At 71.4% G+C, this 57,225-nt stretch carries 53 protein-coding genes and 1 pseudogene (2 of these 54 running past the window's edge); 30 read left to right on the top strand and 24 right to left on the bottom strand.

The features are described from left to right. From nrdE to IFU19_RS11385, 4 genes are all read left to right on the top strand, one after another. A protein-coding gene (gene nrdE, locus IFU19_RS11400; RefSeq protein ID WP_055838031.1) for a class 1b ribonucleoside-diphosphate reductase subunit alpha crosses the window boundary here: on the top strand, positions 1-763 show its end. It extends 1,406 nt beyond the left edge of the window; 763 of the gene's 2,169 nt are visible here — the last part of the coding sequence; the start codon falls outside the window, past its left edge; the stop codon is at positions 761-763. 38 nt (positions 764-801) lie between these two features. Beyond that, the gene (gene nrdF, locus IFU19_RS11395; RefSeq protein ID WP_055838028.1) at positions 802-1,776 is read left to right on the top strand and encodes a class 1b ribonucleoside-diphosphate reductase subunit beta; all 975 of its coding nucleotides are present in this window, start codon (positions 802-804) and stop codon (positions 1,774-1,776) included. Between the two features lie 641 nt (positions 1,777-2,417). Further along, positions 2,418-3,044, top strand: coding sequence for a helix-turn-helix domain-containing protein (locus tag IFU19_RS11390; RefSeq protein WP_192013892.1), 627 nt, complete (start codon positions 2,418-2,420; stop codon positions 3,042-3,044). Then, positions 3,041-4,270 (top strand): HipA domain-containing protein, encoded by a 1,230-nt coding sequence (locus IFU19_RS11385; RefSeq protein WP_192013890.1) that lies wholly within the window; start codon positions 3,041-3,043, stop codon positions 4,268-4,270. The genes IFU19_RS11390 and IFU19_RS11385 overlap by 4 nt, the downstream gene beginning before the upstream one ends. Before the next feature lie 4 nt (positions 4,271-4,274). Here IFU19_RS11385 and IFU19_RS11380 read toward each other — a convergent pair whose 3' ends face one another. The 4 genes from IFU19_RS11380 to IFU19_RS11365 are packed head-to-tail and all read right to left on the bottom strand — an operon-like array spanning position 4,275 to position 7,630. Continuing rightward, positions 4,275-5,201 (bottom strand): nucleoside hydrolase, encoded by a 927-nt coding sequence (locus IFU19_RS11380; protein ID WP_191926725.1) that lies wholly within the window; start codon positions 5,199-5,201, stop codon positions 4,275-4,277. Further along, the gene (locus tag IFU19_RS11375; protein WP_342343409.1) at positions 5,198-6,043 is read right to left on the bottom strand and encodes a PfkB family carbohydrate kinase; all 846 of its coding nucleotides are present in this window, start codon (positions 6,041-6,043) and stop codon (positions 5,198-5,200) included. Before IFU19_RS11375 ends, IFU19_RS11380 begins: the two co-directional genes overlap by 4 nt. A gap of 55 nt (positions 6,044-6,098) precedes the next feature. Next, positions 6,099-6,596: a hypothetical protein gene (locus IFU19_RS11370; RefSeq protein ID WP_156458777.1), complete on the bottom strand. Its 498-nt coding sequence runs from the start codon at positions 6,594-6,596 to the stop codon at positions 6,099-6,101. 8 nt (positions 6,597-6,604) lie between these two features. After that, positions 6,605-7,630, bottom strand: coding sequence for an FUSC family protein (locus IFU19_RS11365; RefSeq protein WP_055839840.1), 1,026 nt, complete (start codon positions 7,628-7,630; stop codon positions 6,605-6,607). Between the two features lie 298 nt (positions 7,631-7,928). On the opposite strand from IFU19_RS11365, the gene IFU19_RS11360 reads away from it, so the two are divergent. Next, a complete protein-coding gene (locus IFU19_RS11360) occupies positions 7,929-8,393 on the top strand; it encodes a DUF3817 domain-containing protein (RefSeq protein ID WP_192013886.1) in 465 nt (154 codons plus the stop codon). 70 nt (positions 8,394-8,463) lie between these two features. On the opposite strand, the gene IFU19_RS11355 is transcribed toward IFU19_RS11360, so the two are convergent. The 5 genes from IFU19_RS11355 to IFU19_RS11335 are packed head-to-tail and all read right to left on the bottom strand — an operon-like array spanning position 8,464 to position 12,869. Beyond that, complete coding sequence (locus IFU19_RS11355) at positions 8,464-9,018, bottom strand: hypothetical protein (RefSeq protein WP_191915684.1); 555 nt, start codon at positions 9,016-9,018, stop codon at positions 8,464-8,466. Positions 9,019-9,070: 52 nt separating this feature from the next. Beyond that, complete coding sequence (locus IFU19_RS11350; RefSeq protein ID WP_055937930.1) at positions 9,071-10,174, bottom strand: class I SAM-dependent methyltransferase; 1,104 nt, start codon at positions 10,172-10,174, stop codon at positions 9,071-9,073. Positions 10,175-10,202: 28 nt separating this feature from the next. Then, on the bottom strand, positions 10,203-11,867 hold the full coding sequence (locus IFU19_RS11345; protein ID WP_191915685.1) for an alpha-keto acid decarboxylase family protein: 1,665 nt from the start codon (positions 11,865-11,867) through the stop codon (positions 10,203-10,205). Between the two features lie 42 nt (positions 11,868-11,909). Continuing rightward, entirely contained in the window at positions 11,910-12,059 is a 150-nt protein-coding gene (locus IFU19_RS11340) for a hypothetical protein (RefSeq protein WP_013585971.1), read from the bottom strand. Between the two features lie 24 nt (positions 12,060-12,083). Then, on the bottom strand, positions 12,084-12,869 hold the full coding sequence (locus IFU19_RS11335) for an EI24 domain-containing protein (protein ID WP_055839935.1): 786 nt from the start codon (positions 12,867-12,869) through the stop codon (positions 12,084-12,086). Positions 12,870-13,012: 143 nt separating this feature from the next. On the opposite strand from IFU19_RS11335, the gene IFU19_RS11330 reads away from it, so the two are divergent. From IFU19_RS11330 to IFU19_RS11285, 10 genes are all read left to right on the top strand, one after another. Further along, positions 13,013-13,849 carry a hypothetical protein gene (locus tag IFU19_RS11330; protein ID WP_192013884.1) on the top strand — a complete coding sequence of 279 codons (837 nt, stop codon included), beginning with the start codon at positions 13,013-13,015 and terminating at the stop codon, positions 13,847-13,849. A 94-nt stretch (positions 13,850-13,943) separates the two neighbouring features. Continuing rightward, on the top strand, positions 13,944-16,469 hold the full coding sequence (locus IFU19_RS11325; protein WP_191915687.1) for an ATP-dependent Clp protease ATP-binding subunit: 2,526 nt from the start codon (positions 13,944-13,946) through the stop codon (positions 16,467-16,469). 165 nt (positions 16,470-16,634) lie between these two features. Further along, the gene (locus tag IFU19_RS11320) at positions 16,635-17,516 is read left to right on the top strand and encodes an LLM class flavin-dependent oxidoreductase (RefSeq protein WP_192013882.1); all 882 of its coding nucleotides are present in this window, start codon (positions 16,635-16,637) and stop codon (positions 17,514-17,516) included. After that, a complete protein-coding gene (locus tag IFU19_RS11315; protein WP_191915688.1) occupies positions 17,513-18,289 on the top strand; it encodes an LLM class flavin-dependent oxidoreductase in 777 nt (258 codons plus the stop codon). Before IFU19_RS11320 ends, IFU19_RS11315 begins: the two co-directional genes overlap by 4 nt. 183 nt (positions 18,290-18,472) lie before the next feature. Next, positions 18,473-19,234, top strand: a complete 762-nt coding sequence (locus IFU19_RS11310; RefSeq protein ID WP_249405444.1) for a DUF1684 domain-containing protein — start codon at positions 18,473-18,475, stop codon at positions 19,232-19,234. Between the two features lie 101 nt (positions 19,235-19,335). After that, positions 19,336-20,868 (top strand): ABC transporter substrate-binding protein, encoded by a 1,533-nt coding sequence (locus IFU19_RS11305; protein ID WP_192013878.1) that lies wholly within the window; start codon positions 19,336-19,338, stop codon positions 20,866-20,868. Positions 20,869-20,900: 32 nt separating this feature from the next. Next, a complete protein-coding gene (locus IFU19_RS11300) occupies positions 20,901-21,848 on the top strand; it encodes an ABC transporter permease (protein WP_249405443.1) in 948 nt (315 codons plus the stop codon). Then, positions 21,845-22,708, top strand: coding sequence for an ABC transporter permease (locus tag IFU19_RS11295; protein WP_055937913.1), 864 nt, complete (start codon positions 21,845-21,847; stop codon positions 22,706-22,708). The genes IFU19_RS11300 and IFU19_RS11295 overlap by 4 nt, the downstream gene beginning before the upstream one ends. Then, on the top strand, positions 22,705-23,517 hold the full coding sequence (locus IFU19_RS11290; protein WP_192013877.1) for an ATP-binding cassette domain-containing protein: 813 nt from the start codon (positions 22,705-22,707) through the stop codon (positions 23,515-23,517). Before IFU19_RS11295 ends, IFU19_RS11290 begins: the two co-directional genes overlap by 4 nt. Continuing rightward, positions 23,514-24,269, top strand: a complete 756-nt coding sequence (locus IFU19_RS11285) for an ABC transporter ATP-binding protein (RefSeq protein WP_192013875.1) — start codon at positions 23,514-23,516, stop codon at positions 24,267-24,269. Before IFU19_RS11290 ends, IFU19_RS11285 begins: the two co-directional genes overlap by 4 nt. A gap of 74 nt (positions 24,270-24,343) precedes the next feature. Here the strand turns inward: IFU19_RS11285 and IFU19_RS11280 are convergent, their stop codons facing one another. Continuing rightward, positions 24,344-24,937: a TetR family transcriptional regulator C-terminal domain-containing protein gene (locus tag IFU19_RS11280; RefSeq protein ID WP_192013873.1), complete on the bottom strand. Its 594-nt coding sequence runs from the start codon at positions 24,935-24,937 to the stop codon at positions 24,344-24,346. 22 nt (positions 24,938-24,959) lie between these two features. Here IFU19_RS11280 and IFU19_RS11275 point away from each other — a divergent pair, with 22 nt between their 5' ends. From IFU19_RS11275 to IFU19_RS11265, 3 genes are read left to right on the top strand one after another with little or no spacing between them, the layout of a single operon-like run. Further along, positions 24,960-26,174, top strand: a complete 1,215-nt coding sequence (locus IFU19_RS11275; RefSeq protein ID WP_342343408.1) for a DUF418 domain-containing protein — start codon at positions 24,960-24,962, stop codon at positions 26,172-26,174. Further along, positions 26,171-26,779 carry a DUF1349 domain-containing protein gene (locus IFU19_RS11270; RefSeq protein WP_192013869.1) on the top strand — a complete coding sequence of 203 codons (609 nt, stop codon included), beginning with the start codon at positions 26,171-26,173 and terminating at the stop codon, positions 26,777-26,779. Before IFU19_RS11275 ends, IFU19_RS11270 begins: the two co-directional genes overlap by 4 nt. A gap of 53 nt (positions 26,780-26,832) precedes the next feature. Next, positions 26,833-27,240: a DoxX family protein gene (locus IFU19_RS11265; protein WP_055839799.1), complete on the top strand. Its 408-nt coding sequence runs from the start codon at positions 26,833-26,835 to the stop codon at positions 27,238-27,240. Between the two features lie 117 nt (positions 27,241-27,357). Here IFU19_RS11265 and IFU19_RS17060 read toward each other — a convergent pair whose 3' ends face one another. Continuing rightward, positions 27,358-29,007, bottom strand: a complete 1,650-nt coding sequence (locus tag IFU19_RS17060) for a RecQ family ATP-dependent DNA helicase (protein ID WP_192013867.1) — start codon at positions 29,005-29,007, stop codon at positions 27,358-27,360. A 256-nt stretch (positions 29,008-29,263) separates the two neighbouring features. On the opposite strand from IFU19_RS17060, the gene IFU19_RS11255 reads away from it, so the two are divergent. Further along, positions 29,264-30,847, top strand: a complete 1,584-nt coding sequence (locus tag IFU19_RS11255) for an ATP-dependent DNA ligase (RefSeq protein ID WP_192013865.1) — start codon at positions 29,264-29,266, stop codon at positions 30,845-30,847. 111 nt (positions 30,848-30,958) lie between these two features. After that, positions 30,959-31,585, top strand: a complete 627-nt coding sequence (locus tag IFU19_RS11250; RefSeq protein WP_192013863.1) for a hypothetical protein — start codon at positions 30,959-30,961, stop codon at positions 31,583-31,585. Between the two features lie 69 nt (positions 31,586-31,654). Here the strand turns inward: IFU19_RS11250 and IFU19_RS11245 are convergent, their stop codons facing one another. Together IFU19_RS11245 and IFU19_RS11240 are read right to left on the bottom strand one after the other, a co-directional pair. After that, complete coding sequence (locus IFU19_RS11245; RefSeq protein WP_055839786.1) at positions 31,655-32,521, bottom strand: NYN domain-containing protein; 867 nt, start codon at positions 32,519-32,521, stop codon at positions 31,655-31,657. 104 nt (positions 32,522-32,625) lie between these two features. Further along, positions 32,626-33,609, bottom strand: coding sequence for a Gfo/Idh/MocA family protein (locus IFU19_RS11240; protein WP_055839783.1), 984 nt, complete (start codon positions 33,607-33,609; stop codon positions 32,626-32,628). A gap of 80 nt (positions 33,610-33,689) precedes the next feature. Here IFU19_RS11240 and IFU19_RS11235 point away from each other — a divergent pair, with 80 nt between their 5' ends. From IFU19_RS11235 to IFU19_RS11195, 9 genes are all read left to right on the top strand, one after another. Beyond that, positions 33,690-35,012 (top strand): M20/M25/M40 family metallo-hydrolase, encoded by a 1,323-nt coding sequence (locus tag IFU19_RS11235; RefSeq protein WP_192013861.1) that lies wholly within the window; start codon positions 33,690-33,692, stop codon positions 35,010-35,012. Between the two features lie 106 nt (positions 35,013-35,118). Then, positions 35,119-36,144, top strand: coding sequence for a LacI family DNA-binding transcriptional regulator (locus IFU19_RS11230; protein WP_055839778.1), 1,026 nt, complete (start codon positions 35,119-35,121; stop codon positions 36,142-36,144). Between the two features lie 317 nt (positions 36,145-36,461). Beyond that, positions 36,462-37,565, top strand: coding sequence for a multiple monosaccharide ABC transporter substrate-binding protein (gene chvE, locus IFU19_RS11225; protein WP_055839925.1), 1,104 nt, complete (start codon positions 36,462-36,464; stop codon positions 37,563-37,565). Between the two features lie 160 nt (positions 37,566-37,725). Continuing rightward, positions 37,726-39,252, top strand: coding sequence for a multiple monosaccharide ABC transporter ATP-binding protein (gene mmsA / locus IFU19_RS11220; RefSeq protein WP_055839923.1), 1,527 nt, complete (start codon positions 37,726-37,728; stop codon positions 39,250-39,252). 76 nt (positions 39,253-39,328) lie between these two features. Then, the gene (gene mmsB / locus IFU19_RS11215; RefSeq protein WP_055839920.1) at positions 39,329-40,504 is read left to right on the top strand and encodes a multiple monosaccharide ABC transporter permease; all 1,176 of its coding nucleotides are present in this window, start codon (positions 39,329-39,331) and stop codon (positions 40,502-40,504) included. A gap of 74 nt (positions 40,505-40,578) precedes the next feature. Then, positions 40,579-41,781, top strand: coding sequence for a substrate-binding domain-containing protein (locus tag IFU19_RS11210; protein WP_192013859.1), 1,203 nt, complete (start codon positions 40,579-40,581; stop codon positions 41,779-41,781). A 64-nt stretch (positions 41,782-41,845) separates the two neighbouring features. After that, positions 41,846-43,201, top strand: a complete 1,356-nt coding sequence (locus IFU19_RS11205; protein WP_055839772.1) for a sensor histidine kinase — start codon at positions 41,846-41,848, stop codon at positions 43,199-43,201. Beyond that, positions 43,189-43,854: a LuxR C-terminal-related transcriptional regulator gene (locus IFU19_RS11200; protein ID WP_191915701.1), complete on the top strand. Its 666-nt coding sequence runs from the start codon at positions 43,189-43,191 to the stop codon at positions 43,852-43,854. Before IFU19_RS11205 ends, IFU19_RS11200 begins: the two co-directional genes overlap by 13 nt. Continuing rightward, positions 43,851-44,684 carry a DUF2807 domain-containing protein gene (locus IFU19_RS11195; protein WP_192013857.1) on the top strand — a complete coding sequence of 278 codons (834 nt, stop codon included), beginning with the start codon at positions 43,851-43,853 and terminating at the stop codon, positions 44,682-44,684. The genes IFU19_RS11200 and IFU19_RS11195 overlap by 4 nt, the downstream gene beginning before the upstream one ends. A gap of 61 nt (positions 44,685-44,745) precedes the next feature. Here the strand turns inward: IFU19_RS11195 and IFU19_RS16675 are convergent, their stop codons facing one another. The 3 genes and pseudogenes from IFU19_RS16675 to IFU19_RS16670 all read right to left on the bottom strand — a co-directional run. Continuing rightward, a complete protein-coding gene (locus IFU19_RS16675; RefSeq protein ID WP_342343407.1) occupies positions 44,746-45,000 on the bottom strand; it encodes an EamA family transporter in 255 nt (84 codons plus the stop codon). Beyond that, the gene (locus tag IFU19_RS17150; RefSeq protein WP_441004777.1) at positions 44,886-45,404 is read right to left on the bottom strand and encodes a DNA/RNA-binding winged helix domain-containing protein; all 519 of its coding nucleotides are present in this window, start codon (positions 45,402-45,404) and stop codon (positions 44,886-44,888) included. The genes IFU19_RS16675 and IFU19_RS17150 overlap by 115 nt, the downstream gene beginning before the upstream one ends. Before the next feature lie 71 nt (positions 45,405-45,475). After that, positions 45,476-45,589, bottom strand: a pseudogene (locus IFU19_RS16670) (EamA family transporter); the annotation flags it as partial. A gap of 39 nt (positions 45,590-45,628) precedes the next feature. On the opposite strand from IFU19_RS16670, the gene IFU19_RS11185 reads away from it, so the two are divergent. Next, the gene (locus IFU19_RS11185) at positions 45,629-46,120 is read left to right on the top strand and encodes a MarR family winged helix-turn-helix transcriptional regulator (RefSeq protein WP_070409626.1); all 492 of its coding nucleotides are present in this window, start codon (positions 45,629-45,631) and stop codon (positions 46,118-46,120) included. A gap of 61 nt (positions 46,121-46,181) precedes the next feature. Here the strand turns inward: IFU19_RS11185 and IFU19_RS11180 are convergent, their stop codons facing one another. From IFU19_RS11180 to IFU19_RS11145, 8 genes are all read right to left on the bottom strand, one after another. Continuing rightward, a complete protein-coding gene (locus IFU19_RS11180; protein ID WP_192013854.1) occupies positions 46,182-50,372 on the bottom strand; it encodes a DUF3418 domain-containing protein in 4,191 nt (1,396 codons plus the stop codon). A gap of 76 nt (positions 50,373-50,448) precedes the next feature. Then, positions 50,449-51,636 carry a glycoside hydrolase family 3 protein gene (locus IFU19_RS11175; RefSeq protein WP_192013852.1) on the bottom strand — a complete coding sequence of 396 codons (1,188 nt, stop codon included), beginning with the start codon at positions 51,634-51,636 and terminating at the stop codon, positions 50,449-50,451. Between the two features lie 31 nt (positions 51,637-51,667). Continuing rightward, complete coding sequence (locus IFU19_RS11170; RefSeq protein ID WP_192013850.1) at positions 51,668-52,906, bottom strand: LCP family protein; 1,239 nt, start codon at positions 52,904-52,906, stop codon at positions 51,668-51,670. Between the two features lie 147 nt (positions 52,907-53,053). Then, positions 53,054-54,226 (bottom strand): ABC transporter substrate-binding protein, encoded by a 1,173-nt coding sequence (locus IFU19_RS11165; protein WP_055937866.1) that lies wholly within the window; start codon positions 54,224-54,226, stop codon positions 53,054-53,056. A gap of 68 nt (positions 54,227-54,294) precedes the next feature. Next, complete coding sequence (locus tag IFU19_RS11160; protein ID WP_192013848.1) at positions 54,295-55,077, bottom strand: ABC transporter permease; 783 nt, start codon at positions 55,075-55,077, stop codon at positions 54,295-54,297. 109 nt (positions 55,078-55,186) lie between these two features. Beyond that, a complete protein-coding gene (locus IFU19_RS11155) occupies positions 55,187-55,993 on the bottom strand; it encodes an ABC transporter ATP-binding protein (RefSeq protein WP_192013846.1) in 807 nt (268 codons plus the stop codon). Next, entirely contained in the window at positions 55,990-56,964 is a 975-nt protein-coding gene (locus IFU19_RS11150) for an ABC transporter permease (protein ID WP_083285884.1), read from the bottom strand. Before IFU19_RS11150 ends, IFU19_RS11155 begins: the two co-directional genes overlap by 4 nt. Beyond that, positions 56,961-57,225 carry the final stretch of a TIGR03842 family LLM class F420-dependent oxidoreductase gene (locus IFU19_RS11145; RefSeq protein WP_055839749.1) on the bottom strand. Its footprint extends 764 nt past the window's final position, so only the last 265 of its 1,029 coding nucleotides appear in the window; its start codon lies beyond the right edge, outside the window; it ends in the stop codon at positions 56,961-56,963. The genes IFU19_RS11150 and IFU19_RS11145 overlap by 4 nt, the downstream gene beginning before the upstream one ends.

The raw sequence follows: 57,225 nt of genomic DNA, 5'->3' as shown, positions 1-57,225 counted from the left end.
CGGCAACGACCGCTCGCACGCCATCGGCCTCGGCCAGATGAACCTGCACGGTTACCTCGCTCGTGAGCACGTGTACTACGGCTCCGAAGAGGGTATCGACTTCACGAACATCTACTTCTACACGGTGCTGTTCCACGCGCTGCGGGCATCGAACCGCCTCGCCATCGAGCGTGGCGCGGCCTTCGACGGCTTCGAGAACTCGACGTACGCGTCGGGGGAGTTCTTCGACAAGTACACCGACCAGGTGTGGGTGCCGCAGACGGCGAAGGCGACCGAGCTGTTCGCGGGCGTGCAGATCCCCACACAGGACGACTGGCGTGAGCTGAAGGCCTCGGTGCAGGCCCACGGCATCTACAACCAGAACCTGCAGGCCGTGCCGCCGACCGGGTCGATCTCGTACATCAACAACTCCACGAGCTCGATCCATCCGATCGCCTCGAAGATCGAGATCCGCAAGGAAGGCAAGCTCGGTCGCGTCTACTACCCGGCTCCGTTCATGACGAACGAGAACCTGGAGTACTACCAGGACGCCTACGAGATCGGCTACGAGAAGGTCATCGACACGTACGCCGCGGCCACGCAGCACGTCGACCAGGGCCTGTCGCTGACGCTGTTCTTCAAGGACACCGTCACCACCCGCGACATCAACAAGGCCCAGATCTACGCGTGGCGCAAGGGCATCAAGACCATCTACTACATCCGTCTGCGTCAGCTGGCGCTCGAGGGCACCGACATGACCGAGTGCGTCTCGTGCATGCTCTGAGCCGCTGACCATCCACCGATAGAGGACGCAGGAACGCCATGGCTGAAAAGCTGCAGCTGCTGAACCACGTGCAGGCCATCAACTGGAACCGCATCCAAGACGACAAGGACCTCGAGGTCTGGAACCGTCTGGTGAACAACTTCTGGCTCCCCGAGAAGGTGCCGCTGTCGAACGACATCCAGTCGTGGAACACGCTCACCCCCGAAGAGCAGACGCTCACCATGCGCGTGTTCACGGGGCTCACGCTCCTCGACACGATCCAGGGCACGGTCGGCGCGGTCTCGCTCATCCCCGATGCGCTCACCCCGCACGAGGAAGCCGTCTACACGAACATCGCGTTCATGGAGTCGGTGCACGCCAAGAGCTACTCGTCGATCTTCTCGACGCTGTGCTCGACGAAAGAGATCGACGAGGCGTTCCGCTGGTCGACCGAGAACGAGTTCCTTCAGAAGAAGGCGCGCATCGTCATGGACTACTACCGTGGCGACGATCCGCTCAAGCGCAAGGTCGCCTCGACCCTGCTCGAGTCGTTCCTGTTCTACTCGGGCTTCTACCTGCCGATGCACTGGTCGAGCCGGGCGAAGCTCACGAACACGGCCGACCTGATCCGTCTCATCATCCGCGACGAGGCCGTGCACGGGTATTACATCGGCTACAAGTTCCAGCGTGGACTCGAGACGGTCGATGAGGCACGTCGTCAGGACCTCAAGGACTACACCTTCTCGCTCATGTACGAGCTCTACGACAACGAGGTGCAGTACACGCAGAGCCTCTACGACTCGGTCGGCCTGAGCGAAGACGTGAAGAAGTTCCTTCACTACAACGCCAACAAGGCGCTCATGAACCTCGGCTACGAGGCGATGTTCCCGTCGTCGGTGACGAACGTGAACCCGGCGATCCTGTCGGCCCTCTCGCCCAACGCCGACGAGAACCACGACTTCTTCAGCGGGTCGGGTTCGTCGTACGTCATCGGCAAGGCCGAGGCGACGGAAGACGACGACTGGGACTTCTAAAGATTCCTGACCGCAGCAAAATTTGGGCCGCGCTGCGGTCGAGAGCCCCCGTCGCGCCGTGCCCATTTCGGCGCCGCGCGGCGGGGGTTCACCCACGTTCTGCCCACATTCACCGAGAGGAGGTGAACAGCATGGCTGATAAAGGAAAAGCACGCAGCGCCATCACGGGGCGTTATGTAACGCCAGCGACGGCCGCCCGCAACCCGCGGACGACCGTCGTCGAGAAGCCCACGAAGAAGAACGGTAAGTAATCCATCGACGTGAACGCGGCGGGGTTCGGATCTGCAGTCCAGCCTCGCCGCGTTCCACGTTACTCGCTACGAGAGCGCCATCGCTCGCGTTCCAGTCATCTTCACGATGGAGGTCTCGCGGTCTTCATCGGATAGCTCGGCGTTGACGTCGAGCGTCATGGCGGCCAAGGCATGACCACGTATCGGCGGCACGGGTTTGCGTCCGAGGCTGCCGAGATCGCGCCCGGCGAGATCCGGATGCCGGGATGCCAGGCGATCGAGCAGCTCGACCGAGTCGCGGGCGTCGTCGTACCCCGGACGGCGTCGTCATGCCAACGTTGAGGGAAGTGGGGTCGATGAAGACGCTCGGACCTTCGGCTGCATAAGCGGACAGGAAAGTATAGTTGTGTCATGAACGTGAAAGAGGCTGCGGCAGCGCTGGATGTCTCTCCGCGCCGCGTCGTCGCGATGATCGCCGCCGGGCAGATCGCCGCGACGAAGGCCGGGGGAAGCTGGCACATCACGGCGATGCCGAGCGTGCGGTCACGGCGTCGTCCGCTGTCGGAAAGGTCGCAATCGCTCCTTGCGCAGGCCTTACATACGCGGAGCCTTGCGGGCATACACGGGCAGGAGCTGTCTCGGACGGCGACGCGCATCCGTGAGCTTCGTTCGTCGGAGAACCCCGCCGAGCTCCTCGTGGACTGGTGGAGGGGGAACGTTGACAACGCGACCGTGAACTTCGGTACGAACCTTGTCCGCCATGCCGTCGCCGGTGACGCAGGATACGTTCGCGAAGCCCTTCACCGCTCACGCCGGGAGTATCTGCGCCGTCCGGAAGACTTGGCAGAGGTGGTCGGCACCGAGAGACGGATCCGCGGGCTGTCTCTTCAACAGCTCGCGCGAGAGGCCGAGGTCTCCGTCGCAGATCTCCGCGACATCGAGAACGGTCGCCCGTTGTCTTCGCCCACCACCAGCAGGCGTGTGCTCCGGATGCTCGACATCGAACCGACGGCCCTACCGGATCTGGCTCTCGCGTGAGCGAGCGCCTGGAGGCATGGCTGGAGGGCATCCACGCCGGTCAATTCGCCCGAGCAGACGACGGTGTCGTGACCTTCACCTACTCGGAGGATGCGTCAGCGACCCCCATCTCCCTCTCGCTCCCGCGCGAAGGGGGGTGGACCCGGGGTGCGCCGGCGAACCTGCTGGACAACCTCGTCCCGGACAGGGAACACGCCAGGCGCAGGATGGCGGAGGTCTACGGAGCGTCCGGGACCGGCACCTTCGATCTGCTCCAGAAGGCCGGGGGAGACGTCGCCGGCGGGTTGGTTCTCCTTCCAGAAGGCGAGATGCCCTCCGCGGGCCCTGCTCGGCTGAACCCGGCGCTCGATCGTGATGTGGCCGACCGCATCAACAGCATCAAGCTCGATCCGGACGCGTGGGCACCGAAAGATGTCCCCGCGCGGTTTTCTCTTGCCGGCACCCAAGGGAAGTTCGCTCTGGCTCGGATAGACGCCGACTGGTATTGGTCCAATGAGTCCGTCCCGTCCACCCACATTCTCAAGCCGGGCAAGAGAGAGCATCGCGACCTCGAGCTCGCGGAGGTTGCGACGTTGACCCTTGCCGCGGACGTGGGCGTACCCGCGCCGAAAGTGGCAATCCTGCACGCGTATGACCAGACCGCCTTCATCGTCGAGCGCTTCGACAGAGCCGTGACACCCACTTCTCTCCTTGCGAAACGCCTGCACGCTGAAGACCTCGCTCAGTCGATCGGTCTTCCTCCCGGTGAGAAGTACGGCGTCACCGCAGAGCAGATCGTCGGAAAACTCCGTGAGGTGGACGACACCGGCTCGCTCGCCCGGGTCTTCATCCAGCAATTGGCGTTCAACGTTTTAGTGGGCAACGCTGACGCCCATGCCAAGAACTATTCCGTCCTGCTTCGGCCGGATGGGGTGAGTCTTGCGCCGATCTACGACGTCGTGCCGGTTGGTTTGTACCCGTCGTTCGAGCAAGAACTAGCGATGCGCGTTTCCGGCGCCCGTTACCCGCAGGCAGTCAGCCGTGACCACTGGCGCAAGTTCGCTCGCCGGGTGGCGATAGACCCGGATGAGGTGATGTCCATCGTCTCGCACGTGGCGGCTGGGATGGCGGAGATGAACGAAACCGCCTGGGCGCAGCTAGACGAAGATCACGTCGAGGTGATGAGAGCGACCGTCGAGCGCAATACCTCCCTCGCGCTCACGGAGCCTCACCGGGCGAGGACCTGACGTTTCACCCCGGCCACTCCCGCGATTCCAGCCGTTCCAGCAGCACCTCGACCGCGGACCCTTCCATGCCGCGCACCCACCGCTGCGTCGACGAACCGCGCGACGACACCGTGCGCCCGCGCTCGCCGCGTTCGAGCCGTACCTCGACCTGTCCCGACGAGACGCTGACCCCGCGCAGCACTCCCGCAGCCACCATCGCGGCGAGCGGGTCGTGCAGCGCGCAGCGACGGTCGGGGAATACGCGGCCCGCGTAGAAGTCGAGGTACAACGGCAGCATCGCGGCCAACGCCTGCGGCAGAGCGCCGGGGATCGCTTCGAGGCGCACGAGGTCGGTGGCATCCAGGGTCTGCGTCATCGTGACGTCGAGGGGGACGAGCGTGGTGTCCCAGTCCTGCGCGAGAACGACGGCGGCCGCTTCGGGGTCGTTGTGGATGTTCGCCTCGGCCCACGCGGTGACGTTGCCCGAGTGGGCGAACGCGCCGCCCATGACGACGAGACGGTCGAACCGGGCGACGCCGGGGGCCTCGGCGTACGCGGCGAGGTTCGTCAGCGGCCCGAGGGCGAGCACGGTGAGATCCGGATGCCGGGTGGCCGCGTGGTCGATCAGCTCGACGGCGGCGCGGGCATCGTGCGCCCGGGCGGCGGCGGTCAGTGCGATGCCGCCGAGCCCGTCGTCGCCGTGCACGTGGGGCGCGCCACCGGCGTAGGCGCGGCCGCGGAAGTCGTGGGCGCCGATGGCCACGGGGATGTCGTTCTCGCCGGCGAGCTCGAAGAGCGAGAGGGTGTTGGCGGCGGCGCGGGCGGCATCCGTGTTGCCGGAGACCGTCGTCACCCCGACGATCTCGACGCTCGGTTCGGCCAGCAGGTACGCCAGGGCGAGGGCGTCGTCGATGCCGGTGTCGCAGTCGACGAGGATCGGGCGGCGGGTCATGCGGACGCTCCGTACGTGTCGAGGGGGCCGAGCGCCGGCTGCGAGGCCTCGTCGGCGACGGCCGCCGACCCCACCGCGCAGGCGCGCGCCAGGGCGTCGGCCTCGGAGTCTTCCCGGAGCAGCCCGACGACGAGAGCCGCGCAGAACGCATCGCCCGCGCCGACGGTGTTGCGCACGGTCGTGGCGACACCGGCGGCTGCGGCCACGAGCTCGCCGTGACGGAACAGCCGTGCGCCGTCGGCGCCGAGCGTCACGCAGAGCAGGGGAGCGTCGTGCACCTCGGGCAATTGCGCGTACTCGGTCTCGTTGACGATCACGAGGTCGCATCGCTCGAGCACTCCGGCGGGGAGCGGGCGGGCGGGGGCGGCGTTGAGGGCGAAGAAGCCGGCGGCGGCCGCGGCGGCCGAGACGACGGCATCCGACACCTCGAGCTGCATCAGCACCGCGGCGCCCGGCTCGATCCCGAGCGTCGTCGCGTCGATGGCGGCGTTCGCGCCGGCGCACACGACGATCGAGTTCTCACCCGTCGCGTCGACCACGATGAGGGCGGTGCCGGTCGCGGCCCCGGCGGTCTGCACGCCCGATGCGTCGACGCCGACCGCGGCGAGCCGATCAAGGATGCCACGACCGTCGGCGTCGTCGCCCACCGCGCCGATCAGCCGCACGGCGGCGCCCAGCCGGGCGGCCGCGACCGCCTGGTTGGCACCCTTGCCGCCGGGGCCGCGTTGCAGCACGCCGTCGGCGACCGTCTCTCCGGCAGCGGGAGCGCGCTCGACGCGGGCGGTGAGGTCGACGTTGACGGCGCCGACGACGGTGAGGGGCGGGGAGGAACCGGGGGTCACGAGAACCCACCCTCGCACGACCCGCCGACAATCGGGGTGACGCGGCCGGACGGCCTCAGTGCAACAGCAGCTTCGCCACGATCAGCAGTCCCGAGATGACCACGGATCCGATCGCGGTGAGCACCACGGCGACGGCGGGGTAGCCGCGCAGCCGCGCTCCGGCGGTGGCGACGACGACGAGGTAGGCCATGGCCACGCCGACGCCCCAGAGCAGGGCCGTCTGCAGGTCGGCCCCCGCGGCGGACAGCGCGACGACCACCAGCAGTGGCAGGAAGGTCACCGAGACCATCGGCGCACCGACCGCGAGGTGGTGCCGGACGATCTGCCACGGACGCTTCGACGACACGTCGCCCAGGGAGTACGCGAAGACGTGGGTGGCGAAGTACACGACGTTGGTGAGCGCCACCACGGCGATGACGTCGCTGAGTTCGGCGTTGCCGAGACCGATGAGAGTGGATGCCGAGACGAGGGCGCCGTAGCATCCCGCGCTGATGCGTTCGGCGGCGTCGTGTCCGAGGGCGCGGCGCGCGGGCGAGTCGTGGTGGTCGTTCATGTCGGGGGTCACCCTAGCGAGGAACGGCGGCGGAGCACCGCCGACACGATCGCGACAATCGTTCCCACCGCGACGCCGATGATCGTCTCGATCACCCGGTCGCGCAGCAGCAGGTCGGGGCCCACCGGCGACGCGAGCGACACCATGAGCAGCGCGAGCGGGGTGATGAAGATCATCGCGATGCCGTAGTTGCGGCCGACGAACAGCTCGGCCCCGGCCTGCAGGGCGACGGCGATCACGATGACGAGCCACGGCGGCAGGTGCAGGGCGAGCAATCCCGCCGCGATCAGCACGCCGAGCAGTGTGCCCACCAGTCGCTGCACCCCGCGGATGAGGCGCGCGGTCACGTGCGCCCCGCCGACGGCGGCGACGGCGCCGACCATGGCCCAGTACCAGTGGGTGCCGACCAGCAGTGCGCCGGCGATGCCCGCGAGCAGCGCGGCGACGCCGACCGTGGCGGTCATCTCCCACGCGACGGCGCCGATCGGCGGGCGCGGGCGGGCGGGACGCTGCCACGATCCGCGACGTACCACCACGGACACCGCCGAGACGAGCAGGCTCCACAGCACGCTCGCACCGCCGACGACCAGCACCGTGACGAACGTCGAGGCCGTGGCGGGGAAGCTCGCGGTCGCACCCGCGGCGAACACCGCGAACAGCGCTCCGGGCGGGTGCCACTGCTTGCGGTAGGCGAACAGCGTCACGGCCGCCGCGAGCACGGCGACGACCGCCACGCTCCCCAGCGCCGGGGTGGACAGGAACGACACGGCGGTGCCCACGAGCATCGATGCCAACAGCATGCCGCCGGCCGTCGCCTGCATGCGCAGGCGCACCCGCGGCACGTCGTTGCGGCCGTACAGCGCGGCGAAGGCGCCGAAGCTCGCGTAGACGCTGAGGTCGAGGCGACCGAGCAGCAGGAGCACCAGCAGCGGGACGCCGACGCTGATCACGGCACGCACAGCGACGCGATGATCGCCCTGTCGCGGTCCCACCCGGATGACTCCGGTCCACACGCGCCCCCGGGATTCCGCCATTGCTTCAGCCTACGCGCCGCGCAACGGGCGATCGGGGGACGGCGTCAAGGGTGTGGCATCCCTCTCACTTTCTGATGGTGTGGAGGAATGGATGCCGAACGCGAGAAGCCCCCGATCGAACCCGGCCCCGAGCCCGACACCTCGACCGCCGCCGAGGGGGAGAAGTCGGATCCCTCACTCGACGGCGAGGACCAGCCCATCGAGTGAGTCCTCGTCGTCGTTCGACGTCGAACGGTCGGCGGGCATCGCCGCCGCGCAGCCCGTAGGGTGGGAGGCCCCGACCCGAACGAGGAGAGACGTGTTCCGCACGCCCCTGACCCTGTTTCGCACGCTCGCGATCGCCGAGGCGATCTCGTGGACACTGCTGATCGCGGGACTGATCCTGCGTGCCACGGCCGATCTGCCCATCGCGGTGTCGATCGGGGGCGGCATCCACGGTTTCGTGTTCCTCGCCTACGGCGCGACCGCGGTGCTCGTCGCCCTGAACCAGCGGTGGGGCCTCGGGCCCGCGGCGGTCGCGGTCGTGAGCGCCGTCATCCCCTACGCGACGATCCCCACCGAGATCTGGCTGCAGCGCAGCGGCCGCCTGCGCGGAGCCTGGCGTCGCGACGCGGGCGACGACCAGCGGGATCGCCGGCCGATCGACCGGCTGCTGCGCTTCTTCCTGCGTCGACCCTGGGTGCTGGCGGCGGTGCTGATCGCCGTGGTCGCCGTGGTGTTCGTGGTGCTGCTGGTCGTGGGCCCCCCGGGCGGTAAGGGCTGACACTCGTCGCGTGCGCGGGGTCGTGCGACGCTCGGTCGTCCGTCGGCGACTCCTCCTGCGGCTCCCGCACTCAGCGGACGAACGTGCGGGCGCTCGCCGAGGCGACCGTGCAGGTCGTGGTGAAGGTCTCGACCGTTCCCGACAGCGCGACTCGGGCGTTGCCGACCCCCGCGGGAACGACCACCCCGTCCGACGCGAGCGGGCTGCCGACCGCGGTCGCGAAGTGGTGCACGGTGTCACCCGCGCGTCCCGAGACCGTCAGGTCGAGCTCCATCCCCAGGATCGGACCGGTACGCGAGGCCACCCTCCACTCCACGGCGACGAGCCCCGCGCCGCGCCCGGTCGTCGTGAGGGTCAGCGATCCGCATTCCTCGCCGCCCACGGCCTCGGTCGGCAGTGGCCGGTCTTCGGGGGTGTCCTGCACGCCGCAGAGGTCGAGGTCGTGCATCTCGGCGTAATCGCGGCCGTTCGGCGTCACCCGCGAGCAGTCCGCCAGCAGGGCGACCGTGTCGCTCGCGCTCAGCGGGTCGAAGCGCGCCACGGCAGAGGCCGGGGCGGGGGAGCCGGTCGCCAGCGCGGCGCTGAGGACGCTCACGGCGACCGCGTACGCGAGGCGATGGTGCATGACAGCTCCTTCCCGGGCCTGAGGACCTCCGCCGTCCGCGGCGGCCGCGCACTCACGGTTTCGTCGACACCGTCACCGTGAACTTGCGATCGCGGGCGACCTGACGCGTGGGGCCCACCAGTCGGGTCAACGCCGGTCGGTACTGCAGGGCCGAGTTCCACACCGTCCACAGCTCGCCGCCGGAGCGCAGCACCCGGGCCGCATCCGAGAACATGCGGGGGGCGACTCCCTCGTGGATGGCGGCGCCCACGTGGAACGGCGGGTTCAGCGCGATGAACGAGGCGGAGGCCTCAGGCTGCGAGCGCAGAAGGTCGTCGCGCACGACCTCGATGCGGTCGGCGACGCCGTTCGCGTCGGCCGTCGCCCGCGCCGAGGCGACGGCGATCGCCGACTGGTCGCTCGCGATCACGCGAAGCGAGGGATGCCTCACGGCGAGGGCTGCGGCGACCGCGCCGGTGCCGCAGGCCAGGTCGATGGCGTCGTCGCCGCTCGGTGCCGGAAGGTGCGCCAGCAGCAGGCGGGTGCCGATGTCGATCGAGGCGCCGGCGAAGGCACCGCCGAACGCGCGGATCTCGAAACCGTCGACCGTGGCGCGCTCGGGCTGGGGCTCGGCGCCGTCGTGGGGGCCGCGGGCGAGGAGCACACGGGACTTCTGCCGGGCGTGAGAGACGTCGACCCGATCGAAGTACTCGCGCAGCACCTCGTTCATGGTGACCGTCATGTGCTTGAGGCGGCCGCCCGCGAACACGACGACATCGGGGTGCGCGTGCAGCGCGATCAGCCCGGCGAGGTCACGGAGCTCGCGCAGCGAGCGGGGGAGGCGCAGCAGCACGACGCGCGCGTCGGCGAGCAGAGCGGCATCCCGGTCCCGCGAGATGAACGTGTCGGACAGGCCCGCGGTCTCGGCGTTCGCCGCCAGGGCCTTCTCGCCGATGACGCCGTCCTGGTGCACGCGGATGCCGCGGGCACCGGCGTCGGCCGCGGCGAGCGTGAGCGCGCCGTAGTCGTCGCCGATCACCACCAGCTGACCGTCGACGGCGGCGGCGCGGGCCTCGGCCGATTCGTCGAGGATCAGTCGATCGGCCGCGTCGGCGGCGTACAGCTCGGGCCCTTCGAGATCGGGCCAGCGGCGGAGGGTTTCGAAGGAGAAGGGCACCGTGCCACGGTACCCGCTGCTCCTGGGCTCAGGCGCGGCGGTTGGCCGCCGCCGCCGCGGAGGCCAGGTCGGCGAGCACGGGCGGCACGTCGTCGGACGGCACCACGGCCTGCACCAGCGTCAGCCCCGTCGCCGAGCGGGCGGTTGCCAGGGCCTCGGTCAGCGCGCCGACGGTGTCGACGCGCACGCCGACACTCGTGCCGGCGGGGTCCATGGCGGCGAGGAGGGCCGTCCAGTCCCACGTGGCGATGTCGTTGTACCGCTCGTGCAGCCCGTGGATCACCCGTTCGACGGTGTACCCGGCGTTGTCGACGACCACGATCACGGCGGGGATGCCCTGGCGCACGAGCGTGCCGAGCTCGCCGACCGTGAGCTGAGCGGCGCCGTCGCCGATGAGCAGCACGGAACGCCGTTCGGGGCGGGCGAGGGCCGCGCCGAGGATCGCGGGAAGGGTGAAGCCGATGGCCGCCCACAGCGGCTGTCCGCCGAAGACCACGCCGTGAGGGAGGCGTTCGCCGGCCATGCCGTAGAACGACGTGCCCTGGTCGGCGAGCACGGTGTCGCCGTCGCGCAGGAAACCGGCGATCTCGCGCCACAGCGCCGTCTGGCTCAGCGTGGCCGAGGGGTCGAGGGGCTCGCGTGCGGCCGGCACCCCGTTGACCGCGGGGGCGCGGAAGCGATCGCCCTGTGCGGCGAGGGCATCGGCGACGGCGTCGAGCGCGTCGCGCATCGCGAGCGGGCGGAAGTCGTCGTCTCCGACGCGCGTGTGCTCGCCGCGGATCTCGACCGTGCGTGCCGGATCGATGCGCTGCGAGAAGAACCCGCTGGTGAGGTCGGTGAACTGCACACCCGCCATCACGAGCAGATCGGCGGTCTCGATCCCGTCGCGCACGGCGGGGGCACTGGCTGCGCCGAGGTACGACCCCAGGTAGGCCGGAGCCGACTCGTCGACGACTCGGCGCCCCCACAGCAGCGAGGCGTGCGGCACGCCCTGCGCGAGCACGCGGTGCAGGGACGGTTCGGCCGACAGACGCGCGACGAGGATGTCGGCGAGCACCGAGACCGAGTCGGCCACCTCGAGGCGGGCACCCAGCGCATCGCGGAACCGGGCCAGCACGGCGGGGTCGGTGACGACGTCGGGGGCGGGGAGCGCGGCGGCCGGGGGAGAAGCCGGAGCCTCGCTCACATCGGCGGGGATGAGCAGATAGCCCGGCAGGCGCCGATGGCGCACCTCGGCGAGCACACGGTCGATCTGGGTCGTGGCATCGGTCGCCGACAGCACCTCGTGCGCCGCGGTGACCTCGGCGGTCATGCGGGCGAAGTGGCCGAAGTCGCCGTCGCCGAGCGAGTGGTGGCTCGCGCGTCCCGCCGCCTGGACGGCGGTGGTCGGTGCGCCGACGACGTGGAGCACGGGAACGTGCTCGGCGAAGCCGCCCGCCACCGCGCTGATGGCCGAGAGCTCACCCACGCCGAAGGTCGTGCTGAGGGCCCCGAGACCGTGCAGGCGGGCATAACCGTCGGCGGCGTATCCGGCACCGAGCTCGTTCGCGCATCCCACCCACTCGATCAGCGGATGCCGCTCGACATGGTCGAGGAACGCGAGGGTGAAGTCACCGGGAACGCCGAACAGATGACGGACGCCCGACTCGGCGAGCCGATCGAGCAGGTAGTCGGCCACCGTGTACGTCGACATCGTCGCCCGCGCTCTCTGCCGTGTGCCGTGCCGCCGAGCGGCTTACCGGGTGCCGAAGTGGAAGGGGAGAGCCAACGACGCCGAGACCAGGATGATGCCCAGGGCGAAGAACAGCGCGGGGGCTGCGAGCGAGAACGAGAGGCCGGTGAGCAGCATGCCCCCGACGAACAGGATGAGCGAGACGATGAACATGAAGATCCCTTCGGTCGGTCCAGGCTATCGCGCCGGGTCGGCCGGCGGGACCGCGACGGGGCGCGGCGCGGCGGGTCGACGGGGCATCTCGTCGAGAGCGGCGTGCGCCCAGAGGGTGCTGCCCGCGACGGCGGCGGGCATGACAGCGACGGCACCGAGGGGCACCAGGAAGCACAGCTGCGTGGCGACCCCGAAACCGAGGGCACGAGCGCGATGCGCGCGCAGGATGTCGCGGCGCGCACGGCGATCGAGACCCCGCGCCGACAGGGCGCGCGAGGTGAGCTCGTCGGCGAGCAGCCAGCCGGTCAGCACCACTCCGGTGACGAAGCCCAGGACGCCGCCGACGAAGGGGATGAGCCCGAGCAGCCAGGCCGCAGCTGCGGCGAGGACGCCCCGGGAGATCAATCGGACGCTGTCGCCCACGGCGCGCCAGAACCCGTAATCGGTGTCGGGGACGCGACCCGTATGACTGCGTTCCGTGGCGCGCCAGATGCGGTCGTAGAACGGCTCGCCGACCAGCAGCGTGACGGCGGTGAACGACACGACGACGAGCAGCAGGGCCGCGCCGAACGACGCGAGGCCCAGGGCGGTGCGGGCCGCGTCGGCCCAGAACGGTACCCAGTCGTCGGCGAACGGCGTCCAGCCCACGACGAGGCCGGGCAGAGCGAAACCCCACGCGACGAGAGCTGCGGCGAAGACCAGGCCGACCACCGTTCCCGGGATGAGTCCGAGGGCCATCGCGCCGGGCGTGCGGCGCCACTGACCGAGGCCGCGGGCCAGGAGCCCGGCGCCGGAGAGGAATTCGCGCATGCCGACGAGTGTGGCAGAACCCCCCGACATCACAGGCGACCCTTGCGCGTCCCCGCCCTTCGCGGTGCCTCCGGTCCTCCCGCGCTTCTCCGGGGCCCGGGCGCCTCGGTGGCGCTGTCGGAAGCCGCTGCCACGATGTCGGTATGCGCCTTCGCACGACGTCCACGCAGCGCACGTACCGGTACGTGCGCCTGGCGCTGATCGGCGCGACGGTCTTGCTCGCCCTCTCGGTCGGGATCGAGATCGCGGGCGGCGACCCGCTGCCGTCGATCAGCTCGGCGTACTACACGCCCGCCGGACCGGTGTTCGTCGGGGCGCTGAGCGCCATCGCCCTCGCGCTGCTGGCGCTGTCGGGGCGGAGTCTCGAGCAGGCTCTTCTCGACGTCGCCGCGGTCCTCGCCCTCGCGATCGCCTACCTGCCCACGGCGGTCGCGGGGCCCGGCTCGGGCTGCCCCGGGGCGACGGCATGCGTTCCCGATGCGGTGATGCCGACCGTGGTCAACAACGCCGTGGCCGTGGCATCCGTCGTGCTGCTCGGGGTCATCGCCGCACTGATCCTCGCCCGGGTGCAGGGCACGACGAGTCGCGGGGTGACGCTGACGGCGGCGACGGTCGCGGCGCTGGTGGTCGCCGGTGCGGTCTGGGCGGGGGTGTCGCCGACGTCGTTCTTCGTGATCGCGCACGAGGCGGCCGCCGTGGGGTTCTTCCTCCTCGTCGCCGCCGTCGCCGCCCTCGCCGCGTGGCGCCCGCATCCGCGCTCGTCGCACGGGCGGGGTGTTCGCCTCGCGTACGGCGCGGTCGCCGCGGCCATCGTTCTGACGCTGGCGGTTCTCGTGGCGGCGCTGCTCGCGGGCGTCGACACGGCGGCCGTTCCGGTGATCCTCTGGGGGGAGGCCGTCGCCGTGGGGCTGTTCGCGGTGTTCTGGCTGGTGCAGACGATCGAGCTGTGGAACGAGGTCGATCCGACGCTGGGGCCGTGACCGGGAATACGCCGCGAGCAGCGGCGTTACCTTGATACGTCGACGCTCAAGTATCAAACTTGAGTCCGTTGCACTCACGTATCAGGAGACGGAATTGCCCGAGAATGTCACCCCCGGCGCCGCAGACGACGGCGCCCAGTCGTTCGACGAGTTCCTCGCGCGCTACCTGGCGGGCGAGCAGGCGCGTGCCGAACGCTCGATCGATCTGAGCCGCTTCCTCAGCGCCCGCACCCAGGACGCGCTGCAGGCCGCCGGCCGCTTCGCGCTCGGCCGCGGCCAGCGCGAGCTCGACGCCCTGCACGTGCTGCACGTCCTCGTGGGACGATCCCCCGCGAACGACGCCGTCGCGCGCCTGGGAGCCGACCCCGCCGCCATCGCCCGAGCGGCCGAGAGCCGTCTGCCCGCGGCCGGTCCCGCCGCCGACGTCGACGGGGCGGTCGTCGCGGGTTCGGTGCAGCGCGCGTTGTTCCACGCCTTCCAGGTCGCTCGCGCGGCCGGATCGACGTACGTCGACCCCGACCACCTCTTCTTCGCCCTCGTCCTCGCGCAAGACGCCCCCGCCGGGCAGATCCTGGCCCAGGCCGGAGTCACCGCCGAAGCCCTGACCCAGGGCGTGCGCGAGACCGTCGTCGGCGCCGACGAGGTCGACGCGCCCGCCGAGTCGGCATCCGTCACCCCGAACCTCGACCGCTTCGGCACCGATCTCACGGCGCGCGCGGCCGCGGGCGCACTCGACCCCGTGATCGGGCGCTCCGACGAGATCGAGCAGACCCTCGAGATCCTCAGCCGTCGCACGAAGAACAACCCCGTGCTCATCGGCGAGGCCGGCGTCGGAAAGACCGCCGTCGTCGAGGGACTCGCGCGGGCGATCGTCGCCGGCGACGTGCCCGAGCAGCTGCGCGACACGCGCGTGGTCTCGATCGACCTCGCCGCCATGCTCGCCGGAGCGCGGTACCGCGGCGACTTCGAAGAGCGCCTCACCCAGACGCTCGACGAGATCGCGGCATCCGACAAGCTCGTGGTCTTCATCGACGAGGTGCACACGCTCGTCGGTGCGGGCGGCAGCGGCGACGGGTCGATGGATGCCGGCAACATCCTCAAGCCCCGCCTGGCCCGCGGCGACGTGCACCTGATCGGCGCCACCACCCTGCGCGAGTACCGCACGATCGAGAAGGACCCCGCGCTCGAGCGCCGCCTGCAGCCCGTGCGCGTAGGGGAGCCGTCGATCCCGGATGCCGTGGAGATCCTGCACGGGCTCCGCGCGGCCTACGAGCAGCACCACGCCGTGTCCTACACCGACGACGCCCTCCGGGCCGCCGTCGAGTTGAGCGACCGGTACCTGCCCGACCGCGTGCTGCCCGACAAGGCGATCGACCTCATCGACCAGGCGGGCGCCCGCCTGCGGCTGAAGCTGGGCGTGCGCGTCGACACCACGGATCTGCTCGCCCGACTCGCGACCCTCGAGGCCGACAAGAACGCCGCCGTGTCGGCCGAGCACTACGAGGAAGCCTCCCGTCTGCGAGACGAGATGGCCGACGTGCAGGCGCGGCTCGACGCGGCCACCACCCGGCCGCGATCGGCTGCGGTGGTCGACGAGCCCGAGATCGCCGCGGTGATCAGCCGGTCCACCGGGATTCCGGTCGCTCGCCTGACGGCCACCGAGCGCGGCCGCCTGTCGCAATTGGAGGACGAACTGCACGCCCGGGTCATCGGGCAGGACGATGCCGTCGCGGCCGTCGCCAAGGCCGTGCGCCGCAACCGCACGGGCATGGGGGATGAGAGCCGTCCCGTCGGATCGTTCCTGTTCCTCGGCCCCACCGGCGTCGGGAAGACCGAACTGGCGAAGGCGCTGGCGGGCTCGCTCTTCGACGACGACGCCGCCGTGATCCGCTTCGACATGAGCGAGTTCGGCGAACGTCACACGGTGTCGCGGCTGATCGGTGCCCCTCCCGGATACGTCGGCTACGACGAGGCCGGCCAGCTCACCGAGCGCGTGCGTCACGCTCCCTACTCGGTGGTGCTGTTCGACGAGATCGAGAAGGCCCACCCCGACGTCTTCACCCTGCTGCTGCAGGTGCTCGACGACGGTCGTCTCACCGACGGCCAGGGGCGCACGGTCGACTTCCGCAACACCGTGATCGTGATGACCTCCAACCTGGGCGCCGAGGTGCTGGCATCCCGTTCCGGGGCGATCGGTTTCACCACGACCGGCCGCGAGTTCGCCGACGACGATCTGCGCGATCGCGTGATGGGAAAGCTCCGCGAGGCCATGCGGCCCGAGTTCCTCAACCGCATCGACGACATCGTGCTGTTCCGCAAGCTCGAGAAGGCGCAGCTGCGCCGGATCGTGCGCCTGCTGCTGGACGCGACCTCGCGGCGACTCTCGGCACGGGGCGTCGCGCTCGACGTCACCGACGCGGCCGTCGACCGGCTGGCCGAGGTGGGCTACGAGCCCGAGTACGGTGCCCGGCCCCTGCGCCGCGTCATCCAGCGCGAGGTCGACGATCGCGTCGCCGACCTGTTCGTGTCGGGAGAGCTGGTCGACGGCGGAGCGGTGACGGTGGATGCCACCCCCACGGGCTTCGTGGTCGGGGCCGCCGCACAGGCGCTCGCGGCGTAAGACAGGACGAACGCCCCGGGACGTCGGTCCCGGGGCGTTCGTCGTCCGTGCGTGCGCCGCAAGGGTGGTCCCTCGGATGGCCCGGCCCGTGAAGGACCCAGCCGGATCGGCACGACGCGCGCCACCCCCTCGCCCGATGTCGGAGGGGCCCGGCAGAGTAGACGCATGAGTCGTATCGGCACGATCTTCAGCCCGTACCCGCACCCGCCCGAGAAACTGCGTGACGCTGCGCGCGCGGCCGAAGACGCGGGGATCGACGAGCTGTGGCTCTGGGAGGACTGCTTCCGCTCGTCGGCGTGGGCGGCCGCCGCCGCGGCGCTCGCCGTCACCGACCACCTGCGCATCGGCATCGGGATCGCCCCCCTGCCGTTGCGCAACGTCGCCGCCTCGGCGATGGAGGTCGCCACGATCGAGCGCATGTTCCCCGGGCGACTGCTGCCCGGCTTCGGCCACGGGGTGCAGGACTGGATGCGACAGGTCGGGGCGAAGGCCGCCTCGCCCCTGACGCTCATGCAGGAGCACCTGCCGGCCCTGCGGTCTCTGCTGGCGGGCGAGACGGTGAGCACCGAGGGACGCTACGTGAAGCTGCGCGACGTCGCTCTCGACTGGCCGCCCGCTCAGGCGCCGCTCGTGTACGCCGCGGCCGAGGGGCCCAAGACACTGGCGCTCGCGGGTGCCGTGGCCGACGGGGTGGTGCTCGACAGCAGGCACACCGTCGCCGAAATCGCCTCCGCGGTCGCGACCGTGCAGGCAGGGCGGGCCGAGGCCGGCCGCGAGGGTCGGGCCGACATCGTGGCCTACGTGCTCACCGCCTTCGGTCCCGACGCCCGCGCTCGTGCCACCGCGGTGCTCGCCGATCGCGACGATGCCGCCGACCGGGTCCTCGCCGGCTCGGTGTCGGAGGTCGCCGAGGGGGTCGCGCGCTTCCAGGCGGCCGGCGTCGACGACGTCGTGCTCCTGCCGACCGACGACGTCGACCTGGCGGCGTTCTTCTCGGCGGTGGGCCAGGCCGCGGTGGCCGTCCCCCGCGCCGGAGGCGTCTCGTGACGCGGGGTGCCGTCTCTCTCGGTCTCGCCGGCTCGCTGGGCCCCGAGGCCATCGCCGAGATCGCGCCTGCGGTCGAGAGCGCCGGCTTCGACACGCTCTGGATCAACGACACCCCCGACGGCGATGCCCTCGCCGCCCTCGCGGCCGCGGCCCGCGTGACCGAACGCCTGCGTCTGGCCACGGGCGTCGTTCCCGTCGACCGGCGCCCCGCCGACGAGATCGCCGCCGCGGTGGCATCGCTCGGTCTTCCGCTGGACCGCCTGACCCTCGGCATCGGCTCGGGAATGGCGAAGCAGGGCGCGCTCGCGCGGGTGCGCGGGGCCATCGAGGTGCTGCACGCCGCGGGTATCCCACGGGTGCTCGTCGGGGCGCTGGGCCCGAAAATGCGTCGCACGGGCGCCGAGCACGCCGAGGGCGTGCTGCTGAACTGGGTGCCGCCCGCCGAGGCGCACGCGCAGTCCGAGGCGCTGCACGCGGTCGCTCCCTCCGCGCACGTCGCGGTCTACGTGCGCACGGCGATCGACTCGGCCGCGCGCGAGCGTCTCGACGCCGAGACGGCCCGTTACGCCTCGTTCCCGAACTACGCGGCCAACTTCGCACGGATGGGGGTGGATGCCGTCGACACGACGATCCGCGATGCCACCGAGCTGGGTGACGCGCTCGCGGCGTACACGGCGGCCGCCGACGAGGTCGTGCTGCGCGCGATCGTGCCCGAAGACACCGTCGAGGCGTACGTCGACTTCGCCCGGCGCGTGGCTCCCGCGCCCGGCTGAGCGATCCGGCGCGCCGGAGGGCGGGCAGGTGCCACCGCGTGTTGCCGGCGGGCGCCGCCGCCACGGTGCGTACTTCGGCTGTCGCACCGGACCGTGCGGGAGGGGCACCTTCCGGGCTCCCGAACGGAAACAGTCCGTCACGGAATTTCTCGCGACGGGCGCGGCGTTGTGAGACTGATGATGATGTCCTCCTCGCACCCCACCGCCTCGAACGACACGGCTCCGGCCGCCCACGCCCAGTGGATCGCCGCGCGCCACGCCGCCGTCACCGCCCCGCAGGGGCCGCTCGCTCTCGTCCTGACCCACTGGTCGCCCGCCGGCGCCCCGGCCGTCGACGACGCCGCCGCCCGCGAGGGTCATCCCGACGACGCGCTGCTCACCCGCCTGCAGCGGGCCGACATCGACTCGGGCGAGACGCAGCAGGGGTACCGCATCTGGCGGCGCGATTCCCCCGCCAACCAGGCGTTCGAGGCGATCGAGACCTACGACTACGACCCGTCGTGGGTTCTGCGGGGACGCTTCGAGCTCGTCGACGAAGAGCGCGTGGTTCCGTTCGAGCACATTCGCGACGACGGTGCGACGCGCGCCCTCCCCGTCTCGGGCGACCTGGTCTTCGAGGTCGACGGTCGCGAGTTCCGCCTGGCCGCCTTCGACACGACCTACGCGGGCACGGCCAAGCTGCAGCTGGTCTTCGGCGACACGACCAATGGGGTGGAGAGCTACGGCGCCGGGCGTTTCCTCTTCCTCGACCGCCCGGCATCCGACCGTCCCCTGGCCGCGGGGGAGAGCGTCGAGCTCGACGTCGACTTCAACCGCGCCATCGTCCCGCCGTGCGGCTTCTCCAGCCAGATGAACTGCCCGCTTCCGCCCGCGCAGAACCGTCTGCCGTTCCCCGTTCGCGCGGGCGAGAAGCGCGTGCGCTTCGAGGGCGACTTCCACCCCTGACCCGATCCGGATGCCGCCAGCCCCTGGCATCGCTCACCCCGCTCCACCCGCGCCCACAGCACTCGGCGCGTCCCCGCCCCTCACCACCTGAAGGAATCGACGTGTCCTCACGCTTCCGCTCCACCCGCCTCGGCGCCGCCATCGCGGTCGCCACCGCCGGACTGCTCGTGCTCGCCGGATGCGCCGCCGGAGGCGGCTCCGCCTCGGGCGACGGCTCCGCCTCGGGCGGTGCGTCCGACCCGCAGGCCGAGATCGTCGTCGGCTCGCAGAACGAGCCCACCAACCTCGACCAGATCTTCGGCGGGTCGTCGGGCGTCACCGAGGTGTTCACCGGCAACGTCTACGAGGGCCTCTTCAAGATCACCGACGACGCCGAGGTCGAGCCCCTGCTCGCGGCCGAGACCGCGGTGTCGGATGACGGCTTGACGTACACGTTCACGCTGCGCGACGCCACCTTCCACTCGGGCAAGGCCCTCACCGCCGCCGACGTGGTCTACAGCCTCGAGCGCTTCATCGGCGACGAGTCCATCGCCGCGCGCAAGCGTCAGCTGAGCGTCATCGACACCGCGACCGCGGTGGACGATTCGACGGTCGAGGTGACGCTGAAGCAGCCGTCGATCAGCTTCACCTACAACCTCGGCTACGTCTGGATCGTCAACTCCGAGGCGGGCGACCTCACCGCCACCGCCGACGGCACCGGGCCCTACGAGCTGGCCGACTACCGCAAGGGCGACTCGATCAGCCTCGACGTGTTCCCCGACTACTGGGCGGACGCGCCCGCCAACGGAGGCGTCGTCTACCAGTACTACGCCGACCCCACCGCGCTGAACAACGCGCTGCTCACCGGCGCCGTCGACCTCGTCACGAGCCAGGCCAACCCCGACAGCCTGGCCGAGTTCGAGGCGGCGGGCTTCCAGATCATCGAGGGCACCTCCACCACCAAGGAGCTGCTCGCCTTCAACGACCGCATCGAGCCGTTCAACGACGTGAAGGTGCGCAAGGCGATCTACTCGGCGATCGACCGACAGAAGCTGCTGGATGCCATCTGGGACGGCCGCGGCCAGCTCATCGGGTCGATGGTCCCGCCGTCGGAGCCGTGGTACATCGACCTCGCCGACAACAACCCCTACGACCCGGCCCTCAGCGCGCAGCTGCTGACCGAGGCGGGGTACGCGGGCGGGTTCACGTTCTCGATCAAGACGCCCGACTCGGGCGTGCACTCCACGGTCGCCGAGTTCCTGAAGTCGGAGCTGGCCAAGGTCGGCATCACGGTCGACATCGAGATCATCACCGACGACCAGTGGTACCAGCAGGTCTACACCGACAAGGACTTCCAGGCGACGCTGCAGGGCCACGTCAACGACCGCGACATCAACTTCTACGGCAACCCCGACTTCTACTGGGGCTACGACAACGCCGATGTGCAGCGGTGGCTGGCGGAGTCCGAGGCGGCCGGCAGCGTCGAGGAGCAGACCGCGCTCATCCGTCAGGTCAACCAGCAGATCTCCGACGACGCCGCGAGCGTCTGGCTGTACCTCAACCCGCAGCTGCGCGTGGCCGCGCCCGGCGTGACGGGCGTGCCCGAGAACGGCCTGAACTCGCTGTTCTACGTCTACGGCATCCAGAAGGCCTGATCATCGGGCGATATCTGATTCGACGGACAGGATTGCTGCTGCTGGCGTTCGCGCTGGCCGTGGTGATCCTGTTCGTCGTGCTGCGTGTGCTCGGCAATCCCGTCTTCGCTCTCATCTCGGTGGGGGCGACGGATGCCGAGATCCAGGCGGCGGCAGCTCGGTTGGGCGTCGACCGGCCGATCTGGGTGCAGTTCGTCGACTACGTCGGCCAGCTCGCGACACTCGATCTGGGGCAGAGCTTCACCAACCGACTGTCGGTGGGAGACGAGATCCTCCGCCGACTGAACGTCACCCTGCCGTTGACGCTGCTGTCGTTCGCGCTGTCGGTCATCATCGCGGTACCGGTCGGGTTCCTCGCGGCGTGGAAGTCGCGCACCTGGTACGGCACCACGTTCTCGGCGTTGTCGCAGCTGGGCGGAGCCGTCCCGGTCTTCTGGGTCGGCATCCTGCTCGTGGGCGTGCTCTCGCTGAACTGGCGGCTGTTCCCCGCCGGTGGCTTCCCCCGTCGCGACTGGGAGGATCCGGGCGCCGCTCTGTTCGCCCTGACCCTCCCCGTGCTGACCATCGCCATCGTCGCCGGCAGCGACCTGGCCCGCTACGTGCGCAGCGCGACGCTCGACGTGCTCGGCCAGCAGTACCTGCGCGCCGCCCGGGCTACGGGGCAGAGCTTCTCGACGGCGCTGTGGCGACACGGCATCCGCAACGGGGTCGTGCCGGTGATCTCGATCCTCGCCATCCAACTGTCGACGACGTTCGTCGGCGCGGTCATCATCGAGCGCGTGTTCGCCCTCCCCGGACTCGGGGACATGCTCCTCGTCGCCATTCGCGAGCAGGACTTCCCCAGCGTGCAGGGAGTGATCCTGTTCTCGACCGCCCTCGTGCTGCTGCTGGGCTTCGTCGCCGACGTCGCTCAACGTCTCATCGACCCGCGCCTGCGGGGGACGCTGTCGGGCAACCGCCGGGCGAAGGCCGTCGCATGAGCGCCGTTCCCCCCGTCGTCATCGTGGCGCAGCGCCCCGCCCCCCGGCGTCGCCGCTCGCTGAACCTGACCATCGGCGCCGTCTTGTTCGGCGCGATCGCGGTCATCGCGATCGTCTCGTCGTTCTGGACCCCGTTCGCCCCCGAAGACACCGGCGGTGGCCGTCTGCTCCCACCCGGGGCGGAGCACTGGGCGGGCACCGACCGGCTCGGTCGCGACCTCTTCTCTCAGCTGATGATCGGGGCGCGCCTGGCGATGCTCGTGGGCGTCGGGTCCGTCGTGATCGCCGCGGTCGTCGGTATCGTCGTCGGCCTCGTCGCCGCGGTGACAGGTCGCGTGATCGACGACGCGATCTCGAGCCTTCTCGACATCGCGATCGCCTTCCCCACGCTGCTGCTGGCCATGCTCATCGTCGCGTGGCGCGGAGCGTCGGTGGAGTCGGCGATCCTCGCGATCGGCCTCGCCGGATCCGCCGTGATCGCGCGGCTGACCCGCGTCACGGCCGTTCGGGTGCTCGGGCGGGATTTCGTCACGGCCGCCCGCACGTCCGGCACCGGCACCTTCGGCATCGTCTGGCGGCACGTGCTTCCGAACGTCTGGCCGACGCTGATCGTGCCGCTGGCCCTCCAGTTCGGCGGCGCCGTGATCGCCGAGGCGTCCCTGTCGTACCTCGGCCTGGGCTCGCCGCCGCCGAACGCGTCCTGGGGCCGCATGCTGCAGGAGGCCCAGAGCACCGTGACGATCGCTCCGACGGCGGCGCTGCTCCCCGGCATCCTGCTCGTCGCCACGATCGTCGGCATCAACCTGCTCGCCGACGGCGTGCGCGATGTCGCCGACCCCGCCTCGAGGAGCATCCGATGACCGCGCCCCTGCTCGAGTTCGATGACCTCGGCGTCGATCTCGACGACCGCGCCCTCGTCGAATCCGTCTCGCTCTCGGTCGCCCCGGGCGAGCGGGTCGGCATCATCGGCGAGTCCGGGTCGGGCAAGTCGCTCACCGCCCTCGCCGCGCTGGGCCTGCTCGCCCATCCGCTCCGTGCCCGCGGAGCGGTTCGCGTCCGCTCGTCGGAGGGCGTCGTGGATGCCGTGACGGCATCGCAGCGCACGCTCGACGGCGTCCGGGGCACGGTCCTCGGCGCGGTGTTCCAGGAGCCGTTGGCCTCGCTCGATCCGCTCATGCGCGTGGGCGGACAGCTCGCCTGGCCCCTGCGCCGGCACCGGGGACTGCGCGGCGATGAGCTGAAGCGCGCCGTCCTCGACGCGCTCGCCGACGTGAAGCTCGCCGAGCCCGAGCGCGTCGCGCGGTCGTACATCCACGAGATCTCGGGCGGCCAACGCCAGCGCGTCGCGATCGCCCTCGCCCTGGCGGGCTCTCCCGACCTGCTCATCGCCGACGAGCCGACGACCGCCCTCGACGTGACGGTGCAGGCCGGCGTCCTCGATCTGCTGCAGCGCGAGGTCACCGAACGCGGCATGGCGCTGTTGTTCATCAGCCACGACCTCCCCGTGGTCACCAGGATGACCGACCGGGTGCTCGTGATGAAGGGCGGGCGACAGATCGAGGTCGCCGACACCGCGACGCTCGTCTCGGCGCCGGTCGAGCCGTACACGCGCGAGCTCGTCGCCGCATCCCGCGCCCTCGACGATCTGCTGCCGAAGGAGACGCGATGACGGTCCCGATCCTGTCGCTCGATCACGTCGACTTCGCGTACCGGGCCGACCGCCCCGTGCTGACAGACGTGTCGCTGGCGATCGCCCCCGGCGAGAGCGTCGGCCTGGTGGGGGAGTCGGGAGCCGGCAAATCGTCGCTCCTGCAGCTCGCGCTCGGACTCCGCGCGCCCACGAGAGGCACCGTCCACTTCGAGGGCGCGCCGCTGCCCGCTCGCCGCGTGGCGCTGCGGGCCTTCCGCCGGGCCGTGCAACCGATCTACCAAGACCCCTTCTCGTCGCTCGACCCGCGCATGAAGGTCGGCGACGCCATCGCCGAACCGCTGCGATCGCTGGGCATCGAGGGCGACCGGCGCGCCCGGGTGGCGGGCCTGCTCGCCGACGTGGGTCTGCCCGCCGACGCGGCCGAGCGCTACCCCGACGCGTTCTCGGGCGGCCAGCGGCAGCGGATCGCCATCGCCCGCGCGCTCGCCCCGTCGCCGCGGTTGCTGCTGGCCGACGAGCCCGTCAGCGCCCTCGACACCAGCGTGCGCATGCAGGTGATCGACCTGCTCCGCTCGCTCGCCCGCGAGCGCGGCATCGGCATGCTGCTCGTCTCGCACGACCTCACGATCGTGTCGGCCCTGTGCGCGCGGATCGCCGTGCTCGAGGGCGGCCGGATCGTCGAGGTGGGCGAGACGGCCGAGGTGCTCTCGCGCCCTCAGCATCCCTACACGGCCCGACTGCTGGCCTCGGTACCGAGGCTTCCCCTCTGAGCTGAACGGCCCGGGGCGGCGGCGTCGGGCGCGCGGGGCGTACGGCGACGGGCGTCACGGCGACAGGGCGGCCGTCACCGCCGGTCGGCGAACGGGGCCAGTACGGCGGCGATGATCCGCCGCGCGCGGTCGCGCGCCATGCGGTCATCCCCCTCCGCGCCCCGCGCGACGGCGATGCCGTCGAGGGTGGCGAGCAGGAGTGCGGCGTCGTCGGGCGTGATGCCGGCGTCGGGATAGGCCTCCGTCAACAGGGTCTGGACGAAACCCTCGGCCGCTCGCCAGCCCTGCACGTGGATGTCGCGCACCCGGGGGTCCGTTCCGGCGCGCGAGGCGAAGGCCGTCCAGACGATGGCGTCGCGCGGACCGGCGTCGCCGAGGCAGGCCAGCTCCTCGCACACGGTGGAGAGGCGTTCCCGCGCGGTGGCAGCCTCGGCCAGTGCGGAGCGGATACGCGCGCGGAACAGGGCGTTCACGGCACCCATCGCCCCGATGATCAGCGCGGCGCGCGTGGGGAAGTGGTGCTGCACCGCCCCGACCGAGACGCCCGCCTCGGCGGCGACCTTGCGCACGCTCAGGTCGTCGGCCCCGCCCGTCGAGAGCACGCGCAGCACCGCCTCGGCGATGGCGTCTTTTCCTCCGCGCGCAGAAGAGGGGGCTGATTCGTCCACCGTCGTAGGCTACGGTGAAGCCGTGAACAATACGAACGTATTGCCGGATCGGGGCCGTCTCGCCGCCCTCGACGTCGTGCGCGGAATCGCCATCGTCGGCACGCTCGCCACCAACGTCTGGGTCTTCTCGCACCCCTGGGGCCTGCTCGGCATGCTCAGTGCGCCGGTGCTGTCGAGCGAATCCTCCGCGGCGGCGACGACGCAGTTGGCCCTCATGGCGTTGGCGCAGGGCAAGTTCCTCGCCCTGCTCTCGCTGACCTTCGGGGTCGGACTCGCGATCCAGCACCGCTCGGCCGTGCGGCAGCAGCGACGGTGGCCCGGGCGCTATCTGTGGCGCGCCGCCCTGCTCTTCGTCGACGGCGTCGTGAACTACATCCTCATCGCCGAGTTCGACGTGCTGATGGGGTACGCCGTCACCGCCGCGGTCGTGTCGTTCCTGCTCCTGACGCGCCCGCGGGCCCAACGAGCCCTCATCGTCGTCTTCGGCGGCATCCACCTCGCGGTCATGTCGCTCCTCGTCCTGGTGCTGACCGTTCTTCCCGGGGCGGATGCCGACCTCCCGCTGCCGTCCGAGCCCAGCCCCTACGCCGACGCATCGTTCCTGGGTCTCGCCGCGTTCCGCCTCGACAACGCGGCGGTCTTCCGCGCCGAACCCGTGCTGATAGGCTTCCTCTCGCTGGCGATGTTCCTCGCCGGCGCCGCACTTCTGCGGGCGGGGGTGTTCGCGGCCGAGGGCGCTCGACTGCGCCGCCGACTCATGATCGTCGGGCTCTGCGCGGCTCCCGTCGACCTCGTCCTCGCGCTGTCGGCGACCTCCGCCGGGCTGCTGCTCGAGCGGTACGTGGTCGCCCCGGTCGTGGCTCTCGGCATCCTGGGGCTCGTGGTCGAGCTCTGCGTGCGTCGGGGCACCGGCGGGTGGTTCGCCCGCCGCGCCACCGAGATCGGCCGGGTCGCGCTCAGCGCCTACCTGCTGCAGAACCTCCTCGGCGGGGCGCTCTTCTACGGCTGGGGCTTCGGGCTCGCGTCCACCCTCGCGCCCTGGCGCGTGCCGGTGACGGTGGCGGCCTTCCTCGTGATCACCGCGGTCGTCGCCGCCGCGGCGCACCTGTGGCTTCGGCGGTTCTCGGCCGGTCCGGTCGAGTGGTTGTGGCGCGCGGCGGCCGACCTCGGCACGCGACCCCGCCGCGGCGGAGCGTCGGCGACGTCGAGCGAGCGCACCGATAGGGTGCCGTCGTGACCCTCTCTCTCCCCGGCCTTCCCGCCCTGCACTGGACCGGCGTCGACGGCGACGCCGAGTACGACGAGACCGCGCGCGCGCTGACCCTGCGGTCGGCCGGTGGCGTCGATTGGACCAACGACTCGGCGGGCGGTGCGGCCCAGCACGGCGCGACGGCGCTCGCCTTCGCCGCACCGGAGACCGACTTCGTCCTCTCGGCGCGTGTGCGCGTGGTCGGCGCGCGTTCGACCTTCGACGCGGGAGCACTCGCGCTCTGGTCCGATCCCGACCGGTGGGCGAAGCTCTGCAACGAGTACTCGCCGCAGGGGGAGGCCATGGTCGTCAGCGTCGTGACCGACGGATTCTCCGACGATGCGAACGGGCCGGTCTTCACGACCGACGCGGTGTGGCTGCGTGTCGCGCGCACCGGCCCGGCCTTCGTCTTCCACTTCTCGCTCGACGGGGTGTCGTGGCACTTCGTGCGGGTGTTCCGCCTGAGTGCCGAGCCGACGGCGGTCGCGGTGGGCTTTCTCGCGCAGGCGCCGATGGGGCCCGGCGCGACGGCGGTGTTCGACGAGATCGCCTTCGCGTCTCGCTCGCTGACCGACCTGCGCGACCTGAGCTGAGCCGCGACCCGCGCGGCGACCCCGCGCCCCGGCACGGATGGCAGACTGACCCGATGGCACGACGTCGAGGTCTCACCATCCGCTCCGTCGCCCGCGGCGGCCTGGCTCTGCTGCTCGTCGGCGCCGGCGTCAGCCACGTGACGTGGGGGCGCCGGGGCTATCGCATCGTCGTGCCGGGGTGGGCCACCCGCCTGCTGCACCTCGACAAGGACGCCATCGTCGTGGCATCCGGGGCCGTCGAAGTGCTGCTCGGCACCGCACTTGTCGCCCTGCCGCGCGAGCGCGGCCGCATCGGAGCCGCGATCGCCGCCTTCTTCGTCGCCGTGTTCCCGGGGAACGTGCACCAGTGGCGCACCGGGCGCTCGGCGCCGGGTCTGAACACCGACCGTGCCCGCTTCGCGCGGCTGTTCCTGCAGGTACCGCTCGTGGCGTGGGCGTGGTGGTCGACGCGGGCTCGGTGACCCCGCGCCGCGTCCGGAGCCTGACTTTGCCGCGGTGACCCCTGCGCTGCACCCAGGGGGTGTCGCCGACGCGGTGGATCCCGCGCGCGGTCTCGCCGCGAGCAAGACCGGCCGCGACTACGCCGCCTCGCCGAGTTCGAGGATGCCGCGCTCGAACGCCGCGCGAGCGAGAACCTTGTAGCCGTGGTCGGCGAAGAACACCGTCAGCCGGTCGTCTTCGATCGCCATGACCGTGCCCACGCCGAACTCGCCGTGTTCGACCGTGGAGTCGATGCGGATGCCGTCGGTGTCGGCCGCGGCGGCCGGTTCGTCGATCGGCGCGGCGGCTCCGGTGTCGCAGCGGTCGCACGATCCGCAGTGGCTCGGGGTCTCGACGCCGAAGTACTCGAGCAGGGCCCGGCGTCGGCAGTGGACCGTCTCGGCATAGCCGCGCATGATCTCGATGCGCGACGCGCGGATGCGTTCCTCGGCCTCGTCGCGCTCACGCACGGCGCTCACCGCGTCGCCGGCCGACACCTTCGCCAGGATCGAGACGCCCTCGGCTCCCGATACGGCCAGATCGCACGCGACCAGGTGGTTCAGCACACGGCCGATGGCGCGCACGGAACGACCGCCCTCGTCGGCGATGTCCTTCGCGCGCATCGGCCTGTCGGCGCGCTGCAGCACGTCCCAGACGCCCGCGATGTCGGCGCGCTTGGTGTGGCCGCCCGCGAAGAACGACCGGAGCGAGAAGTCCTCGGCGCGGTAGTGCAGGATCGCCCGCGCCGGCTGACCGTCGCGCGCCGCCCGGCCGATCTCTTGCGCGTACGAGTCGAGCGACTCGGTGACGTCGGCGTGCACGACCAGGCGCACGTCGCTCTTGTCGACGCCCATGCCGAACGCCGAGGTCGCCACGACCACGTCGAGCTCGCCCGCGCTCCACGCCGTGTGCACCTCGTCGCGCCGCTTCTGCGCCATGGCCCCGTGGTAGGCCGCCGCCCGCAGACCCAGTGCGCCCAGCTCGTCGGCGTAGGTCTCGGTTCCCTTGCGGGTCGCCACGTACAGCAGCGCAGGGCCGCCGGCATCCTGCACGTCAGCGAGGACGGCGCGACGCTTGTCGGCGTCGTGCTCGTGTCGCCGCACGGCCATGTGGATCTCGGGGCGGTCCATGCCCCGCACCTCGAGGTGCGGCTCGCGCATGCGCAGGCTGGCGACGATGTCGTCACGGACGGGGGCGGATGCCGTGGCCGTCAACGCCAGCACGGGAGGGTGGCCGAGTGCGTCGACGACGTCGCCGATCCGCGCGTAGTCGGGGCGGAAGTCGTGCCCCCATGCCGAGACGCAGTGCGCTTCGTCGACGACGATGAGCCGCACGTCGGCGTTCGCGAGGCGGTCGAACACCTCGGGGTTCGCGAGCTGCTCGGGGGCCAGGAAGGCGTAGACCGCGTCGTCGCCCTCGATGGCCGCCCACGCCGTGGCGCGCGCGGCGGCACCGGCACGGGAGTTCAGGGCGACGGCGGCGGGGGCGTCGGGAGCCGCGTCGATGGAGTCGATCTGGTCGCGCTGGAGGGCCAGCAGGGGTGAGATGACGACCGTGACCCCGCCGAGCTCGCACCCGGCGATCTGGTACACGGCCGATTTGCCGGCACCGGTGGGGAAGACCACCAGGGTGTCGCGGCCGCTCACGACCGCGTCGATCGCCTCGGCCTGGCCCGGCAGCAGGTCGTCCCAGCCGAAGACGTCGCGGGCGGTGCGGGCGGACTGTTCGAGGGTGGCGGGAGCGTTCACGGGGCCTCATTCCTGGGGGAGGCGTCCAGCACACCCCGAACCTCCGACATCGAGTCGGGGGTTGCGAGCAGGGACCACATGTGATGAGCGGTGTCGCGGCGCCCGCTCATCAGGGCGGGCGTGCGGGGGCCGGCACGATCGGCCGCGCTCTCGACGAGACCGTGCGCCCCGGCCACCCCCGGGGAACCCGATGCCACGACCGCCCCGCCCGCGCAAGCCGACGGGCGATGTCGGAGGGGGATGCCAGGATGCCGACATGCTCCTCGGCGATATCGACACGGCCCTCACGACGGTCACGGGTACCCGATCCCGCCTGGCCAAGGTCGACGCGCTCGCCGCGGTGCTGCGCGCGCTCACCCCCGACGAGATCGAGCCCGTCGTGGGACTGCTGACCGCGTCTCCGCGCCAGGGTCGCCTGGGTGTCGGGTGGCGCACGCTCTCGGCACGCGGCGGTGAGCACGCCGACACCTCGACGCTCACCGTCGGCGACGTCGACGACGCCTTCTCGCGCCTGGTCGAGGTCGGGGGAGCGGGGTCGGCGGCGGTCCGCACGGGGCTGCTCGACGATCTCGCCTCGCGGGCCACCGCGAACGAGTGGCACCTGCTCATCCGAATCATGACGGGCGAGCTGCGCACCGGAGCGCTCGAGGGCGTGCTCGTGGATGCCATCGCCCGGGCCGGTGACCGCGACGGCGCGCTCGTGCGTCGGGCCGCCATGCTGTCGGGCGACCTCGGCGAGACGGCTCGCGTCGCGCTCACCGGGTCGGTCGACGATCTGAGCGCCGTGGGCCTGGTCGTCGGTCGCGGCGTGCAGCCCATGCTCGCCTCGACCGCGGCGACCGTGGCCGAGGCGCTGCAGACGGCCGGTCGCGCCTCGGTGGAGTACAAGCTCGACGGTGCGCGGGTGCAGGTGCACCGACACGGCGACGAGGTCACGGTCTACACGCGCACGCTCGCCGACGTCACGCACCGCGTGCCCGAGATCGCCGAGGTCGCGCGCGCGCTGCCGGTCGACGACGTGATCCTCGACGGCGAGACGCTGTCGCTCGACGACGACGGTGCCCCGCGCCCGTTCCAAGACACGATGGCACGTTTCGGGGCCGAGACGGCACGCGAGATCGCCCTGCGCCCCTGGTTCTTCGACATCCTGCACGTCGACGGGCGCGACCTGATCGACGACCCCCTCGAGGCCCGCCTCGACGAGCTGGAGCGCGTGGCCGGCGCCTACCGTATCCCCGCCCTGCTGACCGACGACGCCGACGCGGCAGACGCCTTCGCCCGCGCCGCTCTCGACGCGGGGCACGAGGGCGTGATGGTGAAAGGCCTCGACGCGAGCTATTCCGCGGGTCGACGCGGCAAGAGCTGGCTCAAGGTCAAACCCGTGCACACGTTCGACCTGGTCGTGCTGGGCGTCGAACGCGGTTCGGGGCGTCGCGCGGAGTGGTTCTCGAACCTGCACCTGGGGGCGCGCGATCCCGAGGGTCGTTTCGGTGAACCCGGTGGTTTCGTCATGGTCGGCAAGACCTTCAAGGGCCTGACCGACGAGACCCTGCGGTGGCAGACCGCGCACTTCGCCGAGCGCGAGACGGGAGCGGTGCCGGGCGGCATCCGGGTCGTCGCCGATACGGTCGTCGAGATCGCGATCGACGGGGTGCAGCGATCGGTGCGGTATCCGGGCGGCGTGGCGCTGCGCTTCGCCCGGGTGAAGGCATACCGTCCCGACAAGACGGCGGTCGACGCCGACACGATCGACACCCTGCGGGCGATGCTCCCCGCGGGCGGTAGTGCGGGCGCGGGCGCGGGCAGCAGTGGGAGCGCCGCCGACGCGATCGCCGAGTGACGATGCTCGACCCACGATGCTCGGCCGACGGCCGGATGACCGACGAGCCGACCGCCCCGATGACTCCTCCCCGCCGGGGACGACACGACAGCACGACGAAAGGACCCCTCGATGAGTCTGGCCCCCTGGCTCGACGGTGAGCTCGGCTACCGCAGCTTCGGTACTCCCGGAGCTCCGCGCGCGGTGTTCGTGCTGCGCACCGGCGACGTCTCCACGACCGACCCCGACTCGCGGGTGACCTCGGGCTACGACGTGCGCATCATCGCGGTCGGTCTCGACGCCCCCGAATTGGAAGACCCGCCGGTGTTCGGCGGGCAGACCCCCGCCGCGCTCACCGTCGACGCCCTGCGTGAGCTCGTCGAGCGCGAGGCCCCGGGAGTCCCCGTCGGCCTGGTGGGGGAGCGGTCGGCGGGAGCGATCGCGATCTACCTGGCCGCGGCGATGGGTTCCGTCGTCGATCGCCTGGCGATCGTGGGGGTCGAGAGCCCGTCCGACCCGCTCAGCCGCGACCTGCGCACGCCCCTGCTCGACCATCTCGACGCGGAGGCGCTCGTGATCGTCGGCGGCGACGGTCCCGCGGCGACCGGCGATGCCGAGTGGTACGTCGAGCGGATGCGGTCGGCCGAGATGCAGATCGTGCCCGACGACGAGATCGGATCGGTCAACGGCCACGTGACGCTGACGTCGGTCTGGGACCGCGTGCTCGCCCACGTGGCCCCGGGCGCCGAGAGGCGCTGAGGCCTCCGCGCGGGGAGCCCCGGCGTCCGCGCGTCGGGCGCGCCGTCGCCGCGATCCCCGTCGCCGGGATCAGCTCCGCGTGACGGCCTTCACCTGCACGACGTTCGACTCCTCGTCGACCTCGACGTGGGCGGTCTGCGCCTTCAAGAAGTCCGAGAAGCTGCGGAACCCGAGGGCCTTCTCGCTGAACGAGGGGTCGAGACGCTTCATGAGGTCCTTCACCGCCGACGCGTGCAGCCACTCGCCGTCGGCGCGCTCGGCTTCGAGCTGCATGGCGCGCTCGAGCAGGTCGACCGCGGGATCCTTCGAACGACTCCGGGTGCGCGGCCGCGAGGGAGCGGCGTCCTTGTCCTTCTTCGTCTCGGCCAGTTTCGGAATGCCGGGCAGCGAGTCGTAGGCGTCGAAGCGATCGCACGCGGCCGCGAGCGACTTCGCGGTCGACCCCGCCACGCCGACGCCGACGACGTAGCGTCCGAGCCGCTTGCAGCGCTGGGCGAGGGGAACGTAGTCGCTGTCACCGGCGACGATGACGACGTGGGTCAGGTCGGGGAGGCGGAACATGTCCTCCACGGCATCCACCGCGAGACGGATGTCGGCGCCGTTCTTGGCGTACGCCGCGGCGGGGAACAGCTGCACGAGGTCGACCGCGCGCGCGACCAGCTGCGAGCGGTACTCGGCGTTCACGGGCGCCGACCAGTCGGCGTAGGCGCGCGTGAGCACGAGGGTGCCGAACGACGCCGCGTAGTCGATGACCGCGCCCACGTCGATCGTCGCCTTGGTGAGACGCTCGGCGATCTCGGGATCCATGGGGTTCTCGGCGATCTTCTGCCGATCACGCGAGTAGGCGTTGCGCCCGTGCACGCGGTCGTACCAGGACATCACGATGTTGTCGAAGTCGAGGTAGACGGCGACGCGGGCGGTCTGCGTATCGGGCATACCGTCCAGTCTGACCCGTCCCCGCGGTCCATGGGTAGTCGGCACCCCTGCCGGCGTGCCGCCCGCGTGTGCCGCCCCGCGCGTGCGGAGACCGTGAGGCGGGCTCAGCGCTCCCCGGGGTAGACGACGCCGATCTGCCGGCGCACCTCGTCGAGCACGCCCATGATCGCCACGGTCTCATCGATCGGCTGCACGTCGCTCGACGTGGCGCCCGCGGCGATCAGACGCTCGGCCGCGAGGGCCTGATACTGCATGCCGCGTCCCTCGACCTCGCTCGTGAACTGCTCGGCCACCGCGTTGTCGGGCGTGACGACGCGGAACGACGTCGGGGTGTACCAGACCCGATCGATCTCGATGCGGGCCTCGGTGCCGACGATCTGCGCCGAGTTGGTGCCGGCGCCCCGTGACGATGACACGGTGGTCGACACCGCGCCGCCGGCGTGGGCGAACACCGTGGCGACCTCGGCGTCGCTCCCGGCATCCGACAGGCGCGCCAGCGCGGTGATGCGTTCGGGAAGACCGAGCACGTCGACGGCGAACGAGATCGGGTAGATGCCGAGGTCGAGCAGCGCACCGCCGCCGAGCTCGAGCGCGTTGAGGCGGTGCGCGGGGTCGGTGGAGATCTTCTGCGTGTGATCGGCCGACACCACGCGGATCTCGCCGAGTGTTCCCGCGGCGAGGATCTCGCGGATGCGCACCATGTGCGGCAGGTAGCGCGTCCACATCGCCTCCATGGCGAGCAGACCCTTCTCGGCGGCCTTGTCGCGGATGGCGGCGGCTTCGACCTCGTTGAGCGTGAACGGCTTCTCGACCAGCACGTGCTTGCCGTGGTCGAGGGCGAGCAGCGCCGTGTCGACGTGGCCGGGGTGCGGGGTGGCGATGTACACGATGTCGACCGTGGGGTCGGCCACGAGGTCGTCGTACGAGCCGTGCGCGTTCGGGATGCCGTAGGTCTCGGCGAACTCTCGGGCGCTCTCGATGCGGCGTGAGCCGACGGCGGCGACGTGGAGACCGGCGGTACGCAGGTCGGAGGTGAAGGCGTGCGCAATGCCGCCCGTGGCGAGGATGCCCCAGTGCAGTCCGGTCATACCCCCACCGTATCGGCGCGCAACCCTCCGGGGGCCCGCCGGGCCGCACGGCGACAGGAGCGGCCGTCTAGGCTCGTCGCATGACGCCCGTCGAGCGCTTCCGCGAGCTCCTGGCCATCGCGACGGTGTCGCGGTTCGACCCCGCCGACGTCGATGACGAGGCCTTCGCCGCGTTCCACGCCGCACTCGAACGTCTCTACCCGCTCGTCCACACCCGACTCGAGCGCGAGGTCGTCGCGGGGCGGTCGCTGCTCTACCGCTGGGCGGGAACGACCGACGCAGCCCCCCTGGTGCTCCTCGCGCACCAGGACGTCGTCCCCGTCGAGGGGCAGCAGTGGCGGCATCCGCCGTTCTCGGCCGAGATCGTGGGCGAGGGAGCAGACCGCACGATCCACGCCCGGGGGGCGATCGACGACAAGGGCGCCCTCGTCGCCATCTTCGAGGCGGTAGAGCAGGCCCTGGCCGACGGGGTCGTCCCGCGCACCGACATCTGGCTCGCCCTCGGCCACGACGAGGAGACCCGCGGCACGGGGGCGCAGGCGATGGCCGCGCTGCTCGCCGCGCGGGGCGTGCGTCCGGCCCTGGTGCTCGACGAGGGGGGAGCGGTGGTGGAGGGAGCCGTTCCCGGCGTCGCCGCGCCCACCGCCATGATCGGCGTCGCCGAACGGGGAGTCGCGACGTTCGACCTCGTGACGCGCGAGGCCGGCGGACACGCCTCGACACCCCCGGCCATGCCCGCGACGGCCCGTCTCGCCCGGGCCGTCGATCGCCTGCGTCGCCGCCCGTTCCCGCTCCGCCTCGCCCCACCCGTGCGGGCCATGCTCGCGACGGCGGCGGCCCACGCCGCGCCCCCGCTGGGCACGGTGTTCCGGCACGGCCGTGTCACGGCGCCCCTGCTGACGAGGGCGCTGGCGCGGGTGGGCCCCGAGACGAACGCACTCGTGCGCACCACCGCCGTCGTCACGCGTCTCGAGGGAGCGGCGGGCGACAACGTGCTGGCCACGGTCGCCCGCGCCGGGGTCAACGTCCGCCTGCTCACCGGCGACACCCTCGCCGATGTGGCGATGCACCTCCGCCGCGCCGTGGCCGACCCGCTCGTCGACATCGATCTGCGCCACGGCGGGGAACCCTCGCCCGTGTCGCCGTGGCGGGGCGAGGCCTGGCGGCGGCTGTCGGCGACGGTGTCGGCGGCCCTCGGCCACGACGTGGTCGCGCTGCCCTATCTGCAGCTCGGCGCCAGCGACAGCCGCTTCTACACCGGTCTCACCGACGCCGTGTACCGCTTCGCGCCGTTCCACCTCACCCGCGCAGAGCGTGACGCGCTGCACGCTCCCGACGAGCGCATCCGCGTGGACGTGTGGCTCCGCGGCATCCGGTTCTACCGCGCCCTGCTGGAGTCCTGACGCCCCGTGGACGGGGGGAAACCTCGGCCGACGGGGGAGGCGCGCGCGTCGGTTAGTCTCGTGTGACCGGTCACGCAACAGCGCGCGACCCGCGACGAGGCGGACCATGAGCGACACCGACACCCCGGAAGCAACGGGCCGCGCCCCGAGCATCCGTGACGTCGCCCGTCTGGCGGGAGTGTCGTATCAGACGGTCTCGCGTGTCATCAACAACAGCCCGCAGCTGCGACCCGAGACGGCCGCGAAGGTGCGCTCCGCGATCGCCGAGCTGAAGTTCGTGCCGAACCAGGCGGCCCGCGCCCTCGCCACCAGTCGCTCCCGGTTGATCGGCGTCCTCGGCCCGCGCACCACGACGTTCGGCGTCGCGACCATGATCCAGGCCGTGGAGTCGGCCGCGCGCGCGGCCGGATACCGCCTGACGGTGACCAACCTCGCCACCAGCGCGCCCGACGACGTGCGCGCCTCGATCGACCACCTCATGCAGCAGTCGGTGGAGGGGCTCATCGCCGTCGCCCCCCAGACGCGGGTGCTGCCGATCCTCGACGAGCTGCAGCTCCCGGTGCCCGTGCAGATCGTGTCGTCGACGGGCACGACCTCGTCGCACAACCACCAGACCGCCGGCGCGCGGGCGGCAGTGCGTCATCTCATCGAGTTGGGGCACACCCGCATCCTGCACATCGCCGGGCCCCGCGACTGGGTCGAGGCCGATCATCGGATGCGCGGGTACCTCGCTGAGATGGACGCCCACGATCTCTCCCCCCGGCCGCCGGTGCTGGGGGACTGGAGCGCGCAGTTCGGCTTCGAGGCGGGGCTCGAGCTGTTGCGCACCGAGGATGCCACCGCGGTCTTCGCCGGCAACGACCACATGGCCCTGGGGTTCATGCATGCCGTTCGCGCCATAGGTCGCTCGGTGCCCGAGGACATCTCGGTGGTCGGCTTCGACGACGTTCCCGAATCGGCGCACCTGTGGCCGCCGTTGACGACGGTGCGGCAGGACTTCGCCGGCATCGGCACGCGCGCCGTGATCGATCTGCTCACCGCCCTCGGGGTCGACGTGGAGGACATCGCCGCGGGCGAGCCCGATCACCTGCGGTTGATCGTGCGCTCGTCGACGGCTCCGCCGTCGTGGTGACTTTCGTCACGTTTCGGCAACGGCTGGACCGCGAACGCATCGGGACTTGACAGCCACTGCTCAGCGCGAGGTAGCATCACTCACACAATGTGAACGGTCACATGACCGGGTCACACGGCCGACGGGACTCGCTGCGGAGCGGATCCGTCGAGACGAAGACGTTTCGAACGACGCGGGTGACCCGCCTCATCGACCGCCTCCGTTTCGCCCCGCCGACCGTGCGCCCGACGTGCGTCGTCAGCACTGCCCGCGATGGGCTCCTCGGGGGACATCGCGACAAACACCCAACGGAGGGAACCAGAGTGAAGAAGCACAGCATGCTCAAGGCGATCGCAGGAGCGGGCGTCCTCGCGCTCGGCATCGGCCTGGCCGGTTGCGCGGGAGACCGCACCGGCGCCGGCAGCGGCGACTCGGCAGAAGCCGGCGGCATCATCGGCGTCGCCATGCCGACCCAGCAGTCGGAGCGTTGGATCGCCGACGGCAACAACGTCAAGTCGCAGCTCGAAGAGCTCGGCTACCAGGTCGACCTGCAGTACGCGAACGACGACATCCCCACGCAGGTCTCGCAGATCGAGAACATGATCACCTCGGGCGCCAAGGCGCTCATCGTCGCCTCGATCGACGGCACCACGCTCACCGACGTGCTGCAGCAGGCCAAGGACGCCGACATCCCCGTCATCGCGTACGACCGCCTGATCAACGGCACCGAGAACGTCGACTACTACACGACGTTCGACAACTACAAGGTCGGCGTCCAGCAGGCCACGTCGCTCCTGACCGGCCTCGGCGTGCTCGACGCGTCGGGCGCCGAGACCGGCGCCGCCGGCCCGTTCAACGTGGAGCTGTTCGCCGGGAGCCCCGACGACAACAACGCCACGTACTTCTGGAACGGCGCCATGGACACCCTCAAGCCCTACATGGACAAGGGTGTGCTGACGGTTCCCTCCGGCCAGACCGAGTTCGGCCAGGCGGCCATCCTCCGCTGGCTGCCCGAGACGGCGCAGAAGCGCATGGAGAACATCCTCACCGTCATCGGCGGCACCAAGCTCGACGGCGTGCTCTCGCCCTACGACGGCCTGTCGATCGGCATCATCTCGGCCCTCACCTCGGGCGGCTACGCGGCGAACGCGCTGCCGGTCATCACGGGTCAGGACGCCGAGGCCGGCTCGATCAAGTCGATCATCGCCGGTGAGCAGTACTCGACGATCTTCAAGGACACGCGCGAGCTCGCCAAGCAGGCCGTGACCATGGTCGACGACATCCGCAAGGGCGAGACCCCCGAGGTCAACGACGAGAAGACCTACGACAACGGCAAGAAGGTCGTCCCCTCGTACCTCCTCGAGTCGACGATCGTCACGAAGGACAACTACAAGGAACTCCTGATCGACAGCGGTTACTACACCGAGGCCGACCTGGGTTGATCCCCCGGGAGGGTTCCGACCCTCCCACCCCGCCTCCGCCGCGGCCCGACCGGGTCGCGGCGGAGGCTCCTGCGGGTCGGCGCGCAGCGCCCCCGCCCCATCATCCCGACCGGCCACGAGCCGGTTCTGCAAGGAGGACCTCGTGAGCACCATCCTCGAGATGCGCTCGATCACCAAGGAGTTCCCCGGCGTCATCGCGCTCGCCGACGTGTCGTTGACCGTCGCGCGCGGGACGGTTCACGCCATCTGCGGCGAGAACGGCGCCGGCAAATCGACCCTCATGAAGGTGCTCAGCGGTGTGTACCCCGCGGGCGACTACCGCGGCGAGATCGTCTTCGACGGCAACACCGTCGAGTTCAAGGACATCCGCGACAGCGAGGCCGCCGGCATCGTCATCATCCACCAGGAGCTGGCCCTCAGCCCCTACCTGTCCATCGCTGAGAACATCTTCCTCGGCAACGAGATCACGCACCGCGGTCTCATCGACTGGGATGCCACGAACCGCGAGGCCTCGAAGCTCCTCGCCCGTGTGGGTTTGGGCGACAGCCCTGACGTGCCCGTCAACGAGATCGGTGTCGGCAAGCAGCAGCTCGTCGAGATCGCGAAGGCGCTGTCGAAGGACGTCAAGCTCCTCATCCTCGACGAGCCCACCGCCGCGCTCAACGACGACGACTCCGAGCACCTGCTCGACCTGATCCGTCACCTGCGCGGGCAGGGCATCACCTGCATCATCATCAGCCACAAGCTCAACGAGATCCGCGCGATCGCCGACGAGGTCACGATCATCCGCGACGGTCGCACGATCGAGACGTTGGATGTCGCCACCGGCGGCACGAGCGAGGACCGGATCATCCGCGGGATGGTCGGCCGCGAGCTCGAGAACCGCTACCCCGACCGCGACGTCGAGATCGGCGACGAGGTGCTGCGCATCGAGGACTGGAACGTCAGTCACCCGACCGACGCCAACCGCGTCGTCATCCACGAGGCCAACCTGACGGTGCGCGCCGGCGAGGTCGTCGGGATCGCGGGCTTGATGGGCGCCGGTCGCACGGAGCTGGCGATGAGCGTGTTCGGCAAGAGCTTCGGTTCGCGCATCTCGGGCACCGTCTACATCAACGGCAAGAAGGCCGACACCTCGACGGTTCCCGCCGCCATCCGCAGCGGGCTCGCGTACGTCACGGAAGACCGCAAGGGCGCCGGCCTCAACCTCATCGACACCATCAAGCGCAACATCTCGCTCGCCGGGATGCGCAAGCTGGTCAAGGGCGGGTTCGTTGACGGCGACGAGGAGTACCTGGTCGCGAACCGCTACCGCAAGTCGATGAACATCAAGGCGCCCAGCGTCGACGTGGTGGTCGGAAAGCTCTCCGGCGGCAACCAGCAGAAGGTCGTGCTGTCGCAGTGGCTGTTCTCCGACCCCGAGGTGCTCATCCTCGACGAGCCCACCCGCGGCATCGACGTGGGCGCGAAGTACGAGATCTACACGATCATCAACTCCCTCGCGGCGCAGGGGAAGGGGGTGCTCGTCATCTCTTCGGAGCTGCCCGAGCTCCTCGGCATCTGCGACCGCATCTACACCCTCAGCGAAGGCCACATCACCGGCCAGCTGCCCATCGAAGAGGCCACTCCCGAGGCCCTCATGGTGCTCATGACCAAGGAAAAGGAAGCCGACCATGTCAGCGCTTGACAACACCGTGACCCCCCAGGGTCCCGCCACGCCGAAGGGTCCCGTCGGCGGCGGCACCGGCAGCGGTGCCGGCGGCATGCTGCAGTTCTTCACCTCTCGGCTGCGCGAGATCGGCATCTTCATCGCGCTGATCGTCATCGTCCTGCTGTTCCAGGCGTTGACCGGCGGTCGTCTGCTCACCGCGGGCAACGTGTCGAACATCATCGTCCAGAACAGCTACATCCTGATCCTCGCGATCGGCATGGTGATGATCATCATCGCCGGGCACATCGACCTGTCGGTCGGTTCCGTCGCGGCCTTCGTCGGTGCCGTCTCGGGTGTGCTCATCGTGCAGTGGGGCCTGCCCTGGTGGCTCGGCATCCTGCTGTCGCTGCTCCTGGGTGCCGTGGTCGGCATGTGGCAGGGCTTCTGGGTGGCGTATATCGGCATCCCCGCGTTCATCGTGACGTTGGCGGGCATGCTGCTGTTCCGCGGCCTCACGCAGATGACGCTGGGCAACACGCAGATCACGCCCTTCCCGACCGAGTACCGCCAGCTCGGCGGTGGCTACCTCTTCCCCGACCTGTTCCCGGCCGCCAGCTCGCCCGCCGAGTGGATCACCGTCGCCCTCGGCGTGCTGACCCTGGTCATGTTCGTCGTGTCGCAGGTGCGCCAGCGCGCCAAGCGCGCGGCGCTCGAGCTGCAGAACGAGCCGCAGCTGTGGTTCATCCTCAAGATCGTCGGTGGCGGCGCGCTCATCGCCTACCTGACCTACCTGCTGGGCGTCGCTCCCGGCTCGCGCGGGACCCCGATCGTGCTCGTCGTGCTCGCCGTGCTGGTCATCGGCTACTCGACGGTCATGAGCCGGAGCGTCTTCGGTCGCCACATCTACGCGATCGGCGGCAACCGCACCGCGGCGAAGCTGTCGGGCATCAACACCCGTCGCGTCGACTTCATGCTGTTCGTGAACATGGGCGTGCTCGCGGCCCTCGCCGGCATCGTCTTCACGGGTCGCCTGAACTCGGCCGGCCCCGGCGCCGGAAACCTGTTCGAGCTGGATGCCATCGCCGCATCGTTCATCGGTGGCGCCGCCGTCCAGGGTGGTGTCGGCCGCGTGGTCGGCGCGATCGCCGGTGGTCTCGTCATGGGTGTGCTCAACAACGGCATGTCGCTCATGGGTATCTCGACCGACGTGCAGCAGTTCATCAAGGGTCTCGTGCTGCTGCTGGCCGTGGCCTTCGACGTGTGGAACAAGAACCGCACCCGCGGGTGATCCACGCTCGTCCCGAAACGCCCCGTCGCCTCGCGCGACGGGGCGTTTCCCGTGTGTGGGGCAGGATGGAGCGGGTGACCCCCCGCACGCCTCTCCGTGCCGCCGCCGCCCTCATGGCCGTCCTCGCCCTGGCCCTGGCCGGCTGCACGTCCACGACCGCGCGCACCACGGGGACGAGCGACGGTGCCGGGGTGATCGGCATCGCTCTTCCCTCGACCGCCGACGCCGAGTGGATGCGGGCCGGCGACGCCCTGTCCGCGGCTCTGCGCGACCGCGGCTATCGCGTCGACCTGCAGTTCGCGGCCGACGACGCCCGCACGCAGGGCGCGCAGGTGCAGAACATGCGCACGAAGGGTGCGGATGCCGTGATCGTGGCGCCCCTGCCGGGCGACGTCTCCGCGGCGGCGCCCCCGTCCGAGGGGACTGACCCCGTCGTGCTCTTCGGGCGGACCTCCACCGCCTACGCCGTCGCCTTCACCGCGGTCGTCGAGCCGGAGGAGCTGGGTCGCGCGCAGGCCGAGGCTCTGCTCGCGGAGCTGTCCGAGGCGACCCCGGATGCCGGGTCCGACGCCGGGGCGACGATCGAGCCCGACGCCGGCTCCGACCCGGACGAGACCACCGGGCCCGACGCCGGGACGAGCCCCGACGATTCCGCTCCGGTCGTCGCGCCCGCCCGTGTCGCGGTGCTCGCGGCGACGACCGACGACGCGTGGGAACGGCGTCGGTACGACGCTGCCGTGGCGACCCTTGCTCCGGCCGCCGTCGACGGGCATCTCACCCTCGTGGCGGGAGCGACGTGGGACGAGGCGGCGGTCGCCGACGATCCCCTCGACGTCGCCGACGCGGCCGAGGACCGTGCTCGCGCGCTCGGCCGCTCCGACCCGGCCCCCACCGCGCTGCTGGCCCTGGGCGATGCCGTCACACGCGGCGTCGTGACCGCGGTGACCACCGACCCGCCGGCCGACGACGACGCCTCGCCGTCTCCCACCCCCGTTCCCTCGTCGACGGCTGCTCCTGCGCCGGTCCCGCTCGTGGTCGGTTCGGGCGCCGACACCGTCACGGCGCGGGCGCTCCACGACGGCGCGATCGCCGCGACCGTCTTCGCCGACCCGCGGGCCCTGGTACCGGCGACCGTCGATGCGATCGACGCCCTCCTCGCCCGCCGCGCGCCGGAGGCCGGCGTGACGAGCGGGTCGCCCGAGATCCTCCGGACCGACGACGTCGACACCGCCCTGGTCGATACCGGCTGGCTGCGCGCCGACGACCTTTCGGGATAACCCGAACGCGCACGGGGGCTGGCCGGGCGGTGCCCCCGCGGGGCTCACCCCTAGCGTGGAACCCATGACCACGGCATCCGTCCTTCCGCCTCCTCCGCCGGCGCCCTCGGGCACCGACCCCGCCGCGAGCACGACCGCGCCCGCGTCGGCACCCGCGGCCGTCACGGCTGCGCCGACCCCGCCGCGCATCCGCGTCGCCTCTCCCGGCCGGGTGGCCGGTGCCGCCGCGCACCTCGCCGCGCTCGGCCTCATCGGCCCCGCCGTCTTCAGCGCCCTGTTCGGCATGCTGGGCGCCGGTCTCGGACTGCTCGCCGCCCTCTTCGTCGGCGTCATCGTGCTCGTCGCCTTCGTCTACGTCCTCTTCGCCATCGCCTGGTTCGAGCGCGCGCGTCTCGACGGCCTCTACGGCTTCGGGCTGCCGCCGCTGCGTCCGCGGCGGAGCCCCCGCCCCGGATTCGTCGGCGTCCTCGACACGATCTGGCTGCAGGCGAAAGACCCCGGGCAGTGGCGCGCGGTGGCCTCGTTCACCATCGCGACGCTGCTGGGAATCATCACGCTCGCCGTCGCCGGCCTCGCCGCCTGGGGCCTGGCGTTGATGATCAGCCCGATCTTCGGGTGGTCGAACACGCGGCTGCTCGGCTTCGTCCCCCTCGAGGGGGTCGCCGCCCCGCTCGTGGGACTCCTCGTCTTCGTGGCGTCGCTCGCCGCGATCGTCGGCCTGGCGGTGCTGCACGGGGTCATCGCCCGAGCCATCCTCGTCCCCTCCCGCGAGGCACAGCTCGAGGAGCAGGCACGGACGTCCGACACCCGCCGTGCCGGAGCCGTCCGCGCCGCCGAGGTGGAGCGCACGCGCATCGAACGCGACCTGCACGACGGCGTCCAGCCGCGCCTCGTCTCGATCGGCATGACGCTGGGCCTGGCCCAGACCAAGATCGACGACGACCCCGAGGCCGCGAAGGCGCTCGTCGCCGAAGCGCACGCCTCGACCAAGTCGGCCATCACCGAACTGCGCCAGCTCGCCCGCGGCATCCACGCCTCGGTGCTCGACGATCGCGGACTGGATGCCGCCCTCTCGGCGCTCGCCTCGCGCTCGCACATCCCGGTCACCCTCGACGTGCGCCTGTCGCGCCGCTGCAGCCGTCCGGCCGAGGCGGCCGTGTACTTCTCGATCGCCGAGGCGCTGACCAACGCCGCCAAGCACTCCCGGGCGACCGGATGCCGCGTGCACGTACGCCTGCGCGAAGACGGGACCCTGTGGGCCCGGGTCGAGGACGACGGGCTGGGCGGTGCGCGCATCGTCCCCGGCGGGGGCCTGGACGGCATCGTCAACCGCGTCACCGCCGCCGGCGGCACGGCCCGCATCGACAGCCCCCAGGGCGGTCCGACGACGGTGGAGGTGAACGTACCGTGCGCATCCTGATCTGCGAAGACAGCGTGCTGCTGCGCGAGGGGCTCGTGCGCGTGCTCGCCGACGACGGCCACGAGGTGGTCGCCGCCCTCGCCGACGCCGACGGCCTCGAGGCCGCGGTCGCCGAGACCGCACCCGAACTCTGCATCCTCGACGTGCGGCTGCCGCCGACCTGGACCGACGAGGGCATCCGCGCCGCGATCGCGCTGAGGTCGCGGCATCCGGGACTCCCCGTGCTGGTGCTGTCGCAGTACGTCGAGGAGCAGTACGCCAGTGACCTCATCGCCGACGGGCAGGGGGCGCTCGGCTACCTGCTGAAGGATCGGGTCGCCGACGTGCGGGACTTCCTCGACGCGCTCGTCCGCATCGCCGGCGGGGCGACGGTGCTCGACCCCGAGGTCGTGGGGCAGCTGCTGGCGCGGCGTCGCCGCGACGAGCGGTTGCAGAGCCTCACCGAGCGCGAGCGTTCCGTGCTCGCCCTGATCGCCGAGGGACGCTCGAACCAGTCGATCGCGCAGGCGCTGTTCGTCTCGGAGGCCAGCGTCGAGAAGTACATCACCGCCATCTTCACCAAGCTCGGCCTCGAGCAGGGCGAGACGGGCAACCGCCGCGTCATCGCCGCCCTCGTCCACCTGGGCCACGACCACACTGGAGCTACCTCATGACCGTTCAGCCCCCGCTCGATCCCACCCCGCCGGCCCCTCCCCGCCGCCGCGGCACGGCCCTCGCCGTCTCGATCGCGACCATCGTCGTGGGCGGATGCGTGCTCCTCGGCGCGGTCGTCGGCACGGGCGTGTCTGCGGCGGCGACCTTCCGCGACAGCGGCACCGCCGTCGACGCGGGCGAGACCTCGACGAACGGTCTCACCGACCTCGACGTGGAGGTGGCCGGTGGGGCGCTCACCATCGAGTACGGAGACGTCGCCGACGCCCGGCTCGACACGAGTGGGCGCGACTCGAGCGGGTGGACGTTCGAGCGCGACGGCGACACCCTGCGGGTGAGCTCGCCCCGGGCGGGACTCGTCGGATGGGCCGGCGACGCCACCTCGGCCACCCTCACCCTGCCCCGCACGTCGGCGACCACCGATCTCGACGCTCGCATCGACGTGGCCGGCGGCGCGCTCGATCTCGACATCGACCTGGCGTCGCTGACCGTGGAACTGGCCGGAGGCACGGTCGATCTGTCGGGCAGCGCGCGCACCCTCGACGTCTCGGTGGCGGGGGGTGCCGCGTCGACGACGCTCACCGGGGTCGACACCGCGACGTTCGAGGTGGCCGGGGGAAACCTGTCCGCCACCCTCGACGGGGGCGCGCCCGCCCACACCACGGTGAAGGTCACCGCGGGCTCGGCCGACGTCACCCTGCCCGACGACGCGTACGACGTGACGATCGACGGCGGCCTCGGCAACGTCGACAACCGCCTGCGCACCTCACCGTCGGCGACGTCGGTCGTCGACGTCGAGGCCGAGCTGGGACAGGTGTCCCTGACGTCCTGAACCGCGTGAGTCGCCGGTATTCGTCGCCCCGCTCGGCTCGCGGGCGACGAATACCGGCGACTCACGCGCGGGTGCGGGCGGGGCGCGAGGCGGCGATGGCGGCCAGCACGAGGAGGATCCCGGCGATCTGCGCGACCGCGAGCGACTCGCCACCGACCATGACGCCGAGCAGCACCCCGGTCACGGGATTGAGCAGTCCGATCAGTCCCACCGTGCCGGCGGGCAGGTGACGCAGGCCCGTGAAGTAGCAGACGAAGGCGAGCGCGGTCGCGACGACGGCGATGCCCGCGTAGGCCGCGATCCCCGCGGCATCCACCCGGGGCGGTGCGCCTTCGACGGCGCGTCAGGGCCAGTCCGCCCGCGATCAGCTGCCACGAGGTGGTCGCGAGCAGCGGCACCTCGTCGCTCCAGCGCGTGGCCAGGATGCCGCCGAGCGAGAACACCAGCAGCGCGGTGGCCGAGATCACCACCCCGAGCGCCGGCACGACCCCGGTGCTCCAACCCACCACGAGCACGACACCCATGACGCCGAGCAGGGTTCCCGCGGCCCAGCGCAGGGTCGGGCGCTGGCCGAGCAGGGGCCAGGCGAGACCCGCGAGGGTGAGCGGCGAGAGTGCCATCACCGACGAGGCGATCGAGGAGGGCAGCAGCTGCGCGGCGAGGTAGACGAGGACGAAGAACGCGCCGAAGTTGAGCAGCCCCAGCACCGGCGCCTTCCACCACCAGCTGCCGCGCGGCCGGCGGCGGGCGAGGGCCCACAGCAGCAGGCCCGCGGGGAGGGCGCGGAGCGCCGCGCCCCAGAGCGGGGCATCGGCCGGCAGAAGATGTCGCGTGACCACGTAGGTCGCTCCCCAGGCGATGGGGGCGACCGCGGTGACGGCGACGAGACGCCATTTATCTTCCATGGAAGGAACTATAGCTTCCGCGGAAGATATAGTGGGGGCATGGATGCCGACCACGTCGACCGGATCGTCGAGCAATGGGCCGCCGAACGCCCCGACGTCGACGCCTCACCGATGCAGATCTTCGGGCGCCTCAGCCGCATCACCGATCACCTCGAGGCCGAGTTGCTCGGCGTCTTCCGGCGCTTCGGTCTGGGCGAGGGCGAGTTCGACATCCTGGCCGCCCTGCGCCGCGGCGGCGAGCCCTACGCCTGCGCCCCGGGTGAGCTCGCGCGCCACACGATGGTGACCACCGGCGCGGTGACGAAACGCGTCGATCGGCTCGTGGCATCCGGTCTCGTCTCGCGCAGCGCGAGCGACGGCGACGGTCGCGGTCGCGTGGTCTCGCTCACCGCCGAGGGCCGCCGGGTGATCGACGAGGCCGTGGTCGCGCACGCGGCGAACGAGCAGCGCCTGCTCGCGTCGTTGACTCCCGCCCAGCGCCGCGCCCTGGAATCGCTGCTGCGCGAGTGGGGGAGCGCTCTCGGCGTCTGAGCCCCGGCCCTCCGGCGCGCGCGAGGCGCCGCGCCGCGCCGACGGGCCGGACAGGCGCGGACTAGGACTTCAGGGCTTTGGCGATGCGCTGGGGCGACACGGGCTCGGCCGTGCCGAGGCGCTGGGCGAAGAGGCTCACGCGCAGTTCCTCGAGAAGCCAGCGGGTCTGCACGAGGTTCGCCGGCGCGTCCGCCGGGAGGGGCATGGCACCCCCCGCCTCGACGAAGCCGGCGGCGGTCCGCTCGTACTCGGTCATGCGCTGGCGGTCGCGGCCGGGGTTGTCCGACAGGGTCTTCACCCGGTCGAGAGCACCCGCGAGGTAGCGCGGGTAGTGCTGCAGTCGGGGCAGGCCCGCGCGCGAGAGGAACCCCGAGAACAGCAGGCCCTTCAGCTGCCCCCGCACGTCGTTGAGGGCTCCGAGCAGGGTGATGGACGCGGCATCCTTCATCGCCCGCTCCACCTCGCGCTGGCCGAGCAGGATCTTCGCCGCGAGCGAGACCGTCTGGAACGTGCGGTCCACCGACGCCGCCGAGAACGCGTCGCGCACCCGCTCGAAGTCGGCCCGGGTGCGCACCAGGCCCGAGGGGGCCTCGCGCCGCAGGATGTCGTCGGCCAGGGCCACGCGCGCATCCTCGATCAAGGCTTTCGCGTTCTGATACGGGGATGCCGCGAGCGCGAGCTTCTCGTTCGCGGTGAGGTGATCGAGAACGTACGTCGCGGGGGAGGGCACGGCGAGCAGCATCAACCGGCGGATGCCGGCGCGGGTGTTCCGCGCGGCGTCCTCGGGGGTCGCCTCGACGCGGAGCGCCACGCTGTCGCCCTCGTCGACGAGAGCCGGGTAGCCGCGCACGACCCCGCCGGCGACCGGCGTGTCGACGACCTCGGTCAGCTCGTCGAGGTCCCAGGTCGTGAGCTTCGCGCGCGAGGCGAACGCGGGCGAGGCCTCGGCGACGCGCGCTGACGCGCGGGTCGAAGGGCGCGCGATGGTCGACTCGACGCTCGAGCGAGCCTTGTCGGCCAGGCGGCGCTGCAGGGCGCCGAGGTCGCGGTCGCTGCCGATCGCGCGGCCGCGGGTGTCGACCGCGCGGAACGACACCATCAGGTGACCGGGGACGCGCTCGAGCTCGAAGTCGGCGGCGCTCACGCGCTGGTTGGCGACGCGCTGCACGAGCGCGGCGAGCGAGTCGACGAGCGTGGTGCGGGGCAGGCCGTTGGCCTGCTCGGGCCCCTTCTCCGCCAGCTCGGCGCTGAACTTCTCGGCCCAGTCGGCGGCCGGCACGACGTTGCGGCGGATGGTCTTGGGCAGGGCGCGCAGCAGCGCCGTGACGAGCTCGTCGCGCATGCCCGGCACCTGCCAGTCGAAGCCGTCTGGCCGCAGCTGCGCCAGCAACGGCAGGGGGACGACGACCGTCACGCCGTCATCGGGGGCACCGGGTTCGAAACGGTAGGCCAGGTTCAACGTCTGGTCGCCCTGCTGCCACCGGGCGGGGAAGGCCCGGTCATCGCCCTGGGCGCGGTCGCCGGTGAGGTCGGATTCGCGCAGGTCGAGCAGGTGCGGCGTGCGGTTCGAGGCGTCTTTCCACCAGGCCTCGAACGAGCGCACGTCGCTGACGTCGGCGGGGATCCGCGAGTTGTAGAACGCGAAGACCGCTTCGTCGCCGATGAGGATGTCGCGGCGGCGCTCCCGCTCCTCGATCTTCTCGAGCAGGCGGCGTTGTTCCTGGTTGCGGCGCAGGAACGCGGTGAGCCGCTTGTCGAGCACCGAGGGGTCCCACTCGCCCTCGACGAGGGCGTGCCGCACGAACATCTCGCGCGCGAGCGGACGATCGAAGCGCGCGAGCTGCACCCGGCGCCGGCCGACGAGTTCGACCCCGAAGAGCGTCACCTTCTCGTAGGCCGCGGCGGCCCCGGCATCCTTCGACCAGTGCGGCTCGCTCAGCGACCGCTTCACCAGGTCGGGGGCGAGTTCCTCCGCCCACGCCGGGTCGACGGCGGCGACCGTGCGCGCGAACAGCCGCGAGGTCTCGACGAGCTCGGCGGCCATGACCGCAGACGGACGCCGCTTCTTCAGCCCGGAGCCCGGGAAGATCGCGAATCGCGCACCGCGCGCGCCGATGTATTCGCCCTTGGTCGGGCGGGTCTCTCCCGGTGCCTTGCGATCCTTGGCCTGCGCGACGGTGCGCGGATCCAGGATGCCGAGATGCGACAGCAGCCCCGACAGGATGGCGCGGTGGATGGCATCGCCGGCGGCGTGGCCCTCGGGGGCGGAGGCGTCCTGCTGGGGGCCGCGGTACGAACCTCGTCCCGATTCGTGCGAGCCGTGTCCCGAATCATGCGGCCTGGAGGGGTCTGAGACAGCCGAAAGTGGGACATGGTTCCGCCCGCCGCGCCCGCGCCCGCCGTCGCCGGAGCCGCGCCCGCCGTCGTCGGAGCCGCGCTCGCCGCCCAACGATCGCAGCTGCCGGTGCACGTCGACCCACTCGCGCACGCGCACGTAGTTGAGGTGCTCGCTACGGCAGAGGCGTCGGAAGGCGCTGGATCCGAGCTCGGCCTGCTTCTCCTGCAGGTACTCCCACAGGTTCAGCAGCGAGAGGAAGTCGCTGGTGGGGTCGGTGAAACGTGCGTGGAACCGGTCGGCCTCGTCGCGGCGCTCCTCAGGGCGCTCGCGCACGTCTTGGATCGACATGCCCGACACGATCGCCAGCACCTCGGATTGCACGTCGTTGCGGCGCGCCTCGATGAGCATGCGGGCGAAGCGGGGATCGATCGGCAGGCGCGAGATCTCGCGGCCGATCTCGGTCAGACGGGGCGTTCCCGACTCGCCGCGGGCGGGGAGCTTCACCGCGCCGAGCTCGACGAGCAGGTCGAACGCCGCCTTGACTCCGCGCGAATCGGGCGGGGTCAGGAACGGGAAGGCCTGGATGTCGCCGAAACCGAGCGAGAGCATCTGCAGGATGACGGATGCCAGGGAGGTGCGCAGGATCTCGGGTTCGGTGTACTCCGGACGCCGGGTGAAGTCCTCTTCGGAGTACAGGCGGATCGCGATGCCCGGCGAGGTGCGGCCCGCACGGCCCGAGCGCTGCTGCGCCGAGGCCTGCGAGACGGCCTCGATCGGCAGACGCTGGATCTTCGAGCGGTTGCTGTAGCGCGAGATGCGCGCGGTGCCGGTGTCGACGACGTACCGGATGCCGGGAACGGTGAGACTCGTCTCGGCGACGTTCGTGGCCAGGATGACGCGGCGGCGCACACCGGCGACGCTCGAACGCTCGAACACGCGGTGCTGTTCGGCGGCGGAGAGGCGTCCGTACAGCGGCAGCACCTCGGTGGGCGCGGCGTCGTTCCGGTACGCCCCGCGGATGGCATCCGCCGCATCGCGGATCTCGGCCTCGCCGGGGAAGAAGACGAGCACATCGCCCGACGACTCCCGGTCGAGTTCGCGCAGAGCCGCCACCACGGCTCCGACCTCGTCGACGTCGTCGTCGTCGCGCCCGGGTTTGGCGGCGGGCCGGGCCGAACTCCTGACTTTCTGCGGGCCGGACGCCTGGCGGCGGCGGGATGACGCGGCGTCCGTGCCGTCGGCATCCCCATCCTCAGGAGTTTCGCCCGCACCCTCGACGATCTCGGCCCCACCGGCCGGTCGATAGCGGATCTCGACCGGATACGTGCGGCCCGACACCTCGATCACCGGCGCGAGAACCGGATCGCCGCCGGGCTCGGCCGGGGGAGCGGCGAAGTGGCGCGCGAAGCTCTCGGGGTCGATGGTGGCCGAGGTGACGATGACCTTGAGGTCGGGGCGCTTCGGCAGGATGCGGCGCAGGTACCCGAGCAGGAAGTCGATGTTCAGGGAGCGCTCGTGGGCCTCGTCGACGATGATCGTGTCGTAGCGGCGCAGCAGGCGGTCGCGGTGGATCTCGTTGAGCAGGATGCCGTCGGTGACCAGCGCGACGCGCGTGTCGGCCGACACCTTGTCGGTGAAGCGCACCTTGTACCCGACGGTGGAGCCCAGCGGTACCTGCATTTCTTCGGCGATGCGCTCGGCGATCGTGCGCGCGGCGATGCGGCGGGGCTGCGTGTGCGCGATCGAGGTGCGCCCGAGCTCGAGGCAGATCTTGGGCAGCTGCGTGGTCTTGCCCGAGCCCGTCGCCCCGGCCACGATCACGACCTGGTGGTCGCGGATGGCGCGCGCGATCTCGTCCCGCGCGGCGCTGACGGGCAGCTCGGGCGGGTAGACGATGACGGGTTCGACAGACACAGCCTTCGAGCCTATCGCGGTGTCCGCCGTCGGGTGCCGTGCGCGCCCCCCGATGCGGGTGGAGCGCCGAGACCCGTCAGGGCATCGACGCCTTCTGCGCGAGGATGCGGGAGGCCGCGGCGTCCACCTTGGCCGCGAACGCGCTGTCGGTCTGCGCCCGGGCGAGCACCGCCTCTCGCATCTCGGGGTAGACCGACGAGTCGGCCGACACCAGCAGCAGATCGATTCCTGCCTCGACGGCGAGGGTCGCCCGGTCGGCCGGCGACCACGCCTGCACCTGCTGGGCGGCCGAGAGGTCGTCGGTCGTCACGACGCCGTCGAACCCCACCGTGTCGCGCAGCACACCCACCACGGTGGGCGAGAAGGCGGCGGGGGCGTTCGGGGCGATCTTGGCGTAGACCGCGGTCGAGAGCATGACCACCGCGGGACCCCCGGGAAGCACGGTCGAGTACACGCCCACGTCGGCGCCGTCGGCGGTGACGAAGTCGTCGGTGACGCCGGCCGTGGTGTCGGTGTTCTCACCCACGTGACCGAGGCCCGGGAAGTGCTTGAACGTCGGCAGCACGCCGCCGTCGCGCATCCCGTCGGCGAACGCCCCGGCCTTCGCGGCGACGGTGGCGCCGTCGTAGCCGTACTCGCGCGCGAGCTCGCCGATCGGGGGATTGGATGCCGCCGTCTCGGGGCTCGTGACGATGTCTGCGACGGGGGCGAGGTTCATGTTCACGCCCGCCTGCGCGAGCTGCGCGCCCCAGGACGCCGCGTCGGCGCGCAGCGCCGCGTCGTCCTGTCCGCCCTGGTCGACGGCGGAGGGGATCTCGTCGAACCCCGGGCCCGAGAGCACCTGCACGGTCCCGCCCTCCTGATCGGTGGCGACCCACAGCTCGGGGTCGCCCGCGGCGACGGCCGAGGTGAATCCGTCGACGAGCGCGGCGGTCGCCTGCGTTCCGGCATCCGATCGTCCGTGCAGGAAGATCCCGCCGATGTGATCGTCGGTCACGGCGGCGAGGGTGGTCGGATCGGCTCCGTCGACCGAGGTGCCGACCATGAACATCTGACCCACCTTGTCTTCCAGGCTGAGAGCCGCCGCCGGGTCGGGCGTGGCCGTCGGCGTCGGTGTGACCGTCGGCGTCGGCGTCGGTGACGGTGATGCCGTCGGACTCGGCGCCGGAGCCGGTGGCGGCACGCAACCGGTCAACGTCAGGGCGGTGAGCACGAGTAGGACCGCGGAGCGCGAGGCGTTCTTCACCCCCCGATCGTCTCGCATCGAGGACGCCCCCGTCTGCTCCGCCCGGGAATCAGCCGTTTCCGACGGAGCACGTGGACTGGTCGGCCTTCGACCCGCTGACGTTGCCCGGCAGCTCGACGACCTCCGGCGCCGGCGTCGCCGTCGTGCCATCCGGTGCCGGCGTCGTCTCGACGGGTGTCGGCTGCGGCTGCGACGGATCGATCTCGACGCCGCCGTTGGCTCCCGCCTCACCGGTGAGGGCGAGGGGAGCGTTCCGGGCGAGGGCGTCCCAGAGCACGGCCGCCGCCGCGTCGTCGGGGATCACGCGGTTGGTGTCGGACGGGTCGTCGACCACGGGGTACTGCACGAAGGTGACGTCGCCGAGGGGCACGTCTTTCAGCGTGTAGCCGAGCTGCGCGAGGCGCAGCGGGTCGGCCAGGCTCTCGCTCGGGGTGATGTTGTCGACGGCGGTGTTGGCCAGGCCGATCAAGGTCGCCGGGTTCGAGAGCACCTCGTCGCTGCGCAGCTTGTTGAGCAGCCGCGAGAGGTACTGCTGCTGGTTGCCGACGCGCGCGAGGTCGCTGCCGTCGCCGATGCCCTTGCGGGTGCGCAGGAACGCCAGGGCGTCGTACCCCTTCACCACGCGCAGCCCGGGCTCCCACGCGATGCCCGCGTCGTAGTCGTCGATGCCGTCGCCGCCGATGCACACTTCGACCCCACCGACGGCGTCGGTGATGTTCACGACGTTGCCGAAGCTGACCTTCGCGGCGAACGGGATCGGCTGGCCCGACAGATCCGACACCGTGTCGGCGACGCAGGTCAGCCCGCCCGCTTCGTACGCGGTGTTGATCGAGGCCTTCCCGACGCCCGACGAGACCGAGCCGTCTTCGCGCGTGCAGTCCGGGATCGCGACCTGCAGGTCGCGGGGGAACGACACCACCGTCACGCGCCGCGGGTTCGTCGAGACGTGCACGAGCAGGTTGACGTCGTTGCGGTTGCCCTCGGCGCCGGGGTCGGTGCAGCGCTCGCCGAAGGCGTCTTTGACCTGATCGTCGCACTCGTCGGTGCCCACGACCAGGAGCGAGAACGGCTCGTCGTAGGTGCTGAGCGACGGAGCCTGAGAGGGCGGGTCGTTGAGGGGCACCGCGGCATCCTGAAGCCTCTGCGACAGCGACCACGCCGTGTAGCCGCCCACGACCAGCGCGGCCAGGACGACGACGGCGACGGTGAGGGCGATGATTCTGATCCACCGCCGACGAGGCGATGCCGGGCGGACCCGCGAGCGCTGGGCGGGGGGCGAGCTCTGCATCGGGTCAGTCAACCACGCTGACCCGCGCCCCCCTGTGCGCGGCGCGTCGGGGCGACCCCGTGAGAACGGCCCCGCCGGGGGCGAGGCCGCACGCCTTACGCGCGTCGAAGGGGCGACCGGTGACCCGGTCGCCCCGTCGACGGGGTCCTACTGACCGCCCTCGGTGAGCGTCACCTCGATCGGCGTGTAGTCGCCGTCCACGGTGACCCCCTCGTCCTTCAGCTCCGACAGGGCCGCCTCGATGTACTCGTTGGAGTGGGCCGTGTCGGCGGGCTCGGTGGTGATGAGGTTCAGGCCGTCCTGGTTGACGGCCTTCATCGCTCCGGCGACCGTCTTGTCCCAGGCTGCGGTGTCGATCATGCCGAAGTCGCCGCCGGTCCAGATGAGCTTGTTGACCTCGTTCATCTGCCACAGCTGGTGGGTGGGGCCCACGGGGAACGCGTCGACGCCCGGCGCGGTCGCGGCGGCGTACGTGATGTCCGCGGCCTCGGTGGGGTTGTCGCGGGCGTACACCCAGCCCTTGACGACGGCCTTGAGGAAGCGCTTCGCGGCGTCGGCGTAGGCGGGGTCGTCGGCCAGCCGCTGCGTGTCGGCCCAGAGGGCGTCCTGCAGCATGGCCCCGGCGGTGTCCTCGTACGAAATCACGTCGATGTCGTCCATCGTGTAGAGCTTCCCGGTGGCGGGGTTGACCGTCTCGAGCAGCTGCGCGAGCTCGTTGTAGGTCATCGCCTGGGCGGCATCCACGTCCTTGTCGAGCAGGGCGTTCATCGAGAAGTCCTGCGTCGTGATCTGCACGGTCGACGCGTCGAGGCCCTTGTCGGCCATCGCGGCGAAGATCTCCCACTCGTTGCCGAAGCCCCACGAGCCGATGCGCTTGCCCTCGAAGTCGTCGACGCTCGTGATGCCCGAGCCCTTCCACGACACCTGGGTGGTTCCCGACTTCTGGAACACCTGCGCGATGTCGGTGAGTTCGACCCCCTGGTTCTCCATCGTGCCGAGCACCTTGGGCACCCACGCGACGGCGAAGTCGACATCGCCCGCGACGAGGGCGTCCTGCGGCACGATGTCGCCGCCCGAGGGCAGTACCTCGACGTCGTCGAAGCCCTCCTCCTGGAAGTAGCCCTGGTCGAGGGCGACGTAGTAGCCCGCGAACTGCGCCTGCGGCAACCACTGCAGCTGCAGCTTCACCGAGGTCAGGGGCGTGAAGTCGCCCTCGGATGCCGCGGGTTCGGAGCCTCCGCCCGAGCAGGCCGACAGTGTGAGGGCCGCGACGGCGACCCCGGCGACCGCGCCGAGGGCGCGACGGGTGCTGTGTCTCATGGATGGTCCTTCCGGTTCGGGTGGAGCGTGTCGTGGTGGTGCAGGCTCTGTGAGGACCGGGATGCCGGTCAGCCGGGCGGGCGCAGCGCGCCGAGGCGTCGCGCGACGACGCGTTCGAGCAGCGCGGTCACGGCGAAGAAGATGAGACCGATCGCGATACCGCCGCCCACGAACGCCCACGCCAGGGCCGCGCGGCCCGACTTGGCGTAGGTCGCGATGGCGGTGCCGATGCCGTCAGCGGGACCGCCGAAGTACTCGGCGACCAGGGCGGAGATGACGGCGAGCGATGCCGCGACCCGCACGCCCGTGAGCAGGTAGGGCAGCGCGGTGGGGAGGGTCAGACGCAGGAAGGTCTGTCCGCCGGTGGCGGCGGTCGCGCGGAACAGGTCGCGCTGCACGGGCCGGGTCTGGCGCAGGCCCCTCAGCGTGTTCACGAACACCGGCACGAACGCCGCGATCCCGGCCACGGCCTGCCGGCCGAACTGACTGGAGGCCCCGAACATCGTGTTGAGGATGGGGGTGAGCGCGACGATCGGCACCACCGCGAGGGCCGCGACCAGCGGGGCGGTCATGCCGTCGACCGGTCGCCAGGTTGCGGCGAGGGCGGCGATCAGCACGGCGACGACGGTTCCGGCGAGGAGCCCCACGAAGGCATTGGTGCCGGTGATGCCGGCGGCCTCCCACACCAGGGGGAAGCGCGCGACGAGCTCGGTCGCGACGGCGAACGGGTCGGGCAGCATGCGCGGCGCGCTGCCCGAGGCGACGAACGCGTACAAGGCGAGCAACCCCGCGAGACCCACGACGACGGGGGCGGCCAGTCGCGCCCAGCCCGGCATGGGAGTGGCGTTCATCGACCACCTCCGGCGGGAAGGGAGGCCACGGCGTACCGGGTCACGGCATCCGATGCGCTGATCGAGACCCCGGATGCCACGCACGTCCGCGCCATGAGCCGCACCCCGCTCATCGCTCGTTCGCCCGGTGGACGGGGGTGCCATGCAACGCTTCGCGCACGGCGGTGACGCGGGCGAAGAACTCCGGCGACTCGCGCAGGTCGTCGTCGCGCTCGCGGCCGGGGCGGGTGTCGATGACGTCGGTGATCCGTCCCGGTCGGGGGCTCATGACGACCACGCGGTCCGAGAGGAACACCGCCTCGGGAATGGAGTGCGTCACGAACACCACGGCGGCTCCGGTCTCGGCGGCGATGCGCGCGAGCTCGGACTGCAACCGCTCGCGGGTCATCTCGTCGAGCGCGCCGAACGGCTCGTCCATCAGCAGCAGTCGGGGCTGGGCGGCGAGGGAGCGGGCGATCGCGACGCGCTGCTGCATGCCGCCCGAGAGCTGGTCGGGGTAGCGGCCGATGAAGTCGGTGAGTCCGACGAGTTCGGCGAGCTCCGCCACGCGGGCGTCGCGGCGGGCGCGGGGCCACTTGTGCAGGTCGAGGGGAAGAGCGATGTTCGCGGCCACCGTCAGCCACGGCAGCAGCGCCGCCTGCTGGAAGGCGATGCCGTAGTCCTGGTCGAGTCGCGCCTGGCGCGCCGACTTCCCGTACAGCGTCAGCTCGCCGCCGGTCGGACTGTCGAGGTCGGCGATGAGTCGCAGCAGCGTCGACTTGCCGCAGCCGGAGGGTCCGATCAGCGAGACGAACTCACCGGCGGCGACGGTGAGGTCGACGCCGGTGAGCGCGGTCACCTCGCCTCCGGCGCTGGGGAACACCTTGCCGACGCCCGCGGCGCGGACGGCGAGGTCGGTGGCGGTCTGGGCGGTCATGCGGTGTCCTCCCCGCGACGGAAGCGGTGTAGAGCGACGCCGACGAGGGCGACGCCGCCGGCTGCGACGAGTCCCATCACGACGGTGCCGAAGGTGGGCGCCCAGGGGGCGGCCGGGTCGGACGAGGCTTGGCCGGCGAGCTGGATGAGCATGCGGCCGATGCCGCCCCGCAGACCGATCGAGACTTCGGCGACGACCGCGCCGACGACCGCCGACGCGGCGGCGAGGCGCAGCGCCGGCAGCAGGTGAGGAACGGCCGCGGGCAGCCGTAGGCGCACGAGCGTCTGCCACCACCCGGCGGAGCTCGCCCGCATGAGGTCGAGGTGCATCGCATCCGGGGCCGAGAGGCCTCGCAACATGCCGACGGCGACGGGGAAGAACGCCAGGTACGACGCGATCAGGGCCACCGAGAGCCACGGCGGCCAGGGAAAACCGGAGCGGTCGACCTGCGTGCCGATGGCGTTGACCACCGGAGCGAAGGCGATGAGCGGCACGATCTGGCTCACGACGATCCAGGGGAGCAGCCCCGCCTCGACGAGACGCCACCGCTGCATCGCCACGCCCAGGAGCGAGCCGACCACGACGCCGATCACCCAGCCGAGGGCGGCGAGGCCCAGCGTCATGCCGGCGGCTCCCGCGACCGACACGATCAGCGGCGGGGTGTCTCCTCCGCTCGTGGGCGCGAACATGCGCACCACCATGTCTCCCACGTGCGGCATGGCGCGATCGTGGCTGCGCGGCAGCAGGATGACGCCCGATCCGGCCGATCCGTCACTTCCGACCGTCACGCCGTCGGCGGGTCCGAGCAGCTTGTAGAGCTCCCACACCGCCACGACCGCGGCGATCCCGAGCACTCCCCAGCCGACGCGGATCGCCGTGGCGCGCCCGCGTGAGGAACGGCCGCCCCGCGGCATCCGCTCCTCGGGGACGACCGCGGTGGTCGTCCCCGGCGCGAGCACCTGGTCGGTCACCGCTTCGCCGTCACCGGGGGAGTGAGCGCCGGAATGACCGTCTCGCCGTAGACGCGCATCGTCTCCTCCTTGTTGTCGTGCTGGAGGTACCCGGCGAACTGCGTCACCCCGAGGGCGCGGAGCTTCTCGAGCTTGGCGATGTGCTCCTCGGCGGTGCCGAGCACGCAGAAGCGCTCCACGATCTCGTCGGGCACGAAGTCGACGTGGTCGTTGTTGCTCTTTCCGTGCGAGTTGTAGTCGTACCCGGTGCGCCCCGCGATG

This window comes from Microbacterium sp. CFBP 8794 (genome assembly GCF_014841235.1).
Lineage (GTDB): Bacteria > Actinomycetota > Actinomycetes > Actinomycetales > Microbacteriaceae > Microbacterium.
This window is presented reverse-complemented; position numbering and strand designations above follow the sequence as displayed.

Bases quoted from the DNA above. Each gene is read 5' to 3' on its own strand.
- IFU19_RS11345 (WP_191915685.1), bottom strand. From the start codon at position 11,867: ATGTCGACGTACACGGTGGCCGACTACCTGCTCGATCGGCTCGCCGAG.
- IFU19_RS11160 (WP_192013848.1), bottom strand. From the start codon at position 55,077: ATGAACGCCACTCCCATGCCGGGCTGGGCGCGACTGGCCGCCCCCGTC.
- IFU19_RS11185 (WP_070409626.1), top strand. From the start codon at position 45,629: ATGGATGCCGACCACGTCGACCGGATCGTCGAGCAATGGGCCGCCGAA.
- IFU19_RS11195 (WP_192013857.1), top strand. From the start codon at position 43,851: ATGACCGTTCAGCCCCCGCTCGATCCCACCCCGCCGGCCCCTCCCCGC.
- IFU19_RS11255 (WP_192013865.1), top strand. From the start codon at position 29,264: ATGCTCCTCGGCGATATCGACACGGCCCTCACGACGGTCACGGGTACC.
- IFU19_RS11370 (WP_156458777.1), bottom strand. From the start codon at position 6,596: ATGAACGACCACCACGACTCGCCCGCGCGCCGCGCCCTCGGACACGAC.
- IFU19_RS11240 (WP_055839783.1), bottom strand. From the start codon at position 33,609: ATGACCGGACTGCACTGGGGCATCCTCGCCACGGGCGGCATTGCGCAC.
- IFU19_RS11155 (WP_192013846.1), bottom strand. From the start codon at position 55,993: ATGACCGCCCAGACCGCCACCGACCTCGCCGTCCGCGCCGCGGGCGTC.
- IFU19_RS11170 (WP_192013850.1), bottom strand. From the start codon at position 52,906: ATGCAGAGCTCGCCCCCCGCCCAGCGCTCGCGGGTCCGCCCGGCATCG.
- IFU19_RS11355 (WP_191915684.1), bottom strand. From the start codon at position 9,018: ATGCACCATCGCCTCGCGTACGCGGTCGCCGTGAGCGTCCTCAGCGCC.
- IFU19_RS11235 (WP_192013861.1), top strand. From the start codon at position 33,690: ATGACGCCCGTCGAGCGCTTCCGCGAGCTCCTGGCCATCGCGACGGTG.
- IFU19_RS11175 (WP_192013852.1), bottom strand. From the start codon at position 51,636: ATGCGAGACGATCGGGGGGTGAAGAACGCCTCGCGCTCCGCGGTCCTA.
- IFU19_RS11380 (WP_191926725.1), bottom strand. From the start codon at position 5,201: ATGACCCGCCGCCCGATCCTCGTCGACTGCGACACCGGCATCGACGAC.
- nrdF (WP_055838028.1), top strand. From the start codon at position 802: ATGGCTGAAAAGCTGCAGCTGCTGAACCACGTGCAGGCCATCAACTGG.
- IFU19_RS11390 (WP_192013892.1), top strand. From the start codon at position 2,418: ATGAACGTGAAAGAGGCTGCGGCAGCGCTGGATGTCTCTCCGCGCCGC.
- IFU19_RS11310 (WP_249405444.1), top strand. From the start codon at position 18,473: ATGTCCTCCTCGCACCCCACCGCCTCGAACGACACGGCTCCGGCCGCC.
- IFU19_RS11295 (WP_055937913.1), top strand. From the start codon at position 21,845: ATGAGCGCCGTTCCCCCCGTCGTCATCGTGGCGCAGCGCCCCGCCCCC.
- IFU19_RS11365 (WP_055839840.1), bottom strand. From the start codon at position 7,630: ATGGCGGAATCCCGGGGGCGCGTGTGGACCGGAGTCATCCGGGTGGGA.
- mmsB (WP_055839920.1), top strand. From the start codon at position 39,329: ATGCTGCAGTTCTTCACCTCTCGGCTGCGCGAGATCGGCATCTTCATC.
- IFU19_RS11245 (WP_055839786.1), bottom strand. From the start codon at position 32,521: ATGCCCGATACGCAGACCGCCCGCGTCGCCGTCTACCTCGACTTCGAC.
- IFU19_RS11285 (WP_192013875.1), top strand. From the start codon at position 23,514: ATGACGGTCCCGATCCTGTCGCTCGATCACGTCGACTTCGCGTACCGG.
- chvE (WP_055839925.1), top strand. From the start codon at position 36,462: ATGCTCAAGGCGATCGCAGGAGCGGGCGTCCTCGCGCTCGGCATCGGC.
- mmsA (WP_055839923.1), top strand. From the start codon at position 37,726: ATGCGCTCGATCACCAAGGAGTTCCCCGGCGTCATCGCGCTCGCCGAC.
- IFU19_RS11230 (WP_055839778.1), top strand. From the start codon at position 35,119: ATGAGCGACACCGACACCCCGGAAGCAACGGGCCGCGCCCCGAGCATC.
- IFU19_RS11290 (WP_192013877.1), top strand. From the start codon at position 22,705: ATGACCGCGCCCCTGCTCGAGTTCGATGACCTCGGCGTCGATCTCGAC.
- IFU19_RS11335 (WP_055839935.1), bottom strand. From the start codon at position 12,869: ATGCGCGAATTCCTCTCCGGCGCCGGGCTCCTGGCCCGCGGCCTCGGT.
- IFU19_RS11320 (WP_192013882.1), top strand. From the start codon at position 16,635: ATGAGTCGTATCGGCACGATCTTCAGCCCGTACCCGCACCCGCCCGAG.
- IFU19_RS11265 (WP_055839799.1), top strand. From the start codon at position 26,833: ATGGCACGACGTCGAGGTCTCACCATCCGCTCCGTCGCCCGCGGCGGC.
- IFU19_RS11250 (WP_192013863.1), top strand. From the start codon at position 30,959: ATGAGTCTGGCCCCCTGGCTCGACGGTGAGCTCGGCTACCGCAGCTTC.
- IFU19_RS11340 (WP_013585971.1), bottom strand. From the start codon at position 12,059: ATGTTCATCGTCTCGCTCATCCTGTTCGTCGGGGGCATGCTGCTCACC.
- IFU19_RS11205 (WP_055839772.1), top strand. From the start codon at position 41,846: ATGACCACGGCATCCGTCCTTCCGCCTCCTCCGCCGGCGCCCTCGGGC.
- IFU19_RS11330 (WP_192013884.1), top strand. From the start codon at position 13,013: ATGCGCCTTCGCACGACGTCCACGCAGCGCACGTACCGGTACGTGCGC.
- IFU19_RS11165 (WP_055937866.1), bottom strand. From the start codon at position 54,226: ATGAGACACAGCACCCGTCGCGCCCTCGGCGCGGTCGCCGGGGTCGCC.